Genomic DNA, 57671 nt, shown 5'->3' on the forward strand with positions numbered 1-57671 from the left:
CGATATATGCCTAACAACACTAATATCATGAGCAATAAACAAATACGTTAACTTCATTTCTTCTTGTAATTCTTGTAGTAAATTGATTACTTGCGATTGGATCGATACATCTAAAGCGGAAACAGGCTCATCGGCAATAATTATTTTAGGATTAACAATCAGTGCTCTTGCCAGACCAATTCGTTGTCGTTGTCCACCTGAAAGCTCATGTGGGTATCGGTAGTAGTGATCGATGCGCATACCGACCTTTTCCAAAATATCCATTACTAAATCTGTGCGGTCTCTTTTATTTCCAATCTGATGGATCGCTAACGGCTCTTCCAATGATTGACCAATCCGCTTTCGTGGATTCAAAGATGAATAGGGATCTTGAAAAACCATCTGTAATTCCTGACGCATTTTACGACTTTCTTTCCCACTTAATTGGAAAAGATCTTTATTTTTGTACATCGCTTTACCTTCTGTCGGTTCGATTAAGCGTAAAATGGTTCTTCCAGTCGTACTTTTTCCACAGCCTGATTCACCTACAAGCCCATATGTTTCTCCTTCAAATAATTGAAAGGAAACATTATTAACTGCTTTTACCATTCCTTTTTTTCCACCCAAATTTCCTAATGGCCCTTTTACTGGAAAATATTTTTTTAAACCTTGAATATCAAGTAAGGGGGTTTCTTGTTCTTTTCCTATTTTCACTATTTGTTGTTCAGACATATTGATCCTCCCTTTCTTGATCTTCCTCAGCAATTTTTTCCGCATGCCAACATCTTGCCTTTTGGCCATTTTTAAACTCACGTAATTCTGGCACTTTTTCAACACATAATTCATCAGCAAATGGGCAGCGGGTAGCAAAACGACAACCTTTTGGAATATTATCAAGGGCAGGGACAGTTCCTTCAATGACATGTAACTTCTCTGAGCGATCTCCATCAATTTGTGGTACAGACTTCATTAACCCTCTAGTATACGGATGTAACGGATTTTCGAAAACATCAACAACGTTAGCTTCTTCCACAATTTGACCGAGATACATAACGACGACACGTGTACAAATTTCAGCAACGACTCCTAGATCATGTGTAATAAAAATGACACCCATATTTAATTTTTTATTTATTTCAACAATGAGATCTAAAATTTGTGCTTGAATCGTTACGTCAAGCGCCGTAGTTGGCTCATCGGCGATTAATAATTGCGGTTCACATGATAAAGCAATGGCAATCATTACTCGCTGCCTCATCCCACCAGATAACTCATGGGGATATTCCTTCACTCGCTTTTCTGGAGCAGGAATTCCCGTCAATCTCAACATTTCAACTGCTTTTTCGTACGCTTCTTTCTTCGATACATTTTGATGGAGCAAAATCGATTCCGCAATTTGATGACCGATTGTAAAAACTGGATTAAGTGAACTAAGTGGGTCCTGGAAAATCATCGCAATATCATTTCCGCGAATGGATTGCATCTTCTCATCAGATAGTTCCAATAAATTCGTCCCTTTAAGTTTTATTTCACCATCATATTGAGCGAGTCGCTTTTCGTCAAAAAGCCTTAAGATTGACTGAGACGTCACACTTTTTCCACACCCTGATTCACCAACTACCCCTAATATCTCTCCTTCGTTCACATGGAAAGTAACGCCATCTACCGCAGTTACACGTCCTCGCTCCGTATGAAAGTGTGTCTTTAATTCATTTATTTCTAAAAGAGGTTGTTTCGGCATGTAATCACCCTAACTTTTTATTATTTCTTTCCTTGATTTGTATGTGGATCGATTAAATCACGAAGCCCGTCTCCTAATAAGTTCAATCCAAGAACAGATAAAACGATCATGATCCCAGGAAAAACAGTCATCCACCAAGCATTAAAAATAACTAATTTCCCATCATATAAAATATTTCCCCAACTTGGATCTGGGGCAGGAACCCCCGCTCCTAAAAAGCTTAAAGCAGCTTCGGTAATAATCGCGTCAGCAAAAATGAACGTTGCTTGAACGACGAGTGGCGATATCGTATTTGGCATCATATGTCCCCATATGATCCGCCATGTGCTAGCTCCTTGCGCTTTCATCGCTTCAATATACGTTTGCTCTCGAACAACGATAGCCGCCGAACGAATGACTCTAGCTACATGTGGTGTAAAAACGATACTTAAAGCAATAATTACATTTTTCGTATTTGGCCCAAGTGCCGCCATTAAAGCAATACCGAGTAAAATTGCTGGAATAGACATAAGTCCATCACAAATCCGCATTAAAATATGATCAAGAAATCGATAATAACTTGCATATAAACCAATAATCATGCCAAGTAGCGAAGTAATGGCGGCTACTGAAAATCCTACTCCCATCGTTACTTTCGAACCATGAATGATGCGAGATAATAAATCCCGTCCGAACTCATCCGTTCCAAGTAAATGTTCAGCACTTGGCGCTTGAAGTCTATCTTGTACAACCATTTCATACGGATCATGGGAAACGAGGAATGGCCCAATTAATGTTACGATCATTAAAAATAAAATCGTCATTCCACCAGTAACCATTAATTTGTTTGAGATTAATCGTTTAAAAAATAATTGTCTTTGTTCTTTTTTAAGTTTTTGTTTCACGCTGGTGAGTCCAACATTACTTTCAACTGTACCCATTTTCATCCCCCTTTTTTAGTCATTATCTAACCGGACTCGTGGATCAATTAATCCGTATAATAAATCAATCACTAGATTAATAAATACATAGGATAACGTGACAAACAATACAACACCTTGAATAACGGCATAATCACGACGTTCTACTGAGTTAATGATCAATTGGCCAATTCCAGGAATATTAAAAATCGTCTCCGTAACGACGGCACCAGCTATTAAAATTCCAAATGTTTGTCCAATAACGGTTAGAATCGGAAGAAAGGCATTACGTAGCGCATGTTTATAAACGATGCTCCTATTTTTTACCCCTTTTGCCTGAGCCGTTTTAATATAGTTTGTATTTAATACTTCTAACATAGAAGTTCTTGTCATCCGCGCTACAAGTGCAGCTTGTATTGCACCTAAAGAAATGGCAGGCATAATAAGATATTTTAGATGTGTAAAAAAACCTGCTTCCAAAGGTTGATATCCGGCTACTGGTAACCAGCCTAACTTTACTCCGAAAAATAAGATTAAAAATAAGCCAAGCAAAAAGCTAGGGATCGACATTCCTAAAAGCGAAACACCCATAATAGATTGATCAGCAACTGTACCACGACGATTCGCTGCTGCAATTCCTAATGGGATGGCAATGATGATCGTAATAATTTGTGCTAATATTGCTAAAGAAATCGTCGGTTTTAAATGCTCAATAATCGATGTAGTAACAGGTTCATTGGAGAAATAAGACGTGCCAAAGTCACCTTGAAACACCCCTAATATCCAACGAATATATTGTTCATACACAGGTAAATCTAGACCAAGTTGCTGCCGTAGTTCATCGATTTGTTCTTGGGATGCATCAATTCCTAAAATGATCGAAGCAGGGTCACCTGGAGTAATATGAATAAGTAAAAAAATTGCTATGGAAACGATAAATAAAACAGGGATAAGTGAAAGTATCCGTTTTATGATGTAGTTAAACAAAGGATAAACCTCCTTTTTACAGTTTTTTTCAAAAAGATATTAATCGTTTTCTACTCCGAACAAGAAAGTTTCAAAACGAATGACCAGTTGAAAGAGTTACGAGACATCTGTTTCTTTTCTCGCATAAGCAAACACTCTACGAACTGGCCAATGTCATATTCCACTAAAGAGAATCGTTTCATTTAATCTAGGAGATTGAGGCAAAAGTATTTCCACCAAATAAAAACCGGAACAATGGCAGCTGGATATAACTCGCTACGGAAATACACTCCGCTTTCCGCGGGCGGCTGGTGAGCCTCCCCAGGCTAACGCCTTCCGGAGTCTCTCCTAGGCCTTCTTCCCACAGGAGTCTACGTATATTTCCTCCGCTCAGATAATGCATTGTTCGTCTTTAGACTTAATCGTTTTAGATATGTCTAAGGCTCCTAGTAAACATTACTCCATTCTCTTTATCTATTTTTATAAACAGGCAATTTATCAATATATGGGAATAGGTCTGTTTTACACACGTCATATATTCGCTCCAGTTCTTGTACTGGGTTTGGATGCTCGTCTGCTCGAATATTAACAATTGCATAATCTAATTTGTCTACAACGTGTAAAGCAGCAGATTGGCGTCCCCGTTTATCACCACCAGCATTTTGTCCTGCATGAAGTGCTTCTAGTAATCGTTCTGGTAGATAATCGAGATTCGAATTTTCATATGTTTCTGCCATCACTTTCACTACTTCTTCCCCAACTAACATATTCCCTGCAACTACAAATTGGTCACCAAAGTAATGCCCTGCCCAAGGAACTGTGTCATTACCAGTATAACCGGCTGTTCTACCTTCGTTATCAACAATGGCTAATTGTCTTTTTTCATATTCCGCGTCTTCCCTTTTTACTCGTTCCATTACTTGTTCAGCAGTCATTCCTTGTTCTAAGTATTTTAGACCATCAATCCCAAAGTAAGGATTAAGTGCAGCTTGTGTTGCAATTGCCCCTACATTTGCTTTTACATATACCGCTAGTCCGCCTACCGCAGGACGAGCTGTACTTACCGCTATTCCGAGCATCCCAGTTTTTTTACAACGGGCTGTAATTGAAAATGTCATCGTAACTCTTCCTTTCTTTTTTAGTGTAATAAGAAAAGCCAAGGTGCTTGTAAGCTATTCCTTTACAAAGGCACCTAAGCTCATCTCACATATAAACTATTTATTATTCGTTACGTTCCAAAGAATCATCCGATCAGAATACTGGTAGTTTTCAACAGAAGTACGTGTCGCATCAACTCGATTATAGTCTCCAATTTTTGCTGCAGGCAGATAATCCCAGAACCATGCTTGTAATTCATCATAAACTGGTTTTGCATCTTCTAAAGTTGGTTGCGTTCTAAATTTCTCCATTAGCTCTGTTAATTCATCACTTTCTGTCCATCCAGAAATTTGTGTGTTTAAGAAATGGTGTGATGTAGGTTCAGGTTTATACCCGATCCAAACCATATTAATATCGTACGCTGTTTCATCTGTCATATTATCGAGTAATGTAGCCCAGTCATACACATCCAATTTTACCTTTACACCAATTGCTTCAAGTTCAGCTTGTAAAACAACCGCCGCATTATACATGAACTCATAGTCTCTGGAAGTCATGATCGTAATTTCTTCTCCGTTATAACCTGCTTCTTCAAAAAGTTGTTTTGCTTTTTCGGGATCATTTAAATTATATTTATCTTTCCCAATATCGCTATACCACTGCTCTTCCTGATGTGGCATCATCATATTGTGGTTTAATGTATAATACTTAGGATCTGAAAACGCTGCTGTCATCATCTCATCAATGTTAATTAATGTCGATAATGCTTCACGAGCTTTTACATCTGCGAAGGGACCAACCTTTTTGTTCGTAAACATAATTAACGTTCCAGCCCCTGGAATAATTTGGTTTTCAACATTCGGGTCATTCTCTAACTGATCTGCATTGTCGTACGGAATTTCGTGAGCAATATCATACTCTCCTGATACGATACCTGCGACTCTAGTCGATGAATCTGTTACAATTTCAAAATAAATATCATCAACTAACGCTTCTTTCTTACCATACAACCCATCTGCCTCATCTTCTAACCCTGTGTAGTCAGAAAACTTTGTAAGATGAATATGTTGGTCTTGTTTCCATTCTTCTAATGTAAAAGGTCCTGTTCCAATTAAATCTTCTTCTTTCACTGAAGTCTCATCTGCATTTTCGATTGATTCCTTAGGCATAATTGCTGCAAATGAAGATGAACCTTGTGAAATGGAGTTTAATGCAGTTGATAATGGCTGATCCATTTTTAAAACAACTGTATAATCATCCTCTGCTTCAAAAGTAGAATTTTCAAATTGACCACGACCGCCTGGGCCATCTTTCCATCTGTTCATGGAAGCAACAACGTCTTCTGCTTTCATTTCTTCACCGTTATGGAAAAGTACCCCTTCCCTTAAGTGGAAAGTGATCGTTTTGCCATCTTCACTTTGTTCATAAGATTCTGCAAGCATTGGCTTAATATTGTACTCCGAATCAGTAGTTAATAATGTTTCAAATACATGTCCCATTACTTCCGCTGTAATAATTGCTGCACTAACATGTGGATCAAGACTAGGTGGTTGAGCTGAATATGCTACTCGTAATTCACCACCAGTAACCGTCTCTCCTTCATTTTCCTTTCCTTCTTCTTGTTTAGTCGTATCCGAAGAACAAGCAACAAGGGCCATGATGACTAAAGATAAAAGTAAAATTCTAGCTGTTTTTGAAAAACTCATTCCAATATCCCCCCAAGTTTTTTTGTAAAGTGGCTCCATCTTCTCGCGTTACATTCTCTCATTCATTTTAATGATTTATTCTAAAACGAATATTCAGAAAAATCAATTACAAAAATGGAAAATCCTTTTTATGGTTATATCACCTTACATTTAAGTTATTTTTTTCCATTTGATTGCACAAATTTAGTTGTGCACCAGTAATTCACACAACAAATAGCAATCATTCACATTTCAATTTCTTTCCATCACCAACCATTCAAACTATTTTTAAAAATATATAAGGACTATATCACCCATACAAATCCCGACAATTTTTATCAAAATTTGCATATATGCTTGCCATTATACTATGTATAAAAATTAAGTCAATACTATTAACCGTTATAATTAATTTAATGCTTTATAAACCTTTATTCCTACTCTTAAAATGATAGATTAGTCACTGTAACTATATGGGCAGTACTCCCTTCATGAAGAAGCGAGAATGCGGAGTGCAAACGAGTAATGCGAGACTCAATACGAGAATGCGGAGTTCGAACGAATAATGCAGGACTCAAAACGGGAATGCGCAGTGCAAACAAATAATGCGAGACTCAAAACGGGAATGCGCAGTGCAAACAAATAATGCGAGATTCAATACGAGAATGCGCAGTGCAAACGAATAATGCGAGATTCAATACGAGAATGCGCAGTGCAAACAAATAATGCAGGACTCAAAACGGGAATGCGCAGTTCGAACAAATAATGCGAGACTCAAAACGGGAATGCGCAGTGCAAACAAATAATGCGAGATTCAATACGAGAATGCGGAGTTCGAACGAATAATGCAGGACTCAAAACGGGAATGCGCAGTTCGAACGAATAATGCGAGATTCAAAACGGGAATGCGCAGTTCGAACGAATAATGCAGGACTCAAAACGGGAATGCGCAGGGCAAATGAATAATGCGTGACTAAAAACGGGAATGCGCAGGGCAAACGAATAATGTGTGACTCAATACGAGAATGCACAGGGCAAACGAATAATGCGTGACTCAATACGAGAATGCGGAGCTCACGAATGGAGTGCTGAGTAGTGCGTTAGGAAAGACATAACTAATTTCGGACACATTATCAAGTATATTCAAATATAATTTCCTAGAGAGCAAAAAACAATTGGCTATCGTGTATATCACTATAGCCAATTCCTTTAACAAGTGTTTGGATATTGGAAAATTGAATGCATCCGTCTAATTTATCATTTTTTCATTTATGCTTGCTCAATCCGTTCGTTCTCCATGAATAAGTAGTCGTTGATAATTATGGCGGTAAGGGTGACATGTAAGTAACGTGGCTAAATCTTTATCTTGTTCGATTTCTAGTGAATCAGTCTCATCGGGATAAATCACTTTTTGATCATATACTTCATATGTAAGAGTTCCATCTAATGTATGAATATAAAAGATATCTCCTGAATATAGTTCATCGACGTTGCGAAACATCGCTTTTGTTCCCATCCCGCGATGTCCGGCTAAAACGGTATAAGTACTACTCCCACCAATTGGTAAGGAAGACCCTTCAACTTGTCCAATTCCTTTACTTAAAATTTCATCTGTTGCCCCTAAAAAGATTGGAATTACGAGTTTTAATTTTGGAATTTCAATTGCCGCAAACATATCTTCATATAGTCCGAGACATTCCTGGAATTGTTGTAACTTTTCCTCATTATCCCCGAACGGATCGCGAAAACCTTCACTGTCATAAAAAATATGTTCATTGCATTCTTGCGCCTTTGCCATTAATTGATCAAGTTCATCATCTGACATTTCTATATTATGAAAGTCTTCTACTTGTCCCTTTTGTAAATAACTATTCACCCATTGTGCAATATGCGGATAAAGTATAACGATTATTCCAAGAGAAAATATGACAATGATGGTTGATCTTTTTCTCATTGTCCTTCCCCTCGCTTTTTCATACGGCGATAGATGAAAAAGATGATGAGTAATAGCGCTAAAATAGAACCGACAAGATAGTAAAGAGTGTAATCATTTGACCTTACTTCCTCGGCCTGTTCTGGCACATATGGAACTCTATGCCCAGTGACTAACATTCGGTGAGAATTGATCATATATGGATCACATGTTAAAAGAGTCATTTTGTTTTGATCCTCTTCCATTGTTAACCATTCTGTTTCACTTGGCAAGACAATATCAATCGTATCTACTTCTATAGGTAGACGGAATAAATAAATAAAATCTGATTACTTATAGGGGAGCGTTTTTATGTCTAATAAAAGAAGTCGTTCTTTAAAAGAGAAAGTTGAAATATTGAATGCTTATGAATCCGAAAATCATTCCTTAAGTGAATTATGCGTTCTTTATTATGTGTATCCTAGTTCAATTATCGATTGGAGATATAAGTATGAAAAGCATGGAATAAAGGGGGGGCTAAAGGAATCTAAAACCTGGAAAAATACTCTAAAGAATTAAAATTAGCTGCCATAAGAGATTATGAATCTGGTAATTATTCTTTAAGAGAAGTGATTAGAATACATGATATTTCTGATACTAGGGTTTTGAGAGACTGGATTAAGAAGTATAATGGCCATAGAGAGATTACAGGTACGGCGAAAAGACTGAGTCAATCTATGGCTAAAGGAAGATCCACTACGTGGAAGGAAAAAATTGATATTGTTTATTATTGCTTATCTGTGGACAAGGATTATCAGGGAACAGCTGTTAAATATAAGGTATCTTACCAACAAGTATATCAATGGGTTAGAAAGTATGAAGTTGGTGGTATAGATGCATTAAAAGACAGACGCGGAAGAAATAAAACAGTGGAAAACACACTAAATAGAGAATTTTCAGCAGAAAATCCAAATCAGAAATGGGTAACGGATGTTACTGAATTTAAATATGGTAATTCAAAGAAAGTGTATTTAAGTGCTATTTTGGACCTATATGATAACACCATTGTCAGCTATGTAGTTGGTCATTCAGATAATAATCAACTTGTATTTGAAACATTCGATAATGCCATCAATACATTAGCAGCAACAAAGCCGTTGATCCATAGTGATCGTGGATAACTTCTTATCAATTTAAACGGAAAATTGATGAAGCAAAGATGACACAAAGTATGTCAAGGGTCGGAAAGTGTATTGATAATGGACCAATGGAGGCATTTTGGGGAATGATAAAATGCGAGAAGTATTATTTGAATAAATAGGATACTTTTGAAGAACTCGTAAAGGCAATAGATGAATACATGTATTTTTTCAATTACGAACGATTACAAGAAAGATTAAACGGCCTTAGCCCCATCGAATTTAGAGCTAAAGCCGCTTAAGCACATTTTTATTATTCCACTGTCTACTTGACAGGGAGCAGATCATGAAACAAGTGGTGTTTTTTCAAAATAGACTTACGAAGACAATTTTAATATTCAAAGCATTATAACTAATTATAATTTAGTAAATACTAGCTTAGATAATTAATTGTCTTCTAATCCAATTTTGATACCATGTACGAATTGATTTATTCGGTAAAGTGTTAATCTTCCTCAAGAATCCTTTTCAATTTATTATATTGCCTTTCCACATTGTACAAATCTCCAAACTCATCATAAAGCTGCATTAACATGAAATAGGAGTAATCCATATATGGGTACATTCTTTGTAGATGCAAGGCTTGCAATATTGCTTCTGTATAATTTTCTTGTTCGATTAAATAATCAATAATATCTTTGGACTTAGCTATATAAAGGACTCTTAATCTTTCTTGTTCATTTTCCTTCCATACATACGTTTCTTCCGCTAAATAATCCCCAGTATACAATTTCATTATTTCTTTACAATCGAAATATGTCTCTTTTGAAAGATTTTCTAATTGACCAAGACCACTTCCCCAGACCTCTACGTCATATTTTACATCATTACATTGTAATTCATAGCCATGGACAGTGCTTATAATATCAATATTTACACTAATTGCTTCTAATGTTTTTCTAATGTGGTAAATGGTACTGTATAAATTATCATATGCGTTATCAACCTTTAAATCAGACCATAATAATTCAATTAAAACATCTTTCCTAACAAATTCCTTATCATTTTGCACCAAGTAAACAAATAATTCCCTAGCTTTTGCTGTTCTCCATTTTACATTTTTCATTTCTTTCCCATTTTTTTGAAATGAAAGTATTTAAAGGTGCAAACAACATATTCATCCGTTTTGATTTCTTCGTTATTTTGATCTATAATACGATCCATTAATTGTTGGATTCGTGCTTTTTTAAATGGTTTTACAATATAATCTGTCACACCAATTTCAAATGCTTTCAAAGCATATTGTTTATAGGCGGTAACAAATACTATTTTACACTCTGGTAAAATTGACTTAATCTTCTTCGCTATCTCTATACCAGATACCCCGGGCATGCTTATATCAAGAAATACAAGTTCTGGGCTTTTCCGTTCAAATTCTTCCAAAACCACATGACCATCTGTATATTTACCTACAATTTCCACACCATTTACATCTTTTAGCAAATGTTCCAAATACTCAATCGATAATTTTTCATCGTCTTCGATAATCGTTCTAAGCAAGGTAATCAGTCCTATTCATTGGTGAATTTTATTAAATAGATTACTGTTTTATTCATTTACTTAAACCTTTAAGAGTTCATCTACTAGGAAATGACTTAATTTCGGATGAATATAGTACAATCCAACATGGATCATTTTGACCGCCTCTATAAAACTATCTCCACTCATATCTCTTAACAAATATCCGTGTACTCCGATTTTTAAGGCTTTCATCACAAAACTATCGTGAGTGTTTTCAGATAAAATTGCTAGTTTCGTATGCGGATAATCCTTCAAGATTTCATTTTCAATATCGATTTTATTACGATCAAAGATTGCTTTATCCACAATTAGAACATTAGGTTCATGTGTTTGAAGCATTTCACTAATATTCTTGTTCCCATTTCCAGTCGCTTTAACATGGATCAAGCGATCAGAATTTAATATTAACTTTATTCCTTCACGAAATATATTTGAGCTATCCATAACAACAACATTAATTTTATTGTTTTCCACAGACACCACATCCTTCCATTGCCAGTAAAGGTATTTTATTCCTCCTCTTTTCGCCCATAAAACAATAACACATCCACATATACAAAATAATAAACAAATAATGGCTAATAACTGAACAAATTGTGAATACTATATAAACAAGGGTTGATTTGCAGTAAAATTTTCTATAAGTAACGTTTGAATATTTTCTATCTCCATAAAAAACTTAACTTTCTTGATAAAACAATGGTAAAACTTGTTTGGTAAATTCCAATGTTATACATGGGTGACTTAAAAGATATTGTCAAATTACTTATTCTGTTTTAATCATTGATCAATCGGGTGGCACTATGTAAACACAATATAAAAAAGGCGCTTTTCCATTTCTTTTCTATCAAAAGTAATTAATCAAATCCTTTTGCAATTAAATAACACGTATCGTGCGATTAGTTTGCAATAAAAAATATTGCACGTATTGTACCAAACCCATTTTCGAATCACTTTCGGTGTTAAAATAACTATAGGTGAAGGTGATGGTACTATTCGGAAATCGTTTACGATATTTAAGAAAACGATCAAATTTAACGCAAGAACGTTTGGGGAAAGTATTAAATGTTAGTACTAGTACGATTGGAATGTATGAAAGGGGTTCCCGTGAACCAGGATATAAATTGCTTGTTGAAATAGCTAACTATTTTAACGTGTCTATTGATTATTTGCTTGGTAATAGTGATAGTCCTATCATCAAGGAGAAGCAGGAACCGTATCCTACTCTTTCGAAACACGATGAACAAATCTTACACTTACAGCAGGAATTTCCTGAACTTTTTCAAGGGATTAGAAATGCTAAAAGATCTGAGTTAGTTAAAATGACACAGATTATGAAGATTCTCCAAGAAAACTAACAATTGCTGTAAGCTGAATGATTTAATTTGCCACTATTTTAAAGTGGCATCTTTAAAATGTCAATACATACTTATACTTACTAAATATGGGATCTTAATGACTAGCGTATATTTTCAAAATTGTTTTCCGTTTAAATTAATGACAAATAAGTAAGGGGCATGTAGAGTAATTAAACCTTCTACATGCCCCTTTTTTGCGGGTAGATATCTTTCTTCATAGATTTCCTTTTACAGCTTTATTGTTGTTTGTTGACTCTTCTTTATTTTCCTCCACTAATGGATCAACCGTATGCTTATACCCATATCCTTTACTAATTGTTAGTAACGATAAAAGTAAAATTCCTACTGTCAATAAAATACCAATGATCAATGCGGACATTGCCACTTTTATACACCTAACCTTTTTAAAATATTATTAGTATCGTACTTCACCTATACGCCTATGTCTATAGAGTACACTTATCCATCTTCTCCAATAATACGAACTTCACGTTCTAAGCTTACTCCATATTTTTCTTTGACCACTTGTTGGACATATTCAATTAACGTAATATATTCTTTCGCGGATGCCTCGTCTTTATTAATAATGAATCCCGCATGCTTTAACGAAACTTGCGCACCACCTATTTGTTTCCCTTGAAGCCCACTATCTTGTATCAATTTCCCAGCAAAATATCCTGGGGGGCGTTTAAAGACACTTCCACAAGTTGGATATTCAAGCGGTTGTTTTGACTCACGTTTATAGGTCAAATCATGCATAACGGCTTTAATTTGCTTAAAATCTCCTACTTCCAAGCCAAACTCTGCTTCTAGTACGATATAACCGTTTGTTGGAATATTACTTGTGCGATAAGATAAATCTAAATCCTTCGCTTCCATCACTTTTAGTTCCCCATCACGATCGACAATTTTTGCACGAAGAAGAACATCTTTAATTTCTCCACCATAAGCACCTGCATTCATAAATAAGGCGCCCCCAACGGAACCAGGGATGCCACATGCAAATTCAAGACCTGTTAAATGATTGGTAAGTGCCTGTTTTGATACATTTGCAATCAGGGCACCACTTCCCGCAATTATTTTCGTTCCTTCAACAGTTATAGCTGCTAACTTCCCTAAATACATGACAATTCCACGAATACCGCCATCTTTAATTATTAAATTGGAACCATTCCCTAGCAAAGTAAACGGGACTTTTTCCTGATTCGCCAGTTTTACAACATGTTGTACCTGTTCATATGTCACAGGAGTAACAAAATAATCGGCATTTCCACCTAAGCGAGTATAAGTGTGATTTTTTAATGGTTTATTTTGAACAATATTTTCTTTCGATACGATCGATGCTAGCTGGTCATACATCCTCACAAAAATCATTCCTTTATTCGTTACAACACACGGCTCTAAAACGAGTCGATGTTACTATACAGAAAAAAATACTCTCTTCTTATCTGCTAAACTTATTATATTAAAATATCTTTCATTTGTCTTTGTATAGCCTAAATAATTTGTTTAATCGGATGGAAGGTTGGTTCTTTATTCGTAAACGTAGTAATATATTCAAATCCGATCGATTCTAACAATTGAAGTGTCTCTTTAAATCGGTGTGCAACATGTTCTGCTTCATGTGCATCTGACCCAATCGTTAAGATCTCACCACCACACTCTTTATACAATGTCAAAATATCTGCACTTGGCATGGCACTTCCTAGTCCATAAGCAAAACCTGAAGTATTCACTTCAATTCCTTTTCCTTTAGGAATAATTGTTTGAAAAATTTCTCGAATAATCTCATGGAAATTTTCATTACTATTCAACTTTTTATACCGTTTCACTAAATCTAAATGCCCTAAAATACTATATTGATCATAATTTTGTACACAATTTAAAAGCTCTTCATAATATAATTGATATGCAGCTTCAGCCGATCTATTATGAAAAAATTCACCATGGTGTAAATTTTTCCGATCTGTGGCATGCATCGAACAAATAATAAAATCAAAATTTTCTTCTAATACAAGCTTTTCACAACGGTCAAGTACATGTGGCTGAACGCCAATTTCAATTCCTTTTTTGATGGAAATTTCACCTTCATACTTTGCTTGCATTGCTTTTATTTCCTTGTCATAACCAGCCAAATCGGGTTTAAATTGGATCGTTGGATCAGGATAATCATAGTCTACATGTTCGGTAAAACAAATTTCCTTTAACCCTTTTCGAATTGCTGATTGAATGGTATGCTCCATCGGTGTCGAACAATCCCCTGAAAAATTACTATGCATATGATAATCAAACAACATTTATTCCCCCTGTTTGTAATTGACTTTTCCTTCGTATACTATTACAATATAAACTATCAATCACTTTATTGTAGTAAAGAGATAAAGCGATGAAACTGAAAGGAGTTTTCTATTCCTATGCACTTATATCATAACACAGAAAATGACCTTGTTATTAATGTAGAACAAATTCATTTTCGTGGTCAAATAATGAATAAATTAAAGAAACGATTTATAACGTATGGATATGATGAAATTTATACTTCTACTTTTGAACATTATGATTTATATGCAAACATGAACGGAACAGTAAATCACCACGAAATGATTAAAACGATTGATAATACTGGAACAGTTCTAGTGTTACGACCTGATATTACGATTCCAATTACACAGCAAATAGCGATGAATAATAAGGAAATTCAGGAGGATTTACGATATTTTTACGTTTTAGACGTATTTCGTCAAACGGCAGAGGCGAATGAGTACCGGGAAAGTACGCAAGCTGGTGTAGAGTACTTCGGGAACCCAGCTCCAGAAGCAGATGCAGAAATTATCGCACTTGCTATTCATTTACTTCAAGATGTTCATGTGAATCATTTTAAAATTGAACTTGGTCATGCAGGTTTCTTTAAGCAATTGGTAAACGAAATGAATATACAAAAACAAGATTTAAATGAATTAAAGCAATATATTCAAGCCAAAAATATTACGGAAATCGAACAACTTTTACACCGATTAGATGTGGAAAAAGATGTGAAAGATATTGTCACTTCTTTGCCATTTTTATACGGCAATCCGCTAGAGGTGATTGAGCAGGCTAGAAAACTTCCTTTAAACACTAAGATGAAAAATACATTGCAAAATATTACTGACATTTATCACGTATTACAATCTTACGGGGTTGCTGACCATATAGTAGTTGATTTGGGTTTAATCAATCATATGGATTATTATTCAGATATGATATTTCAAGGATTTATTGAAAAGGTTGGAAAGCCAATATTAATGGGAGGACGTTACAATAAATTAGCAAATCAATTTGATGCAACGATCCCCGCAATCGGTTTTGCTTGTGACATTGATTTACTTTTAGCAGGAATTGAATCATCCTTATTAACGAAGATGAAACCAGTCGATATCATCATCTCTTATCAAAAAAAACAGGAAGATAGTGCATTAGATCTGGCTAATAAACTTCGTAATAAAAAGGTAAAAGTATTAACTTATCCTAATGTCACATCTAAAAATCATCTACCTCAAGGAATGTTTTCCATTGATATCACTGAAAATAAATCAATCTTTATAAACGACAATGAGGAAACACCTTTTACAACATTTGAAGAGTTAATTAGATTAATTCAACAAGCTAGGGAGAGAAATTAATTGGCACAACTTACATTAGCATTAGCGAAAGGACGCACTGCAAAAGAATCATTACGGCTCATGGCAAAAGCGAATATTACTTTTCCTGATTTTCATGAAAAAAGCCGTAAGCTCGTTTTTTATAGTGAAGATCAGTCCATTAAAATGATTTATGTAAAAGCTGTCGATGTCACGACATATGTAGAACAGGGTGCAGCTGATATCGGAATTGTTGGTCGTGATAATATTTTGGAAGCCGAAGCAGATCTATACGAGCTACTCGATTTAAATTTAGGTAAATGTCGATTTGTTATTGCTAGCTTAAAAGATCTTCAAATAATGAAAGGAAAAAAGATTAAAGTAGCATCAAAGTATCCAAATGTAACGAAAAAATATTTTTCCCGAAATGGTCTTACTGCGGAAACAATTAAATTAAATGGCTCAGTTGAACTGGCTCCTATTATTGGTATGGCCGACTGTATTCTCGATATTGTCGAAACAGGTAATACGATTAAAGAAAATGGCTTAACGATTTTAGATGATGTCGAACATATTAGTACACGGCTTGTCGTTAATAAAGCAAGTTTCGCGACAAAAACAGACCAAATTCAACAATTGATTAGGCAATTAAAAGCTGTGTTGGGAGGAACGGAATGAGAATAAAATCGATAGAAGAATTTCAATTAGAAGCAAAACAAAGTGAAGTAGAACGTAATGAAAAGATTGATGAGACAGTTTTAGCAATTATTCAAGAGGTTCGTAAAAATGGAGACAATGCGCTTTTAAATTATGCAGAAAAATTTGACGGTGTCCGTTTGGAAAATCTCGTCGTTACAGAAGATGAGTTTGAGGAAGCAGAAAAACAAGTAAGCGAAGAGTTTTTGAAAGCTATTGAGGTTGCTCAAAAAAACATTAAGGAGTTCCATGCCGCTCAACTAGAAAAATCGTGGTTTATCCATAAAGCTGATGGAGTCATGCTCGGTCAACAAGTAACCCCGATGGATCGTGTAGGAGTTTATATTCCCGGTGGAAAAGCAGCCTATCCTTCTACCGTTTTAATGAATTTAATCCCTGCCCATCTTGCAGGAGTACCTGACATTTATATTGCCACACCACCCCAAGCCGATGGGAAAATTAATCCTCATGTACTTGTAGCGGCAAAAAGTGTTGGGGTAAATTGCATTTTTAAAATGGGTGGTGCCCAAGCTGTTGCAGCATTCGCATATGGAACGGAAACAGTTAAAAAAGTGGATAAGATTGTCGGACCAGGAAATGACTATGTCGCCCGCGCAAAAAAATGGGTATACGGGGATGTCGCAATTGATATGATTGCTGGACCAAGTGAAATTTGTATCGTTGCAGATGAAACCGCTAGGGCTGATTATGTAGCTGCCGATCTTTTGTCTCAGGCAGAACATGATGAGGCGGCAACATCGATTTGCATTACGACGAATAAAGAGTTGGCCCAAGAAGTTGCAACAGAAGTGAACAGACAATTAGCAAAACTAGAAAGACGTGAAGTAGCAACTGCTTCTATTGAAAATAATGGGCAACTTATTGTAGTCGACTCGTTGCAGCAAGCTTTTACCCTCGTTAATGACATTGCACCAGAACATTTACAATTAATGATTGAAAATGCGACAGACCATTTGGCTGATGTAAAACATGCGGGAGCGATATTTTTAGGAAATTATTCTCCAGAACCGTTGGGAGATTATATGGCTGGGCCAAATCATACGCTCCCAACAAGTGGGACGGCGAAGTTTGCTTCTCCACTTGGCGTGTATGATTTTATGAAAAAGTCGAGCATTATCCGTTATTCAGAAACTGCTTTATTAAAAGAAGCTAGCTATATTGAGACATTGGCAAACATGGAAGGCTTAAGTGCCCATGCTAAATCGATCGAAATAAGACGGAAGAAAAAGTAAGGGTAGTTTGAAAGAATAATTCCATTAGATAGTGCGCATATGTTGGGGAAAGTGCGGACATTTTCAAGGAAGTGCTGAAAAACCATTAGCTAGTGCGCAATTTTTCGAGAAACTGCGGAATTTCCATTGGCCAGTGCGCAAAACTTTGAGAATGTGCGGAAATTAATTACTTCATAAAGGATGATTATTGTTGAGAAAACATTCTATTTCACGAGATACAGCGGAAACGAAGATTGAATTAGACTTTTTACTTGATGGGGAAGGAAAAGGAAACATTCAAACTGGTGTTGGTTTCTTGAACCATATGCTCGTTTTGTTTACCGGACACGGTCTATTTGATTTGAATGTAACATGTGATGGCGATATTGAGGTAGATGACCACCATACAACAGAAGATATTGGGATTGCTTTAGGGCAAGCATTTAAAAAGGCAATTGGGGATAAAGCTGGGATTACCAGATATGCATCTGTTTCCATTCCGATGGATGAAGCACTTGCAACTGTCCATTTAGATATAAGTGGGAGACCTCATCTCGTTTACCGTGTAGAAGGATTAAAAGATAAAGTTGGCCGTTTTGATACGGAACTTGTCCAAGAATTTTTCCAAGGATTTGTCAATCATGCAGGAGTGACTCTACATATAAATGTGGAATATGGAACAAATACACACCATATGATTGAAGCAATTTTCAAAGCATTTGCCCGTGCATTAGATGCTGCAAGTACACTTAATCCACGTGTCAAAGGGGTTCCTTCAACAAAAGGAGTATTGTAAGAGGATGTTCAAAAAGTCCAACAAAATGACTCATCGAATTTCCGCGTTGGCTTGCTTTTCCGGTACTCACGTATGTAAAATCATACGCTCCGTTCCTCGGGAGCTACGCCGCCTTGAACTTCTCGGTCCTTTTTATCGGCCTTTTTGAACACGCACTATAAATTTTATATAAGGAGATAACTGATGATTATTTTTCCAGCAATTGATATTTTAGATGGTAAATGTGTCCGATTGATTCAAGGTGATTACAATCAAGAAAGGGTATATAGTGATTCTCCCATTGCTATGGCGAAAGAATGGGAAGAAAAAGGCGCAGAATATATTCATATTGTTGATTTAAATGGCGCGAAAACTGGCCAATCAATTAATAAAGACATTATTCAAGAAATTGCTACAACAGTCTCGATTCCAATCCAAGTCGGTGGAGGCATTCGTTCCCTTGAGACGATTAAGGAGTATATTGAAGCAGGTGTATCCCGTGTCATTATCGGGACTGCCGCAATTAATGATCAAGAGTTTTTGAGAGAAGCGGTGGAAAAATTCGGTGAGAAAGTAGCTGTCTCAATCGATGCTCGTAATGGGTATGTAGCAACAGATGGCTGGACAGATACAAGCGATGTATTAGCACTTGATTTAGTAAAAATATTAGAAGAAATCGGTGTAACAACGATCGTATATACCGATATTGCAAAAGATGGCATGTTACAAGGACCTAATCTTGCTGAACAACAAACAATCAATGAAGCTACGAAAATCGATGTGATCGCATCGGGAGGCGTCACGACAAAAGAAGATGTGGAAAACTTAGAAGCTTTCAATATATATGGAGTAATTATTGGGAAGGCGTTGTATGATGGGAAACTTGAATTCGAATCATTAATGGAGGAATAAAGATGAAAAAGCGAATTATCCCTTGTTTAGATGTAAAAGATGGTCGTGTTGTGAAAGGTAAAAAGTTTCAAAACATTCAAGATGTTGCTGAACCAGTTGAACTGGCTAAAAAATATGAGTTGGACCATGCGGACGAATTATTTTTACTCGATATAACAGGAACAGATCGCGAAACCTTTTTACAAATTGTTCAAGATATTTCTGCCGTAATTAACATTCCATTATTCGTTGGTGGTGGGATTCGTTCTGTCGAAGATGTTGCCGCTGTTTTACAGGCTGGTGCTACGAAAGCTTCCATTACGAGCGCAGCAATTGAAAATCCCGACCTTTTACAAGAAGCCGTAGTACAATTTGGAAAAGATAAAATCATTTTATCGATCGATGCGCAACAAGTAGCACCAAATAAATGGCACGCGTATACAAGTGGAGGGAAAGTTGATTCTGGACTTGATGTGATAGAATGGGCTAAACGTGGAGAAGAAATCGGTGTTAGTGAAATTTTACTGAACTCGATTGATGCAGATGGGGTAAAAGATGGGTATGACTTGGCATTAAATAAAGCTGTAACAGATGCGGTAGATATCCCGGTTATTGCAAGTGGTGGTGCTGGTGAAATGAACCATTTTAAAACTGTATTGACAGACGGTGGGACGAATGCCGCACTAGCAGCCTCTGTTTTCCATTATGAAGAAATTAATATTACCGATTTAAAGGAATATTTACTTAACTTCGACATTCCAGTAGAGGAGATTTAACATGCTAGAAAATATAAACTATGATGAAAATGGACTTATCCCAGCAATTGTTCAAGATGCTGTTTCTGGAAAAATCCTGATGCTCGCCTATATGAATGAAGAAGCATTACAAAAAACAGTCGATACGAAAGAAACTTGGTTTTATAGTCGTTCTAGAAAAGAATTATGGAATAAAGGAGCAACTTCTGGCAATAAACAAAAAGTAAAAAGTATTGCACTTGACTGTGACCAAGATGCTCTACTCGTTACTGTTGAGCCACTGGGTCCGGCTTGTCATACGGGTGAAGAATCTTGTTTCTTTGCCAACGTTTATAACGAGAAACATCTTAATCGTGATGTGATTCATACCATTATTGATGTCATTGAAGAACGGAAAAACAATCCTGTTGAAGGTTCATATACAACTTATTTATTTAATGAAGGTATGGACAAAGTGTTGAAAAAGGTTGGCGAAGAAGCGAGCGAAGTAATAATTGGGGCGAAAAACAATGACAAAGAAGAAATAAAATGGGAAATGGCTGATTTAGTCTATCATACTCTCGTTTTAATGAATATGACTGGCGTAACTATTTCAGACATAAAAGACGTTTTATATGAAAGACATATTAACAAAAAGGAAGATGCCAATGACTAATCTATGGAGTTCGATGGCACAACGAGCAGAGCCATACATTCCAGGGGAGCAATTAAATAAAGAAAATATCATAAAATTAAATACGAATGAAAACCCATATCCGCCTTCCCCTAAAGTAATCGAGGCAATTTCAAAGGAAGTGGGGAAAGATTTACGGTTATACCCATCACCGACAATGGAAGATCTTCGTTGTTCGATTGCGAGATACTACGGATTAGAGACGGAAAATGTATTTATCGGAAATGGTTCAGATGAGGTATTAGCTTTTTCATTTATGGCTTTTTTCGAACCTGGGAAACAAATTCTTTTTCCTAACATCACCTATAGCTTTTATCCAGTCTATGCAAAACTATTCCATATTCCGTATAAAGAAGTCCCTTTAAATAGCGATTTCACTGTTAATGTAGAAAACTTTTTCCATTCGGATGGTGGTGTTATTTTTCCGAATCCAAATGCACCAACAAGCATCTATCTACCACTAGAATATGTGGAAAAAATTGTGCAAAACAATCGTGAAAAAGTTGTAATCATTGATGAAGCCTATATCGACTTTGCACCTGAATCGGCAGTGAAACTAGTTAATCAATACGACAATTTACTCGTTATTCAAACGATGTCAAAATCGCGTGCATTGGCAGGGCTTCGAGTCGGTTTTGCGCTAGGGAATGAACAATTAATTCAGGCATTAATTCGGATGAAAGATTCTTTTAATTCTTATCCAATTGATCGGCTAGCAATGGCTGGAGCAAAAGCAGCAATAGAGGATCAAGCATACTTTAAAGAAACAACTGAAAAAATTTTAACGACAAGAACATGGGTGACGAAACAGCTCGAGGCATTGGGTTTTAAGGTGCTTCCTTCTTCAACTAATTTTGTGTTCGCAAGCCACCCGGAAATGGCTGCAGAAAAAATATATGAGGAATTACGTGAAAAAGATATGTTAATCCGCTATTTCGGCAAGGAACCAATTGACAACTTTGTACGGATTACAATTGGAACCCGTAAAGAAATGGAGCAGTTTATTGAAACTGTTGGCGAAATAGTAGGATAATAGTAAGATGTGTGGACTATAACTAAACGTATCAACTCCACAGACGAACGATTAGAGGATAGAAAGGTTAAAATATTACCTGTACAGCGGATGTATTTAACGATAAACGTAGTTGATATAAACTGCGCAGTACCATTAAAATAGTGAATATACCATCGCTACGGAAATGCACTCCGCTTTCCGTGGGCGGCTGTTAAGCCTCCGACGCACAATGTTTATTGCGACGAGTAATCGCAGTCGCAGGACGTGCTAGTGCGGGTGTTGCGACAAACGTTTTCGATGGGATGAACGAAAGTGCAAAAGCTCTTCGATGGGGCGAGTAAGCGCAGTACCAGTTCCAGGACGTCGCGCCCCTTAACCCGCCTCACTTGCTAGCTCGTTGCGGGGTCTCCGCCCTCGCTTTCCCTCTTCGCTAAGGAATGTCAGAAGCAAAATGTAGAGTTCAATACAAGAATGCACTGCTCCAGCGAATAATGCTGAGGTCAAGACAGGTATGCGCGGTTCCTGCGATTAATGCTGAGGTCAAGACAGGTATGCGCGGTTCCTGCGATTAATGCTGAGGTCAAGACAGGTATGCGCAGTTCCTGCGATTAATGCAGAGGTCAAGACAGGAATGCGCGGTTCCTGCGATTAATGTGGAGTTCAATACAAGAATGCGCAGTTCCAGCGATTAATGCAGAGGTCAAGACAGGAATGCACTGTTCCTGCGATTAATGTGGAGTTCAATACAAGAATGCGCAGTTCCAGCGATTAATGCAGAAGTCAAGACAGGTATGCGCAGTTCCAGTGATTAATGTGGAGTTCAATACAAGAATGCGCAGTTCCAGCGATTAATGTGGAGGTCAAGACAGGAATGCGCGGTTACTGCGATTAATGCTGAGGTCAAGACAGGAATGCGCAGTTCCAGCGATTAATGCAGAGGTCAAGACAGGAATGCACTGTTCCTGCGATTAATGTGGAGTTCAATACAAGAATGCGCAGTTCCAGCGATTAATGCAGAGGTCAAGACAGGAATGCGCGGTTCCAGCGATTAATGTGGAGTTCAATACAAGAATGCACTGTTCCAGCGATTAATGCGCAGTTTATGGGTTATGTAAAGGAAATGATGACAATTGGTAGCACGTTTTTAAAACAGTCAAATGAAAAATCCAAAGTAATGAACATTTTTATTGTAGAAATTTGAATCATAATTTGAATCTCTCTATGACTAGAACACTTTCGTCCTCTCCCTTTTGTTATGATTGGAGCAAAAGAACAAAACAGCGATTCAAGATAACAAATTAGGTCGACTGATTGTCATGCAGAAAAACGCTAAGCACAGTGTATGACCATTGGAAATGGATGAAGGACTAGCAGATTTGAATTTCCACCAGTCCCTCCTATTAATCATTAACCTCTGAAATAGAAAGTTGAATATTTCCAGTGAAATTTTCACCATCCATGTATATATAATTACTTCCACTTGCAAGCTCAATTTCCTCTTCAAATTCTCCCTCATCATCCATCAAAACACTAACAGGATCACTTCCTCCAGCAAATGATAAAGTGAATGTTCCTGTTTCGGAATTCGATTCTGCATGCCATTTTAATGTTGTACCGTTTCCTTTTTCAACACTAGTACCGCCGAACAGTATTTCCTGTCCGGTAAAGTTGTCATACTCAGCAGTATATGTTCCAACATAGCTGTTAACACCCATTTCTCTGTTACCAACCAATTCATTATCTTTATGAATAACCATATCTCCTGCTGATTCAACAACTTGATTATATTTATCTAACACTTTATCTTTCGCAAACTCTCCACAACTAGTAAGGGACAGGATACAAATAACGGACAAAAACATAACGATAATCTTTTTCATTATTTCACTGCCAGCCTTACTTGTTTCGTATAAAAATAACGAACGATAATGAAATAGGCTACTTGGATGACGAAAAAGCTACTAAGAACAAGTGCAGATTCTCGAACGAGATTGTAACCAAACATATGGGATAAGGCAGTTAATGCGACAGCACCATGGATAATCGCGACAATAATTGGTGCAAAAAATAATATCGTAATTTGTTTACTAATAACCCCGTTCATTTCACTTATCGTTAATCCAATTTTACTAATTGCTGTAAATTTCATTTTGTCCTCATCCAAATCAGTATACAATCTGAAGTAAAGGAAGCTGCCTGCTGATACGAAAAAGACGATTCCAATAAATAAGCCGACAAACATGATTGGACCCCACATTTTATTCATATCATACACAACAGAGTCTACAGCCATAAATTGATAAGGTAATTCATTGCTTATTTTTTCTCCCGCTGCAATAAGATCTTCTTTTTTTCCATTTTTCACTTGCCAACCAATTACTGTATTTTCGTAGGCAGGCTCAGGAAGCTGCTGGAAAATATGCTCACTTACAATATAATACGCTCCTACTTCTGGCAATACATCGGGCTTTGCACCAATGTCTTTATTATCTACCTTTATATTCGTTCCATCTTCAAGAACAATCGTTCTTTTTAGTTCTTTTTCTGGCATCATATTGACGGAACTTTGTCCAACCGTAATTACCTGTTTATTTTCTAACGTAATTTCTTTTTCCCCAATTAATTTAGCAAATGCATTATAGATTGAAGGGGTAGTAATTAAGGTTGGTAGATCATGATCTCCTTCCTTTTGACTAAAATAGGCCAAGTCGACTCCTGATTTGTCATACGTAATTTGGTGTTCTGCGAATATATCTTCAATCAGTGTAATGTCTTCGTTTGAAATATCTTCAACTTCCGACTTTAAGGTAAAAGCAATTGGATTTGCTTCTTTTACACCTGTCGTTAAATATGACTTTAGCCCAACCAATGTTCCAATTGCACTAAAGGCGACAGTTGAAATTATTGCAACCATAAAAAATGCTCGAGCATTGTCTTTCATTCGATAAGACAAATCGGAAAATAGTAACATATTTGTTTTTTTCCAAAATAAATTTTCATTGTTTTTTAACTTCCTAATAATAAACACACTTAATTGGGTAAATAATAAATAGGTTCCAACTGTAACAAGGATAACAACTGGAAGTAAAGCTGCAACTACCGCTACACCTTTTACATATACAGCGATTGCGTACCCGCTTCCTAATAAGAGGACAGCTAATACCGTTAAGATAATCGATGCTTTCGGTTCACTCTTGCCAATTTTATCGCCCTTAATTAATGTGACTAGCTTTTTTGTTCGTAAAACAAAGGTGACAAAAATAGAGATGCACAAAAATAAAATCATAAACGATATAAACGTGAAAACAAGCGCCTTGATTGGCATGTAAAAATGCAAACTTCCTTCCATTACTAGTACATTTTCCGCCACTAGTAAAATACCTTTGGCAAATACTAGACCTAGAGCAATGCCGAACACTGTTGCAAAGAAGCCGATGAGCATATTTTCTAAAAATACCATCCATCGTATTTGTCGATTGGACATCCCTTGTATGATTAAAACACCGAACTCTCTTTTTCGCGATTGTAAAAAAGAACTCATTGAATAAAGGATGAAGAAAAAGGAAAAGACGTAAATAATTCCTCCGGCAACCGACATGCCCTTTGCTACACTTACGTTCATATCATCTCCCGTTAATCCCGGATGAAAAGCAAAATTTAAAAAAGTGAAAAACACCATCACCGTAAACAAACTACTTAAAAAGTAAGCAACATATAAACGTTTATTTCGGAAAACATTATTAAACGCGAACTGACGAAAGGTCATTGTCATTTCCCCCCATTAATGAAAGTGTATCAATAATTTTTTGGAAGAAAATCTGTCGATTATCGCCTCGATGTATCTCCGAATATAACTGCCCATCTCGAATAAAGATGACTCTATCACAATAGCTTGCCGCTTGTGCGTCATGTGTCACTAGCATCATCGTCGTTTGTTGTTTTTCATTCATCAATGTGAGCATTTCCATCACATCTTTAGAAGCTTTTGAATCGAGATTTCCTGTCGGTTCATCCGCTAATACTAATTTCGGTGCATGGATCATTGCTCTTGCTACAGCAGTTCTTTGCGCTTGTCCTCCTGATATTTCAAACGTTCGTTTATTTAAAATTTCTTTTATGCCCAAAGTTTCTGCAATCGAGTATGCTCTTTCTTTCATCTCTTTTACTCGTTTGCGATCAAGCGTTAAAGGAAGTACGATATTTTCCTCCACAGTCAATGTGTGCAATAAATTAAAGTCTTGAAAGACAAACCCTAATTCTCGCCGACGAAATTTTGCCAAATTATTTTTATTTAATGTATGTGGATTATTGTCTTCAATCAACACTTCCCCTGCTGTGGGCTCATCGATCGTTGCAATAATATTAAGAAGCGTTGTCTTTCCACTTCCTGACGGACCCATAATACCGACAAATTCACCTTTTTCTACTTTTAAATTAATATCTGTTAAAGCGCGATAAGGTATCTTTCCTTCATATACTTTACTTACATTTTTAACGTGTAACATATAATAACCCCTTTCGTTTTACCTAATCACTAGCTTATAACAGACGTTCTTAACTCACTATCGAAGTTTCTTTCACTTATCTTACAATGATGTAAGGTTTCTTAAAGTGCGTGTTCAAAAAGGAGGATAAAAAGGATCGAGGTCGGCTAAGATCGCTGGCGTCCTGCCAGCAAAGCTGACACTAGCACGTCCTGTGCGTCGCAGTTCGGGGCGGCGTAGCTTTGAGCAAATGTTTTAGCACACCGGAAAAATGGTCTTCTTTTCCAAGAAACGGAGCGTATGCATTTTAATACGTGAGTAGCGTAAAAGCAAGCCAATTAGGAAACTTTGCATTAGCCACTGCAAATGCCTTAGTTACGCTTATGCAGTAAGAAAGGATTGATACTTTCTTAACTGCCAAAGAAATGCGAAGTGTCATTTTTGCCGGACTTTTTGAACAACCTTTTAGAAAACAATCCTAAAAGTGGAGCCTTTCCCTTCTGTTGACTCCACTTCTATTTTATGCCCCAAATACTTGGCAACCTCTTTTACTAAAAAAAGTCCTACCCCCGTTGATTCTCTAAACTTTCGGCCATTTTCCCCAGTGTAAAACGCATCAAAAACACGTTTAATATCTGCATCTGATATGCCGATGCCAGAATCCGTTATTTCAAGAACCGTATGCCCAAATCTTTTGTTAATGATGATATCAATATGACTGGACTTTCCTGCTGAATATTTCACCGCATTATGGATGAATTGTGTCATCATAAAAAACAACCATTTTTCGTCTGTTTCAACGGTAATCCCTTCTTGTAATTCTTTTACTTGTGGAAAAATATGATTTCGAATAAAGAGCCGTTTATTATCTCGATTTACTTCTTGGACTATTTTTAACAGGGATACTCGTTTTATATGAAAGTCTTGTTCAATCGTCCGAAGCCTTGCCATATAAAGGACCATATTTAAACCTGTTTTCAAGCGATCTGTTTCTTCTCGAAAACTAGAAGCAGCTGGCTCGTCTAGATCTTCTGCCATTAATTCTAGAACAGAAAGCGGTGTTTTCATTTGGTGAATCCATCGATCCATAAAAATCAAATGTTCTTCTTGTGCCTTATTCATTTCCATTAATTGATTCTGATAAGTACTATATTGTGATTTTAATAATTCATTTAGTTCCGTTGCGATCGCTACATGATCTAATTCTTGTAATGATTCGTCAAGCGACCTAATAGGAGTAGAAAGTCGATGGTAAAATTGACGCCGGCTGACATAATGATAAGCAAGATAACAAAATAGAAAAAACAAACTAAGAAAAATACTATACATAGCTATTTGGATATGACGAAAACCAGCTAGCCAAAAAATCCCGGCTATCGTGATAAACTGAATGATTTGTACAATGATCAATAGAACATGTTCTCTTAAAAACAATTTCATTCTACTGACTCCCAAGTAGTATGAAGTCTATATCCAACTCCACGTACTGTTTCGATAGCATCTTTTATGCCGATTTCAGCTAACTTTTTCCGGACTCGTGTAATATTTACATTCAACGTATTTTCATCAACGAATGTTTGATCATCCCAAATTTTTTCTAGCAATGCTTCACGTCCAGCAACCCTTGGGAATCTTTCCATTAATGATTCAATAATATCAGCTTCGTTTTTCGTAATAGAAATTTTTTGACCTTTATAATGGATTTCCAATCGTTCCAAATAGAGTTGTAATCCGGCTTGCTCAACAACTCTCTCTGTACTCATACTCGCATATTCTCCATAAGCTCGTCTCAATTGACTCCTTATTTTAGCCATCACAATTTCGGGTGAAAATGGTTTCGTAATAAAGTCATCTCCCCCATTTTCCAGTGCCATTACTTGATCCATTTCCCCCGTTCGTGCCGAGATAAAAATGACAGGACATGTAGAAACTTGCCGAATTTGTCTACACCAATAAAACCCGTCATAACTCGGCAAATTTATATCGAGTAAGACGAGATGAGGCTTAATCGAGTGAAAGTCATTCATCAAAGCTGAGAAATCCTTTACAGTGGACACCTCATACCCATACTTTTTAACTTCTCTATCTAAATGCTCAGCAATTTTGGCGTCATCTTCTACAATTAAAATTTTTTGCATTGTTATTTCCTCCATAAAAAATACATCTTATTTACTATTATATAGCAATAAGATGTATGTTAAATACTTATTTCACGCTTTTTGTGTAACGTCTGTTTTTTGAAACTTTGCAATGATTCCTGTAATAATGATGACGATAACAGCTGGAAGTAGCCAACCAAGCCCTTCATTATAAAGCGGAAGAACAGTTTTATAAAAATGAAGAACAGGCTCCATCCAACTAAAATATTCAATTTCAAGTGAACTACATAATGCTTTTAAACCGTCAAAAATACTAATTAAAAATGTTACCGCTATTGTTGCAACATAAACAATTTGCGAATGGTTAAACAACGGTGACAGAAATGTTAGTAACATTAATACAATTGCCAGTGGATATAGGAACATTAATACCGGGATTGAATACGTAATAATATTTGCTAGTCCGAAATTCGCAATAATAAATGTTAATAAAGAGAAAAAGACGACTAATGCTTTATAACTAATAGAAGGAAATAATGTATTAAAATATTCCGCATTCGCTGTAATAAGTCCGATCGCTGTCGTTAAACAGGCAAGAATAATGACGACCGCTAACATGACATTTCCGAACGTACCAAAATAATGGCCAGCGGCTCCACTAAGAACAGGGCCACCTGTATCAAATATTCCTAAAACAGATGTACTTGTTGCTCCAAGAAACCCAATACCAACGTAAATAACTCCTAATAAAATAATGGCAATAATTCCTGATTTAGCTGCTTCGGTAAAAATTTGTCCTTTTGCTGTAACACCCATAGACCGAATAACAGTAATAATAATGATTCCGAATACTAACGAAGCTAAAGCATCCATCGTATTATAGCCTTCCAAAAATCCCTTTACAAAAGCTCCACTTTGATATGCCTCTTCCGGTGATTGAATTGCTCCCATCGGATTGAACACTGCTGCAAGTAATAAAACAGCAAGTAATACAACGAGCGCTGGCGCTAAAATTTTCCCGACATTATCGACAAGTTTTGCCGGAAACATGGAAAATAAAAAGGCGATTGCAAAAAAGATGATCGAAAAAATGAGCAGACCAATTTTTTCATTTCCTTCTCCAATAAACGGTGCAATTCCAACTTCGTATGCAACAGTTCCAGTTCTAGGTGCAGCAAAAAATGGTCCAATCGTTAAATAAAGCAGTGCAGTAAAAAAGACTCCATATATTGGGTGGACTCTACTTGATAATTCTTGTAAGTTTTTGCTACCTGAAAAGCCCATGGCTAAAATTCCGAGTAATGGTAAGCCAACACCCGTTATTAAAAATCCAATGACCGCAGGCCAAATATTTGTTCCTGCATATTGTCCAAGTTGTGCTGGAAAAATTAAATTCCCTGCTCCAAAAAATAATGCAAATAACATAGACCCAATTGCCACATGAGAAGAAAAAGTAAGTTTGTTCTTCATGATGACCCTCCCACTTTCTAACTTTTAGTAAATATTGTGCTAACATTCCAAGTTTGATTGCTCTATTTTTCAGGCAATTCCTCATTAAAAGAGAATAAGACGCAAAATGATTTGCGCCATAACGTTAAATTTTCTTTTCTATCTCTGCTTTTTCTTTTACTTTATCAATCTTTGCTTGCAATTCTTCTTCTGTCTTCTGTTGTAATAACTGGGCTTTTAATTGTTCTTTAATTTCATCAAATTCAGGGATTGCTTCATTACCCTCTTTTGCCTGATCATAATAATCTTCTAACTCTTGATCCGTCACAGAAACTTTAATTGCTTTTTCCACAAATTCATTCATTGTTAGTTCAAATTTTAGTTGTTCTTTAAAACCGGATTCCGTTAGTTGATATTGTTCTAGTAAGGTTGAAAGAGCATCCCCATTTTCTGATTTTAATGTATCAAACTCACTATTTGCTGTTTCATCTGTTATTTCAATTCCTTCTTCTTTTGCCTGTTGGATTAGTAATTGTCGATCAATGATCGAATCCATTGTAGCATTTTTTATTTCTTCCACATCTATATCTTTATCAAATTGTCCAGCATGAAGTTTTAATTGGGAATAAACTAAATTATAGGTTGTCCCCTTTACATCATCACCATTAATAATTGCGACAATTTCGTTATCATCTATTTTTTCTTCATCCGTTATTTCTAGTTTAGGGCCAGCCGCTTCCTCTACCTCTTTTTCCTTTTTCTCATCATCTCCACAAGCAACAAGAACGATCATAAACAAACAGACGAGCAACCCAATGACAAATTTTTTCATTTTTTTAAAATCCCCTTTTAAACAGTGTATCTCCATTCAAACATAATTATTTAGTTGTAATCAAGTAATACAAGCTAAATTTATCGTACAAATTTTTGACAATTGTATAGGCCTGTCCTACTATGTTGCCTAAGATTATGGATAACTTCAAGATCTCTAACTCTTAAATTATACTATAATTTAGCTTAAATATTAAATGATCTGTACTTTAAGTTTACCGTTTTTACCAAGTTATTTTTGAAGCGAAGAAAAAAACATGAAAATCATACAATGATATTTCTTTCTTGAAAAATCAATAAATGGAAACAGCACAAAACTAGGTTGTTTGTGTGGCGTTTTAAATTTTAAGTCAGAATCCGCTTGCTTTTCCCACAGGAGTCTCACGGATTCTGGCTTGAAATTACCAGCATTTCCGGACAACCCCGTTTAGTTCTATTCAATTATCCTATTCAAAGTCTTAACACTAGTTGTCTCGAATGTCTTTTTTCTATTATTTGGGTAAACTTAGATCTGTACAAAGGAAAATTCCGGGTAGGTATTAAACCGCCACATTGTGGAATTTCGAGCAAGTTTAACAGAAGAACACTTATCCCATTATGAGGTCAAGAACATCCAACGTTGAATTTAGGACGACCTTCAAGGGAGAATGAGGGCGAAAAGCTAATAGGATGATAGAACCCGTCTCCTATCCATAAAGTGGGTCAGATGCTGTTAGGCTAAGATTTAAACAAGCATGAATACCGCGCCATGCTTCTCACACATTTTGATCTTAATAAGCAATGATTCTCGGTGATTCCATATTTTTTTTGTTTGAATCATATCCTCCAAGTTTACGAGATCTTTTTCAACACTTGAAGGAGCTCCTTCTATGGTCGAAGTTTATGATACTTACAGATGCATACCAATGTTCCATATGAAGGCTTTCATGATGATCTAAATCTGTAAATGTAATTGCCCCATTTTCTTTTGCTTTGCTAAGTAACGTTTCTAGTTTTTGCTTTAATTGAACCATCCTCCACATCCTTTTTTACGTAGAAAATAGTCTTACAACGACTTTTTCGGAACGATTCGGTGAAAAATAGATAATGCTTTAGCAATTCCGTTTTCGTCTACTAAAATTTCAACAGGTTCAGTAACGTCATCGATAAAAGCATAAAATACATTTTCACGTTTGAACCTCTCATGACTAAAGTCACGAGATTCTTGGGAACAGAGCATACTTGAGAGCGGTGGCATACACTACCCACAGTGGTTTCTCTTATACACCAAGCTATCTCCGCAGTTCCTGCGGTTCTTGATTATTTTCCTTTTTACGTTAGGGATAGTTTCCTTAGCCCTTCAACCAAGATGTTTTTGCTAGCGTTGATATCACGATCATGGTTTGTGTGACAAGTAATGCACATCCATTCTCGGATGCTAAGGGCTTTCTTTGCATCTTGATGCCCACATTCTGAACAGATCTGGCTGGATGGATACCACCTATCAATTTTGACAATTGTTTTCCCATACCATTCAGCTTTGTACTGTAATTTGGAAACGAAGCTGGACCAAGATACATCAGAAATACTTTTGGCTAGTTTACGGTTTTTCAACATACCTTTTGTATGTAAATCTTCGATACAGATAATATCGTGGTTTTTGATTATATCTGTACTTAACTTATTTAGGAAATCGGTACGCTGGTTCATCACTTTTTCATGGAGTCTCGCAACTTTACGTTTTTGTTTCTGGTAATTCTTTGCTTCAAACAGATTGATTCCTCTCTTTTTGGCAAGCAAAGCACGCCGAGATAGTTTACGTTGTTCCCGTTTGAGTTTCTTTTCCATTTTGGAAGTGAATCTGTCATTATCGACTTTTTGACCATCAGAAAGAACAGCGAAGTCTAAGATGCCTAAGTCAATACCGATGGCTGATTCGGTTTTAGGAAAGTCGTGTATCTTTTCTTCACAAAGAATAGATACAAAGTATTTTCCACTTGGTTTTTTGCGAATGGTCGCTTGAAGTATACGCCCATGAAGTTTCCGGCTTTCGGCGAATGGTACATGCCCAATTTTAGGAAGTTTTAGGAGGTTACCATCAATAGAGATATTTTGATTGACGTGTTTTGTAGTGTAGGACTGAACAGGATGCATCTTACTTTTGAATCGGGGTCTTTCGTTTTGTTTGTTAAAGAAACGAGAAAAAGAATCAGCGAGGTTTTTCAAGGAGGACTGAAGGGCAATGCTATCAACCTCTTTTAACCACTCCGTTTCTTCTACCCTTTTCATTTTAGGAAGCATGGCAGAACATTGATTGTACGATAATCCCTTTCCAGTCTCAGCGAATGTCGTATTCCATCGATGAAGGAAATGATTATACACAAATCTTGCACAGCCAATTGTTTTAGCAATTAGTTTTTCTTGGTATTTATTGGGATAGATCCGAAATTTATAGGCTTTATGTTTCAACACATGATCCACCTCGTTTTTATACTTTCATTATACTTTACGGAACATGTGTTTGCAAACGAATTTGAGATTAGATTTATAGCTCCCTGGCGTCCATTCATCCTACGATTGAAATCGCGGGTGTTCTGGACATTCTTATAAAATGAATCGGATACATTTCACCTTTATATGAAAAAGTTAGCGTTCCGTTTTTAGCGCTCAAAACGATGTCCATTCTTTCTCCAGATTGATACGTTCCACAATATAATGCTAGCTTTTCAAGATCTACTATATATTTTTCACTTGTCAGATAAGTAGCATCTAAATCTCTTTCAAAATAAGCATTTAATACATGCTCCATTAATTTTGAAGCGGGAAATCCTGATAAATTTGATAACACAATGGCACTTACCCCTTCTTCCAGAATCATTGCAAACTTAGAAGAGATAGATTGTAAACTACCACCGTGATCGGCTAGTGTTTTGCCAAAATAGTTTGGAGTAATGGTTAACCCGAAGCCATAAAATTTTTCTGGATCCTTTTTTATATAGGGATGTATGATTTGTTCTATACTTTCTTCACTCAATATTCGAGCACCATTTACAACTCCTTTCGTTAAAAACAAGGTAGAATAAGTAATCATATCGTTTGCAGTTGATTTTAAAAAACCTGTTGCCCTCATTGGCGGTGCATCCCACCAATCTTGTACAGCATAAATCAATTGATTCTCTTCACTTTTTTCATAGCATGTTGTAATATTTTGATCTGATTTATCATCATCAAAATGAAAGAAGGTACGTTCCATCCCACACGGCTTGATAATATTTTCCATGATATATTGTTCATATGTCATTCCACTAACCTGTTCAATAATGGCACCAAGTAATCCATAAGCATCATTTGAATAGCTGAAACATTCACCAGGTCTTGCAAAAAGTTTTATATCCGAAATAGCTTCTAGCAAATCATCGTATGTTACTAAGCGCTTTTTTCCATCTTCTTCAAGAAAATCGATCATCGATTCATCATTTCTTTTCCGAACCATTGCACGATCTAATGAAGGGAGTGGAGGTAATCCTGATGTATGTGTCATAAAGTGATAAATGGTAATTTGCTTTACATCTGCTACATTTTTCACGCTAAATATAGGTAAATAGCTAACTACTGGTGCATGAATGTCTAGTTTTCCCTTTTCTCTAAGCTGCATAATCGCCACACATGTGAATGACTTTGTAATGGAAGCCAGACCAAATACGGTATGACGTGTGATTAATGCTTTCTTTTCCTTATTTCGATAACCAAAAGTTCCTTCATACTTTAATTGACCTTCTTTAGCAATTGCGATCATACACCCTGGTACTTGATACTTTTCTAATAGCTTTAACGCTGTTTGCTCAAATTTTTGATATTGAATCATCTTTCCCTCCTGTACATTTTCATTCGTATAAATGACAGGCAACATAGTGATTTTTCTTCACTGCTTGCCAAGTTGGTTTTTGCTTTTTGCAAATATCCATCACCTTCGGACAACGGGTTCGAAACACGCAACCAGTTGGTGGGTGAATTGGGCTTGGAAGTTCTCCATGTAAAATAATTCGCTCTCTTTTTTCCTCAATATCAGGGTCTGGTATTGGAATCGCCGATAGAAGAGCCTCGGTATATGGGTGTAACGGAGAATCATACAAGATAGTACTTTCAGTTAGTTCTACTAAATTCCCTAAATACATGACCCCAATCCGGTTGGAAATCTGTTTTACCATCGATAAATCATGTGCGATGAATAGATAAGTTAATCCTTTTTCGGCTTGCAATTTCTTTAGCAGATTAACAACTTGTGCTTGGATGGAGACATCTAAAGCTGAGATTGGTTCATCCGCAATAATGAAACTCGGTTCTAAAGCGAGTGCCCGGGCAATTCCTATTCTTTGACGCTGTCCTCCGCTAAACTCATGTGGATAACGATTGGCATGGTCCCTACTTAATCCAACTTCTTCTAATAGTCGATATACTCTTTCTACTTGTTCCCGCTTCTTTTTATAGATACCATGTACTTCCATTGGTTCAGCGATCACTTCACGTACAGTGGAGCGCGGATTTAATGATGCATATGGATCCTGAAAAATCATTTGCATGTCACGGTAGAATGCAAATCTCTCTTTCTCTGTAAACGAATGGATATTATCCCCTTTAAAAATAACATTCCCAGCTGTTTTATGATAGAGCCCCATGATCGTTCGACCGATAGTAGATTTTCCACACCCCGATTCACCAACTAGCCCAAATGTTTCTCCTTTTTCCACATCAAAACTAACTCCATTAACTGCTTGTAATGTTTGCTTTTTGCCGACAGAAAAATATTTTTTTAATTGTTGTACTTCCAAAATTTTATTACTCACCCGATATTCACCTCCGTGCACGATACTAGGAATCCAAAAAGGAGTAAGTTTTTTTAATTCCTACTCCTTTTTTCCAAATAGATTTACTCTACATCAGCATATTTCAAATCAAAATATCCGACTGGATGACGTAAAATACCTGACACCCCATCTGCTTCTAAAACAACTGTGTTATAGAATCGAATTGGAATTACGACTAGTTCTTCAGCAAGTAATTTTTCCGCTTCAAAAAGGGCTTCCCAACGTTTTTCTTCATCTGCTTCTGATTTCCCTTTGGCAATTAGCGCATCATATTCTTCATTGGACCAACCAGTTCGGTTCATATAAGAGTCGGTAATAAAACTTTCAAGTAAGTTAACAGGGTCATTATAATCATTAAGAAAGGAACTACGTGAAAAATGGAGCTCCAAATTGATTTGTGCCTCTGCATACACACCCCATTCTTGGTTTTCCAATGTAACATTAATATCTAAGTTTTCCTTCAACATATCTTGGATCGTTTCCGCTACCGCCTTATTCAGATCCGATGTATTATAATTTAAGACTACAGGTGGAAGCTCCTCATATCCTTCTTCTTCCATTCCTTCTTCAAGTAACTGTTTCGCTTTTTCTGGATCAAAAGAGACTAGGTCACCATTGACATCGCGGAAATCTTCCCCAGATGGTGTCGTAAATCCAGGAGAAACAAAGCCATAAGCGGGCTCCACTTTATTTTTTACGACATACTCGGCAATATCATCCCGATTAATCGCAGATGAAAATGCGTGGCGAATCTTTTTATTTTGAAAAGGTTCTTTCGTTATATTGAAACGATAAAATTCAAGTCCACCTGATTCACCGATATATACATTATCCCCATCGATCAGTTCATCAGAAAGTTCTGGTGGAATGCCTGCTGTATGAAGCTCCCCACTTTCAAACATTTGATATTGTGTATTTGTATCATTTACCATGGCAAAATGTACTTTATCTAATTTCACAGCATCTGTATCCCAGTACTCCTTATTTTTAGCAAAAACCATCTCTTTATCATGTTCCCAAGACTCTAACATGAATGGACCATTGGCGACGAATGAATCAGCTTCCGCATGCCAGTTAGGATTTTCTTCGGCAACCTGATGATTAATTGGGAAAAACGCTGGATTTGTTAATAGATCGAGAAAATAACCTGTTGGTGCCTCTAAAATTACTTCCAATGTTTTTTCATCGATTGCCTTTACAGCAACATCATCAACTGAACCTTCATCACTATTGTACGCTTCCCCACCTTTAATAACATAAGCTAAAAATGCCGCTTCAGAAGCCGTTTCAGGGTCTAACATATACTTCCAGGCATATTCAAAGTCTGCTGCAGTCACCGGATCACCGTTTGACCAGTTAGCATCATCACGAATATAAAAAGTATAGGTTAATTTATCATCAGAAATATCCCATTTCTCTGCTACCCCTGGTGCAGCGAGTGAACCCTCATCCAATCGTGTTAACCCTTCCATTAAATTATTTAGTGGGTCCCAAGATAATTGATCAAAACCGATGGAAGGATTTAAAGAAGTTGGCTCTTCACTATTATTTAATTGAAGAATCTTTTCATCACTTGCTTCTTCCACACTATTATCTTCTTTTTCTTCTGGCTCTTTTCCCGCGTCTTCATTCGCTGTACAAGCGATTAATACGGAACCAATAACAAACACAAACAATAAAAATAAAAACTTTTTCATTGCTTTCCCCCTCCTCTATTTTCGTTTCGGTAATTAATAACTAAAAGATGTTCTGCTCGCTTATCTTGGAGCCAACAGTTTACTCGATGTGTGTCGCTTTTTAGCGAGTCATCTGGATAGACTCTTTCACATACTTCCATGGCAAAATCACATCTCGCAGCAAAAGGACAACCTTTTGGTGGTGCAAATAAATCTGGTGGTGTTCCATCAATAGGAGATAACGCTTCTCCTTTCATATTTAGTCGTGGAACTGATCGTAACAACCCTTTCGTATATGGATGTTGTGGGTTATAAAACAACTCCCGTTTTGTGCCTGTTTCAATCAATTTCCCAGCATACATCACTGCAATTCGGTCAGCTACTTTGGCAACGACACCAAGATCATGTGTGATTAATATGATGGAAACGTTTGTTTCTCGTTGAATTTTGTCAAAAAGCTCTAATATTTGGGCTTGAATTGTTACATCCAGTGCCGTTGTCGGTTCATCGGCAATGAGTAATTCTGGTTCACATATTAAGGCAATGGCAATAACGATCCGTTGGCGCATCCCACCACTAAATTGGTGTGGATATTGATTCAACCTTTCTTTTGGATTCGGAATACCTACTAGATCCATCATTTCCAATGCTTTTCTCCTAGCTGTTTCTTTTGTCACTTTATGATGTTGACGTAAACCTTCCATTAACTGATTGCCAATCGTTAATGTCGGGTTAAGAGCGGTCATTGGATCTTGAAAAATCATTGATATATCGACTCCACGAATAGTGCGCATTTTTTTCTCAGAAAAGCTCGTGACATCTTCTCCATTAAAAATAATTTCTCCTTGCGTGATTTCTCCTGGCGGTGTTGGAATTAAGCGCATAATGGCATTAGAAGTGACACTTTTTCCACATCCCGACTCTCCGACAATTGCGAGTGTCTCCCCTTTAAATAAATCAAAGTTCACACCGCGGACTGCTTTTACTGTCCCACCATATGTTGTGAAAGTGACGTGAAGGTTTTTTACTTCTAATATTTTCTCCATTGCTTCACCTACCTTCTTAGCTTCGGATCAAGTGCATCTTGTAGACCATCACCAAGTACATTAAACGCAAACATCGTAAAAGATATAAAAAAAGCTGGAAAAAACAACGTCCACCAATTTCCCGATAAGATTGCACCTAAAGAGTCGCTTGCCATCACTCCCCAACTAGCATATGGCGCTTGGATACCTAATCCGATAAAGCTTAGAAATGCTTCAGCAAAAATGGCTGATGGTACGGTTAATGTCATTTGCACAATGATTGGTCCCATCGTATTTGGCAAAAGATTTTTTCGGATGATTCGCGACGTTTTCGCACCATATGATTTAGATGCAAGCACAAATTCGTAATTTTTAATTTGCAAAACTTGCCCCCGCACAATTCTTGCCATTCCAACCCATCCTGTCACGGTTAATGCAACAATAATCGTAAATAAACTTGGGCCTAAAACGACAAGCAGTAAGATGACAACTAATAAATATGGAAGACCATATAAAATTTCCACGATTCGCATCATGACATTATCCGTTCGACCACCTTTATATCCAGAAATACCTCCATAGATAATGCCGATTACCACATCAATGAATGCCGCCATTAATCCAACGAATAAAGAAATGCGCGCTCCATACCAAGTACGAGTGAAAACATCTCGTCCTGCAGAATCAGTGCCAAACCAATGCTCAGCTGAAGGTGGCTGAAATTGTGCAGGTAAGTTTTGTGTATTTACTTCATATGGAGAAACAATTGGTCCCAGAATGGCCATCGTCGCTAATAAAACAAGAAAAAGGAGACCCAACATTGCTAATTTATTTTTCCTTAGTCGCCTCCATGCATCTTTCCAATATGAAAGGGAAGGTCGGTAAACAATCTCGGCTGCTTGTTTATTTTGTCTAATAAATCGAAACCACTCATCCTCTACTTTAGTAGTCGGATTCTCTTGACGAACTGATTTCATCCCTCTCCTTCCTTTCTATGGACTTTGATACGTGGATCAAGAATGCTGTACGCAATATCAACTAAAAAAAGCATGATGATTAAAAATGAACTATAAAAAACAGTTGTACCCATAATTACTGGATAGTCTCGTTGGTTAATACTCTCAACAAAGTATTTTCCCATCCCGGGAATGGCAAAAATTTGCTCAATGACAAATGTTCCTGTTAAAATGCCAGCAAGTAAAGTACCCATGATCGTAACAACTGGCATTAATGCATTTTTCAAGGCATGTTTCACGATGATTTTCCAAGGAGCCAATCCTTTAGCACGAGCCATCTTAATATAATCTTGTGTTAATACTTCAAGCATTGTCGACCTTGTTAAGCGAGCAATAATAGCCATTGGTCCCGTTGCAAGGGCAAGTGTAGGTAATACCATATGAAGAGGACTTGACCAAGTGGCAACAGGAAAGATTTCAGTATTTACAGCTAGTTGTTGGATGAGTAATGTCGCTAATACAAAATTTGGAATTGATATTCCAAGAACAGCATACCCCATTGCCATATAGTCAATCAAACCGTTATGACCTAGTGCTGCTAAGACTCCTAACGTTATTCCTGATAGTACAGCAACAATGATCGTAATCATTCCTAGTTCGAAGGAAATTGGAAACCCCCTACCTAGTAAATCATTTACTGAATGATCTGGCTTTTTGATTGACGGCCCGAAATCAAAGGTAGCAATCGATTTTAAGTAAAGAAGATACTGGATGTAGTATGGTTTATCAAGATTATAATGCGCCTCTAAATTCGCTTGTACAATTTCATTTGAACTTCTTTCACTATTAAATGGTGATCCTGGAATGCTTACCATTAAAATAAATGTTAGTGTAACGATGATCCATAATGTTATGATCATAATAAGTAAGCGTTTAACTATATAGCCAAGCATCATCATTCACCCCCACTCGATTAAATCTAAGCGAAAATGGTACTATTTTGAAATATGGCTGCTTGTTCATAGTTATGCTTTCTAGATTAAATATATGATTGTTTGTAGTGGAAAGATATATCACACAAGTTGGGATAGACTTTCTTCAAATTAATCCTCAACTTTCGCATACTGAAATGAAGAGTAATGCCTTGATAGAATGAGGTTGGGTGAAGAGACAATACTCAGGTTACTTGGATTATTTGTTTGCTTTAGAAACATGTTTACATCTAAGTACATTGCTCTTAAGTTTCTAAATCTTATCAAATACCAGAAATAAACGGTGCTGCTAACTTCGTTACTGCATAATTTATTTCTTAGGTATCATACTTGAGGAAGGTGGAGGAAGGTTGCCATTTATAACGGGTAAACATGGAAGAAATACGCATAAACTAACAAGAATCTCAATAACATTAATTCCCCAAACCGAAAACTTTACAGTCGGTCTGGGGAATCAAATAAACAATTTATTTTTCACTGCATTTTTAACTAATAGTCGTATTGATTATGTGAAGGATTTAGTCATAGACGGGACGAAAAACTACTTGACAATTCGCATGATTATTTTTCATCAACCATCGTATTTTTCAATTGACCAATTTTTTCGATTTCAACAACTAATTCGTCCCCATCTTTGAGCCAAACACGTTCACCTTCCGGATCTCCTAAAATAACGCCTTCAGGTGTACCTGTTAAAATAAGATCTCCAGGTGATAACGTCATATGCTCAGAAAGATAACTAACAATTTCAGCACAAGAGAAAATCATATCTGAAGTATTAGAGTCTTGCCTCACTTTACCATTTAATGTCGTTTTAAGCGTTAGGTTGTTCGGATCAGTAATCGTCGATTTCGTTACTAGATTTGGGCCTGCAGGACAAAAACCATCTGAGATTTTCCCTAACATCCATTGCGGTGTTTTCATCTGAAGATCGCGTGCTGAAAAATCATTCACAGCCGTATAGCCTGCTACATAATGTAATGCTTCATCTACTGAAACGTCTTTACAATGTTTGCCGATAACGATACCAAGTTCTACTTCATAATCAACCTCTTGTGATTTTTTAGGTAGAGGTACTACACCATTATGTGCATTAATCGTATTTTTAAATTTATTAAATAAAATTGGGCTCTCCGGAATTGGTGCATTCGTTTCTTCCGCATGCTTTCGATAATTTAATCCAACACAAATAATGGTTGAAGGGTCGACCGCTGGCAAATAGTGCACATCCGCAGCATTTTTTGTTTTTACTTCTACATTAGCACGTTCGACCTTTTGTTCAATTGCATCGATGTTAGCAATGACATAATTTATGTCATTAATTTGTGCATCATTAATGAGTTGATCAAGATTGATTACACGCTCATTATCGTTAATTGCTACTTTCGTTTCATTGTTTTCTTGATGAACTAAAAACTTCATGATATCTCTCCTATTTTTATGTGTTTTTTCCAAAAACGACTCCACCGTCAACATATAATGGTGAACCCATCATAAATTTCGCATCATCCGAAGCTAGAAACAATGCTGCTTTAGCGACATCTTGCGGAGTTCCCAATTGTTCTGTTAACTGTCTATTCGTAACAGATTTTAATCCTTCTTCCATATCGTCATATGATTCTCTTAAATATTGTTCTACAAACGGAGTATAGATGGTACCTGGAAGTAGAGCATTTACTTTTATATTGTATTTTGCATAATCAACTTGCATTGATTTTGTCATGGATAATACAGCACCTTTTGTCGCTGCATAAAGTGCCCTTCTTGCAAGTCCAATTTCCGCGACACAAGAAGACATATTAATAATTGAACCTTCTTGTTGTTCAATCATATAAGGAAGTACATATTTCGATACAGTAAATACACCATTTATATTTACAGCAACTACTTTATTCCAAAAACTTTCTTCAATTTCATGTATTTCTCCTACACCCGGAATTCCAGCATTATTAAAAAGAATATCAATTTTTTGATTATGATCAACGATTCTAGCAACCGCTCCTTCAACCTGTTGATGATTGGTTACATCGAATAAAACAACTTCTCCACTTCCACCTTTTCCTTGAATCAGTTGCAATGTTTCCTCTGCATTCGCTTGATTAATGTCATTTATTACGATATAAGAACCATGCGTTGCAAATAGAATTGCAGTTTCTCGTCCAATTCCCGAACCTGCACCTGTAATAAGCGTAACTTTATCTTTTAACCGCATCTATTTTCACCTACGAATTCTTTTTAGAATGAGAGTCAATTAAGACAACGATTGCTAAAATGACTCCTTTTACTACTTGCTGCCAATATGCATCGATTCCTTTTAAAACCATTACGTTATCAATAATTCCTAAAATGAGTGCTGCAAAAATAACACCAACAACTTTTCCTCTTCCCCCTGTCAGTGATGTTCCACCTAATACAACAATGGTAATAATATCAAAAAGCATGGATTCACCGATTGCTGGTTGACCACTCATCGTTCTTGAAGTGATTAAAATCGCTCCAACACCCGCTAAAAAACTACTTAACATAAAAGCATAGATTCTTATTTTATTTACATTAATTCCCGAAAGTTTACTCGCTTCTAAATTCCCACCAACTGCATAAAAACTACGACCAACTTTCATATTTGTCGTTAACACATAACATAAAATACCGATCACAACCAATACAATAATCGGAAACGGAATTGGCCCGACATATCCTGCACCGAGGAAGTTGAATTCGCTCGGTAAACCAGAAATAGGAATCCCGTTACTATATAAATAGTTAACTCCTTTAATAATAATCATCGTAATTAACGTTGCGATAAACGGTGTAACATGACCGTAAACAGAAATTAAACCATTTACAAATCCGATAAATAATGCAAGTAATAAAACAATGATAATAGCAACAAAAATTGGATATTGATGAACACTCATTAAGTTAGCTAATACGATACTTACCAACCCTACAGTCGATCCAACTGACATATCAATTCCACCGATTAAAATGACGAAAAACTGCCCTAATCCAATTATGGCTAAAAATGAAATCTGTCTCACTAAATTAATAATATTACTTGAATTAAAAAAGTCGTCTACGAATACAGAAGCAAGAATAAACATAACGATAAAAAGAAGTACGATCGCTGCTTCTTTTATTTTTGATGATGAGATTGAAAAAGACGATAGAACATTTTTTTTAGTCGCTTCCATTAGCTACTCTCCCCTAGTAAACTGTTAATAATATTTTCCTGAGTAATAGCATCACCTTGTACAGATTTATCTATTTTACCTTCAAACATAATATGCACTTTATGACAAAGCCCGATTAACTCTTCCAATTCTGGCGAAACAATAATAATTGATTTGCCAGCGAGCGCTAAATCAGTAATCAATTTGTATATTTCTGACTTTGCACCGATATCAATTCCTCTAGTAGGTTCATCAAACATCAGGATTTCTGAATCGGCAATTAACCATTTTGCGATAACAACTTTTTGTTGATTACCACCACTGAGGTTCACGACATATTGATCCAAATTGGAATATTTTAAATTCAATCGGTCCGCATTTTCTAAACTAATCGCGCGTTCTTTTTTCTTTTGCATAAATATATTGGAAAACTCATTTAATGACGCCAAAGTCATATTCGTTTTAATATCAAAATTCATCGCCAATCCAAGCGCTTTTCGTTCATCTGGAACAAGTCCAATCCCATGTTTAATTGCATCTAAAGGCGATTTAATCGAAACGTTTTTTCCATGCACTTCAATCGTCCCACTATGTGTAGGATGATTTCCAAAAATAGCATTAAGTAACTCCGTTTTTCCGGCACCTACAAGTCCAGCAATTCCGAGAATTTCCCCTTTTCTTAATGTAATATGAATGTCTTTGAATACAGGAGAAGTTAGATTATTTACTTTTAAAACAACTTCATCTGTTTCTACAAAGTTTTTATGAGGGAACACTTGTGTTAGCTCTCTACCAATTATCTTTTCAATTAATTGATCTTTATTAATGTCTTTTACATACCCGTTTCCAGTCATTTTTCCATCAACAAGGACTGTATACGTATCACATACTTCAAAAATTTCATCTAAACGGTGTGAAATATAAATAATACTTATTTTTCGTTCCTTTAATATATTAACGATTCTGTATATATTTTGGATATCCTTTTCTTGAAGCACGGCCGTCAATTCATCCATAATGATTAGTTTTGATTCTAATACAAGTGCTTTTGCCAGCTGAATGATTTGTTGTTCAGCCATTCTTAAATTTTTCACAGGACAATTAAGGTTGATAGTCATTTCTAAAAACGCAAGAACCTCTCTCGCCTTTGCCTTCATTTTTTTCTTCCCAATAAACCCTGCTTTTGCTTCAAAATTACCGAGAAAAATATTTTCATACCCAGTTAATTCAGGCACAAGTTGTAACTCTTGATGGACTGCATTTAATCCATAGTTTTGTGCGTCTTTAATATGGTAAGAATCAGTTTCATCTTTTCCTTGAATTAAAATTTTTCCTTCAGTTGGAGTATAGATTCCCAAAATAATTTTTGACAATGTTGATTTACCTGCACCATTTTCACCTGCAAGTGCTAGACATTCTCCAGGATAAATTGTAAAAGAAACGTTTTCTAATGCTTTTACTCCTGGAAATGATTTTGAAACATTCTTTAATTCTACTAATGGTGTTCTTTTATCCATATTATTATTTAAATCGCTCATGATAATCCCTCTTTACGAAGCGTAATAATCATCTTATTACTCCATTTTGCTTCCACTGTTTTGCAAACTCATCTATTCTATGAAACGTTGCACCAAGACTTAGTAATTGCTGGATAAGAAGGTCGAACTGTTCCATCGCATAATCACCACAGTTTTTCGTAATAAACTCATCTGGAATAATAGTACATTCTCCAAAATGATATGATTTTTCTAACTCAATAAATTCCCATGGATGAAAATAAAAACAAAGCACAATCGGTTCATTTCTATTTTGGAGAAATTGAATATGCGTTTTTATTTTCTGCATGAGGTAATCAGCGCCTTCTGTTCTAAAAAGTGGCCATTGATCCCGATCTCTCCCTAGTTCTCCATCATTACTTTCCATTACTAAATCTGCGAAATTTGGTATTTGTAAAACGTTTGAATCTCCTTCTTCGAGCCAGTTTTCCCTACTCGGATAATATGGTTTTGTCTGTTTACGATAGAAATACATCGGATAAGTCGCATCAGCAATATATCCTAGTTTTTCTAAACTATTTACAACTGACGTGGATCCCCAAAGCCGTGGACATCTGAATGAGATTGGATCTTCCTGTGAAACACTTTTTACGAGTGCTGTTGCTTTTTCAATCCGATTAAATACTTCTTCCGGTAATAATGCCGTTTCAAGAGGAACATGGAATAATGGGTCACCGACCGTTTCATGCATGAGTGAATGACACCCTACCTCATGCCCTCTTGCAATCACTTCTTTCACACTTTCAGGATTTTTTACTGCTGCATCTCCCGTATAAAAAAATGTTCCTTTTACATTGTTTTTTTCAAATACATCTAAAATGGGACTCGTCGCTTCCCGAACTCCTTTATAAAAAGGCGTAAAACTACCAACATCTGGTTCCATATCAAAGCCAAACAAAACATGTATATCTCGATTCATAAAAAAGCTCCTTATTTGTTATTTTGACTATCTTAAACATGATTGTTATTTAAATGAAGCATAAGTTTATATTCACAAGGAGCGCCCCAAATACACATCACTTCTGTACATTCGCGGGACAATTGTTCCCGCGAACCTACAGAAAAAGCAAAGTGTCTTTAAGACGTAAGCATGATTACAACCATAACCACCCAAGTGCTTCTACACCTAAGTAAATTTGTTCTTCATCCTTATTTGCAGGATCAAGTTCATTATGAATAACACGCTTTAATTCGTGATACGGAATCATACAAGCCTTCGTACCTGTTTCTGCAACTGGATTCACGTCAAAATATTCACGTTTTACAATATCGAAATTTTCTTCATTGTACTTGTCCATTAATTGAAGGTACTTTATCTTTTCGTCTTCCGTTTGCGCATTATCATATTGAATGGAAGCTAAACTTAATTGATAGATTACTTTATTTCGCAAATGACCGATTTCTATCTTTTCAAAATGTTTCAAATACATTGCAAGGCGATGATCATGTCGAACATACTCTTTCACCTTTTCAATTTTACTTTGAATCGTATCCCAATCAGCAATCGCTGCTTCTATCGTCGGAATATCACGCGTTTCTACTTTATTTCTTAAAAATGGAAACTCTGTCGGGAAAATTTTCATTTGGCTCTCGTGAATCGTCAGCATGTTTTCTAAAATATAAAGAATATCTTGTGAAATTTCTGGGCCAAATACTGCATTTACTGCATATTCATAAAACTCTTCTTCCTCCATCTTCGAACCCCAACCATAGTAACCATGTGCATATAGATGAATAAAGTATCCATACCATTCGAACATGTAGCCATTGATTCCCTTCACACCAAGTTCGACGGAGCCGATATGTTGCTTAATATCATTATTGATAAACTGATGGTTTGTCTCTTCTTCTGGTCTTAACACATTTGATTCAAATGTACGATACAGTCTTCCCATCGTCGATGACACAGAGTTCGCTTCAGAATCTCTTGCATAAATACGTTCTTTGCCAAAGGCTTCTACCCATTTCGGAAACTCATTTTTCGAAACATATAGGCCCGGTGCCCAGAATAATACAACATCTTCGGGTATCTGGCTCTTCACATACTGTAAATACTCTTCTGTTTTTTCTAAAGGAGGTTCTCTCCATGCTCTTAACCCTACGACACAATCCTCGTTTACTTCTTTTATTTTCTTATACAAAATATTTAATAAATAGTAATTTGCATAATGTTTTGCTTCAGCCGGTGTACGATCTTTAACAAAGTTTTCTTGACAATCATCGCAAGAACAGAACCAAAATGACTCTTCACTTTCTTCAAAATCAATTCCATCATAACCAAGTGCGACTACTCGTTGAATTGAGTCGGAAATATATTCGATGTTAGAAGGATCACTTAAACATAATGAATCAAAATCATTTACAAACTTACTTCCCTCTTCTAACTTCATGCGCTTTTCTTTATTTAAACTTGAATAACCACCGTTATAACTGTTCAATCCGATATAAGCAAAGAAGTCAAATCCTAATTCATGCCCATATTCAAATAATTCTGTTAAAAATTCATTTGAAATATTCGGATGAACATAGTTTACCGTAATCCAATTATCACTTTCTTGATTCCAAACATCAACTGGATAATTTTTCAATTCTGTTTCCGGATATTTTTCAAATTCAAATGGCCAATAGCCATACATACACATGTTGAACTGATTAATCTTAAAGTCTGCACAAATATTTAAATACTCTTTCCACTCTTTTAATCCCCATAACTGCATATCAAAACCGAGTCTTCCGTAACCTGCATACCATGCAAATGTATTCGAAACGGATCGTTTTTCAATACTTGGCCAATCGATAATTGATGCGGATTTAAGAACAAATGATTGTTCACCCGTCTCTTCTATCAATTGTTTTAATGTCGATAGTCCATTGATAAAACCATCTTTTTCAATAAAATCAAGCTCAATTTGGTCTTGATTTACTTCTAACGTATATCCTTGCTTTTTATATAAATCAGTTCTATCCACTTCTTCTGGTACTTCAGATTGAACACGAAGAACAACATCAATTGCTTGATCACTTTGCTCATTTACAGTAAAAGTAATCTCTTCAAAATTCCAAAATCTCATTTTCCCGAGTTTTACAGGATCAAATGCTAACGCTTCATTTGTACTAAAATTAATTGTGTGAAATACTTTTGTTTTTTCATTTTTTTCTTTATAATGCTTTGGCATTGGTATTAAACCATACATCATTATAAATTACCTCCAATCATTTATCCGAGCCATTCCCAATTTTCCCAATCATAATCCGAAATATTATCTGGAATGATTGCTTCAGGTTCTGGTAATGGGTATCTTTCATCCAATTCCGCACCATCAAGTGATTCCAATAATGCTTTTAATGCTGTTTCACCTAATACAACAGGATCTTGTAACACTTCACCAATCCATGACTCATTACCATCTTGAATATGTTTTAACACTTCTTTATCTCCTGCCATACCGATAAAGCGAATGTCTTTATCTTTCCCTGAACTTATAGCTGCACTATATGCACCAAGGACGAGTGAATCGTTGTGACCTGAAACAATATCAACTTCTTTTTGACGTTGTAAAACGTTTTCAAATAATGTTTGACTTGAGTTTCTGCTTCCTTCCGAGTCACCTTCTTCGATAATATTCGCATTAGGGAACTCCTTTTTAATTGTTTGTGAAAATCCTTCAAAACGATCATTTGATGCTTCACCAGATGATGGTAAAGATAAGTAAACTACTGTCGGTTCTTCAATACCACGTTCTTTTAAGTCTGCGACTGCAATTCTTCCAGCTACTTCACCCATTGCTTTAAAATCATGTCCTACAAACGTTTCCCAAACAATTTCGTCTTCAGAATCTGGCGTTTGTGGATAATCTCCTACAACAATCTTTATTCCTTGTTCATGAAGCTTTACCATCGTAGGGATGATTGCTTTTGTATCCGTCGGAAAAATAACTAAACCATCAATTCCTTTTTGAGCCATATTTTCTAATTGGTTAATTTGTGTATTAATATCATTTTGTCCATCGTGAAATTCAAATGTAACTACTTTATCGTCATAATTTTTTGCTTCTTCTTCCATTCCTTCCATCGTTCCTAAAAACCATGGCCAAGCATAGTTCATAATTGCTCCACCAATTAAAAGTTCATCGCCATCTTTGTCAGTCTCTTTACTTTCACCATTTCCTTCTTCATTGTCAGATGAACTACATGCAACCATTACTAATGAGAAGATTGCCAATAAGATTAAAATTAAATTTCTTTTCATTATATTTCCCCCTTTTATTATCGTTCCATATGATCCGCTGGTTGTGGACCTTGCACACTTAATCCCCCATCAACCATTAATAAATGTCCATTAATTTGCTCCGCTTGCTTTGATGCTAAAAAGACTACTGAATCACCAATTTGATCTGCTGTACCAATTCGTTTCATTGGATTAGCATTTTTTTCTTGCTCTCTAATTTTAGGATCTTTTAAATAATCTGCAACAAACGGTGTATCGACTGTACTAGGACCAACGGCATTTACATTAATATTATGTTTACCGAGTTCAATCGCCAATGCTTTCGTTAGCTGATGAATTGCCCCTTTAGATGAAATGTAATGCGGAATGACAGGGCTTGTAACGATTTTACTCGCCGTCGAAGCGATATTGATTATCTTTCCACTTCGTTTTTCGATCATTGATTTTGCTGCACGCTGCGTACAAAAGAAATAACCTTTCACATTAATGTCATATGTGTTATCCCATATTTCTTCTGTTACATTCATAAATGAATAAAATGGAGCAACACCTGCATTATTTACTAAAATATCTACTTGTCCTACTTTTTCCTCTATTTCATCAAACATTTTATTAATCTGCTCTACACTAGCCATATCTGCTTTCACGATGTAAGCTTTACCGCTTTCATTTTCAATATCAGCTACGATTTTCTTTGCATTTTCTAAACTTTTATCTGAACGATAATTAATGATAACGGTCGCACCTGCATCAGCCAATTTCCTAACAATCGCTTCTCCAATCCCTTGGCTTGATCCAGTTATTAAGGCAACTTTTCCATCTAGTTGTTCCATGCTAACTATCTCTCCTTATTCGGCTGTAAAAGTCTTCTGCATTTTTTCCGTAAAATTTCTTCCACCCATTTTCATCTAACATATCCTTTATTACAATATCAGCGGTATCATATACTTCCGAATACGACCCTGCTAATAAACAAACTGGCCAATCGCTTCCAAACATAATGCGATCTTCCGTAAAAACATTTATACAATGTAAAATATATTGTCGACAATCTTCGGCAGACCAATGCTTATGATCCGCCTCGGTAATGACACCTGATATTTTACAATAAACATTCGGAAAACTGGCAATTGCAGCTATTTCTTTACTCCATGTGTCAAACTGTTTTTCCTTAATTTGTGGTTTCGCTAAATGATCAATGACACATTTTAAATTAGGAATCATTTCAAGTAATTGTTTGATCACTTTTAAATGTCTTGGATAAATGAGTATATCCAATGGAATCTGCAATTCATGTAATACTTTTATATTGTTTACTACTTTCTCTCTTAACACCCAATTATCATCTTCAATATCTTGAAGCATCGGACGCACACCGACAAAACCTGCTACCTTCATCATTCGCTTTAATTGTTCTGTAAAATCATCCGCTTCAAAATCTAACCAACCAACAACACCTGCAATAAAATGATGATTTTCCATCAATTCAAACATATAATACGTCTCTTCAATGGAATCTGCGGCTTGCACTAAGATCGTTTTATCAATCTGATGTTTTTTCAAATCTTCAAGCAAATCATTAGGCAGATAATCCTGATATAAAATCCCAAAATCAGGTGTTAGCCAATTATAATCCCCTCGTGATAATTTCCAAAAATGTTGATGAGAATCTATTCGCAAATTTCACAGCCTCCTTTCATCATCATTCTTTTAGTTCAACTATCAATTCAATTTCAACTGGAATATTAAGTGGTAATTCATTTGTCCCAACAGCAGAACGAGCATGTTTTCCACTTTCTCCAAAAACTTCTTCTAAAAAGTCTGATGCGCCATTAATAACGAATGGTTGATCATTAAAATCCTTTGCACTACTTACCCATGCAAGCATTTTAATAATTCGTTTCACATTATTTAATCCACCACCATAATCTTTGATCACTTGTAAAGCATTAATCATACATTGTCTAGCAAACTGCTGTCCCTCTTCCACAGTAAATTCTTTACCGAGCTTACCTTTGTGCAAAAACTCTCCGTTTACACTACAATCTTGTCCCGATAAATAAAGTAAATGACCAACTCTAACAGCAGGTGTATACGATGCTAATACTTCACGCTTCCCTGGTAACGTAACATTTAACTCTTTCAGCCTCTTCTCAATTGGACATTCTTCACTCATCAATCATCTCTCCTTTTAAAGCGATAAGAGCACCCATCAATTGATCTATTTGGGATTCATCATTATAGAAGTTAATCGACACGCGAACCCTTCCATCGCCACCCCAAACATGGATATCCTCTTTCAATAATTCGGTCATGACAGCCTCTCCATTTAATGCTTTAAAGGCGATATTACCACCTCTGTTTTCCGCTAGTTCAGGAGATAAAATCGTAAATCCATTTGTTTTTAATTGCTGAATTAAATAGTCTCCAAGTTCGCCAACTCTTTGTTCAATATTTGCAATACCGACTTCAAGTAAAAATGTTGTTGAATTCTCTAACATATAAATCGTGGGGTATGCGTTATAACCTAGCTCTAATTTCGTTACTTCATTAGAATACTCATATTTTTCAAGTCTTTCATCATGAAAAATCTCTTTTACAGACCGCCACCCTACTCTTCGTGGGTGTAACTCTTTTATCATTTGTTCACTTACATAGCACACTCCTACTCCGTGAGCACCTAATAACCATTTGTAAGAGCTCGAAATGATAAAGTCACAATACTGACTATTAACCTTAGAAACTCCAAGTGATTGAGTTGCATCGACTAACAATAAAGCATTAAATCGATTCGTTAATTTTCGCAACGCTTTTAAGTTATGCTTGTAACCATTCACAAAGCTAACATGACTTACGGCTACTAAAAATGTATTGTCATCTATTAATTTTTCCAATTCTTTTTGTAAAATTTCACCATTTGAGTGATTTACAGTTCGAATCTCAACACCTTTTTCACGTAAGTTAAGTAAAGGAAAAACGACAGATGGATATTCTAAATCATTAATAATAATGTTACTTTTTTCTGGTACATCTAAACAATCAATAAGATTATTCATCGCTTCAGATGCATTTCCAGAAAATGAAATTTCAGTCGACTTACAATGAAGCATTTTCGCTAAATTATCTTTTAACTTGTTCTCGATTTTATAAAATCTTTTTCTTCCTAATTCTCCTAAGCTTTTATCTTGCACATATTGCTTCACAGCGCTTTCATTTGATAAAAGTGAAGGGCATTCTGCACCTGTATAAAAGTATGTTTTTTTATTAAGTCCTATAAATTGCTGCGCTAAATTCCTCACAGTTCCTCCTTCTATGAAGCGTTATTTCGGAAAAAACATTAGTAGTTCCTTAGAATAAACACCTTCATTTTCTTCAATAAAGTTATAATACGAACGATATATATGATTTCTCATTACCTTTTCTGCCTTTTCAGGATCACCCTCTTTCAAGACCTCAATTAACTCTTCATGCTCACTCACTTCAAAATCTTTCGTATACTTTCTTTCGAGTACACTATTTACAATTTCAACTTGAAAAGAAATTGATTCATTTACATTAATAAGCATTTCATGTTTCGACATTTTTAATATTGCCTCATGGATTTTAGTAGAATAATGAGAAATGGATGTTATAGCTGGATCTTCTCTCTTTTCCTTCATTTCTTCAAAAAGTTCAATAAGCGCGTTCAATTCTTCTTCGTCATTCCTTTGTGCTGCTAGTCTTATAGCTAGCCCTTCAATCGTTGCACGTAGTGAATAAATCTCAAAAATATCTTTCTCATTATGTTTCCTAACAAAGTATCCTTTATTTCGATAATTTTCCAATACGTTCTCACTCACTAAGTATTGAATCGCCTCTCTAACAGGTGTTTGACTTATCCCTAAATGATCTGAAATTTCATTGATCTTTAATTGGGAACCGATTTCAATTTCACCATTTACAATTTGCTCTTTAATATATTGTGAAACCTCATAGCTTAAATTCTTTTTATTCAAGATTAAGTTTCGATAATTCACTTAATCGCCCCCACGATTATAATTGTCAGAATATAATGTGTAATATATTCTATACTTTATATTATACTTTACTTTTTGAAAAAGCAAGTGTTATTTTTTTATTTTTGATTCAATACTTTCTCCTTTAAAGAGTAATTCCCGATGTTTCTTAATGTGGTGGGAGTGTAGGTATAGCTTTTAAGTAATTTATTCCTTTTATGGATGGGTCAAATTCATCCCCCTAACCTTACTATCTCAACTTTCGCATAGTGAAATGAATAAGAAAGTATTGGTAGAAATGGAATGAAGATACAGTGGTCAAGTTGACTTTGGATGATTCATTTGCTCTTAAGTTTAAGCTGATATCCGTCTGGGCTCGCTCCGTGCAGACGCTTTCCGTGGGCAACGCTTCAGCTACCTCAGAAGAAAATCAATTCTTCCGCCCACGGCAAGCGAAGATGTATTGGGACTGCGGACCTCCAGTAGACATCCATAAGCTAAATTCAGTTTATTATACCGAGGTTGCCAAGGATATCATTAGAAGTACCTCAAGCTTACCAAGCGAACGAACTGTTTGAACTTATTTATTGGTGCGAAAGTTGAGTTACTATTAATAAATGTAAAATTGGTTTTATTATATTGACGTACTTAGTAGAATAAGGTAAGCTTTATATTAAATATTTAGTCATCTGATGACCTTATGTTTAAAGCGTAAAGGAGATCAATTCCATGCAATATGAACCAATCAAACGCAAAAAAAATTATGAAGTAGTAATGGAGCAAATTATTTCCATGATTAGATCAAAACATCTACAACCAGGTGAAAAGTTAGACTCCATTGAAAAATTATCACATTATTTTAATGTAAGCAGATCCGTCATTCGAGAGGCACTTAGTGGATTAAAGGCGATGGGCTTAGTCGATATTCAACAGGGAGAAGGCACGTTTATTGCTGATTTTAAAGCTTCATCTATTTCTTTACCCGTTACGACAGCTTTATTAATGAAGAAGGAAGATATTAAAGAGTTATTTCAAGTCCGAAAAATACTCGAAGTTGGTGCAGTCCGTTTAGCCGCACATAATTGTTCTGAGGAAAATATGATTCAGATCAAACAAGTGTTAATTGAAATGAAAAAAAACAACAAATTAGATGAAGAAGCGGATTTTAATTTCCATTATCAAATTGTAAGGGCATCTCAAAATAAGATGTTAATAAATTTATTAAGTAGCATTTCGGAAATTATGATTGAAACGATTCGCGATGCCCAAAAAATTATGTTCGATTCGGAAATAAACGAAATAAAATTAATTAAAGAACATGAGCTCATTTATGAAGCAATAAAAAATAAACTTCCTGATCAAGCAGAAAAATATATGTTAAGTCATTTAGAAGGGGTCGAAAGATCTCTTGCTCCTTATATTAATTAATTCAGGTAGGTGAAAATGATGAAAGTTTCTTTATTTATTACTTGTTTATGTGATATGTTTCATCCGAATATAGGTAAAGATACAGTCGAGGTACTAGAGCGTTTTGGATGTGATGTTGATTTTCCTGAAGCACAAACATGTTGCGGACAACCTGCATTTAATAGTGGATATTTACGACAATCGAAAAAAGCAATGAAGCAAATGATTCGTAGTTTTGAGCATGCTCACTACATTGTCGGGCCATCTGGTTCTTGTGTCAGTATGCTTAAAGAATATCCACAAATATTTGTAGGTGACAAAGAGTGGGAAGAAAAAGCAAAAGAATTTGCAGAAAAAGTATACGAATTAACACAATTTTTAGTAGACGTCCTGAAGGTTACTAATGTTGGTTCGAATTTCAAAGGTACGGTAACATATCATCCATCATGCCATATGACGAGAATATTAGGTGTAAAAGATGCTCCCGTTATATTGCTTCAAAACATAAAAGGTGTTGACTTAATTGAGCTACCAAAGAAAGAGAATTGTTGTGGTTTTGGCGGTACTTTCGCTATCAAAAATGCTGCCATTTCATCAGAAATGGCAGCAGAAAAATCACAGCATATTTCTGAAACAAAAGCAGAATATTTAGTTGGTGGAGATATGGCATGTTTAATGAATATTGGTGGGATGATGTCACGGGAAGGAAAAAACGTGAAAGTTATCCACATTGCTGAAATATTAAATTGCCGTTAAAGGAGGTCAGGAAAAATGGGAATCCAAATTGGAAAGAAAACTTACACAAATCGAGTAAAATCTGGAATAGAAGATCCATTCATGCGTCAAGCAGTATCTTCCGCCCAAGAACGTTTAAAAGATGGACGTATTCAATCAGAGAAAGGATTAGGGAATTGGGAAGAGTGGCGTTCTTTGGGAGAAGAAATACGCAGACATACGTTGGATAATCTCGACTATTACTTAGAACAACTAAGTGAACAAGTCGAAAAACGTGGTGGAAATGTATTTTTTGCTCGTACTGCAGATGAAGCAAATCACTATATTAATCGTATTATACAAGAAAAAAACGGAAAGAAAGTTGTTAAAGCAAAATCAATGGTGACAGAAGAAATTGGCTTAAATGATGTCTTAGAAAAGGAAGGTGTTGAAGTTGTAGAAACGGACCTTGGGGAATGGATTTTACAATTAGATGATGATCCACCTTCACATATCGTTGCTCCAGCACTCCATAAAGATCGAGAGAGAATTAGAGAAGTATTTGCTGATAAGAAAGGATATCTAGGCACGAATCATCCAGAAGAACTTACCCAATTTGCCCGTGAACAATTGCGAAAAGATTTTTTATCCGCTGATATTGGGATTACAGGGTGTAATTTTGCAGTAGCAGAATCCGGAACAATCACACTAGTAACGAACGAAGGTAACGGCAGACTTACAACTTCATTACCTGATACACATATTGCTGTTATGGGAATGGAAAGAATTGTCCCGACATGGGAAGAGTTAGATATTTTGGTAAGTCTTTTGACAAGAGCAGCAGTAGGTCAAAAACTAACTAGTTATATTACATCCATTACGGGAACAAGGCTTAAGGGAGAGATTGACGGACCGAGTGAATTTCATCTCGTTATTGTCGATAATGGGCGATCAAACATATTAGGTACGGAATTTCAGTCAGCCCTTCACTGCATCCGTTGTGCTGCTTGTATTAACGTTTGTCCTGTCTATCGTCATATCGGTGGTCATGCATATGGTTCGATTTATCCTGGACCAATTGGAGCCGTCATTACCCCGCTTCTTGATGGGTATGAAGATCATCACGAACTTCCATATGCGTCATCCCTTTGTGCTGCTTGTACAGAAGCTTGTCCTGTAAAAATTCCACTCCATGAGTTATTAATCAGGCATCGTGAAATCATTGTGGAAAAAGAGGATCAAGCACCTATATCTGAAAAAATAATAATGAATAGTTTTGCAAAATGGGCATCAACTCCAGCAGCATATAAACTTAGTACAAAAATAGCACGTCCACTCCTAAAACCATGGTCAAAAGAAGAGAAGGTAACAAATGGACCTGGACCATTAAAAGGTTGGACAGATAGTCGTGATTTCCCTACTCCTAGTAAACAGTCTTTCCGTTCGTGGTATAAAACTAGACAGAAAGGAAGCGATTAAATGGCGATTCAACATAGAGAAAGCTTTTTAAATAATGTTGCCGCAAAACTAAATCGCCCTCGAAAAAAAAGTGCTGTAACGAAACCAATATGGAGGAAGCAACCTCAATGGGACGTATTGAAAGGCTGTACACAAGAACAATTAATCCAAGTATTAGAAAAACAATGTAAAGTAATTCATACTTCGTTTAAAAGAACTAATAAAAATACTTTAGCTAACGTGTTGTACGAAACAATTTTAGAATACGGTGGAAAATCAATTATTACAGCGGAAGATGAGCGAAATGACTTATATGGATTACCTACGTTTTTTGATCGTTTAGGGGAAGAAAAGATCGATATACATGTTTGGAATAGTGGCAAAGGGGAAGAAAATGTCATTTTTGCGGAACAGGCTAATATTGGAATTACCTTTAGTGATATGACACTTGCTGAATCTGGTACGGTTACTTTATTTAACGATAAAAACAATAGTCGTTCTATCAGCTTACTACCTAAACATTATATTGCAATCATTCCAAAAGAAACGATTGTTCCAAGAATGTCTCAAGCTACAAAAACAATTCACGATTTACACGAAGCAGGTCATAAAATTGCTTCTTCTATTAGCTTTATTACAGGACCTAGCAATAGTGCGGATATAGAATTGAATTTAGTCGTTGGTGTTCATGGACCTATAAAGGCTACCTATATAGTGGTGGAATAAATGTATAATAGTGATGGGACGAGAGAATACTCAGTCCCAGAAA

General features: G+C 36.1%; 58 protein-coding genes and 1 pseudogene (1 of these 59 only partly in view). 17 read left to right on the plus strand and 42 right to left on the minus strand.

Annotation, left to right across the window (positions count from 1 at the left end; genetic code table 11):
• The 8 genes from DFR56_RS11890 to DFR56_RS11925 all read right to left on the minus strand — a co-directional run.
• Positions 1-711, minus strand: partial view of an ABC transporter ATP-binding protein gene (locus tag DFR56_RS11890; RefSeq protein ID WP_110395664.1) — the 5' portion only. Its footprint begins 300 nt before the window's first position; the window shows 711 of its 1011 coding nt (coding positions 1-711); the start codon lies at positions 709-711; its stop codon lies off the left edge, out of view.
• Complete coding sequence (locus tag DFR56_RS11895) at positions 704-1720, minus strand: ABC transporter ATP-binding protein (RefSeq protein WP_110395665.1); 1017 nt, start codon at positions 1718-1720, stop codon at positions 704-706. The genes DFR56_RS11890 and DFR56_RS11895 overlap by 8 nt, the downstream gene beginning before the upstream one ends.
• A gap of 20 nt (positions 1721-1740) precedes the next feature.
• Positions 1741-2640 carry an ABC transporter permease gene (locus DFR56_RS11900; RefSeq protein WP_110395666.1) on the minus strand — a complete coding sequence of 300 codons (900 nt, stop codon included), beginning with the start codon at positions 2638-2640 and terminating at the stop codon, positions 1741-1743.
• Positions 2641-2655: 15 nt separating this feature from the next.
• Positions 2656-3606: an ABC transporter permease gene (locus DFR56_RS11905; protein WP_110395667.1), complete on the minus strand. Its 951-nt coding sequence runs from the start codon at positions 3604-3606 to the stop codon at positions 2656-2658.
• 449 nt (positions 3607-4055) lie between these two features.
• The gene (locus tag DFR56_RS11910; protein WP_110395668.1) at positions 4056-4703 is read right to left on the minus strand and encodes a DUF1028 domain-containing protein; all 648 of its coding nucleotides are present in this window, start codon (positions 4701-4703) and stop codon (positions 4056-4058) included.
• 96 nt (positions 4704-4799) lie between these two features.
• Entirely contained in the window at positions 4800-6389 is a 1590-nt protein-coding gene (locus tag DFR56_RS11915) for an ABC transporter substrate-binding protein (RefSeq protein ID WP_244916500.1), read from the minus strand.
• Between the two features lie 1258 nt (positions 6390-7647).
• Positions 7648-8322, minus strand: coding sequence for a class C sortase (locus tag DFR56_RS11920; protein WP_110395669.1), 675 nt, complete (start codon positions 8320-8322; stop codon positions 7648-7650).
• The gene (locus DFR56_RS11925) at positions 8319-8621 is read right to left on the minus strand and encodes a sortase (RefSeq protein ID WP_110395670.1); all 303 of its coding nucleotides are present in this window, start codon (positions 8619-8621) and stop codon (positions 8319-8321) included. The genes DFR56_RS11920 and DFR56_RS11925 overlap by 4 nt, the downstream gene beginning before the upstream one ends.
• A 31-nt stretch (positions 8622-8652) precedes the next feature.
• Between DFR56_RS11925 and DFR56_RS24000 the strand changes: the two genes are divergently transcribed.
• The 4 genes and pseudogenes from DFR56_RS24000 (at position 8653) to DFR56_RS24015 (ending at position 9721) form a co-directional block, all read left to right on the plus strand.
• Positions 8653-8859: a hypothetical protein gene (locus DFR56_RS24000; RefSeq protein ID WP_110395671.1), complete on the plus strand. Its 207-nt coding sequence runs from the start codon at positions 8653-8655 to the stop codon at positions 8857-8859.
• 11 nt (positions 8860-8870) lie between these two features.
• Positions 8871-8969: pseudogene (locus DFR56_RS24005) on the plus strand (hypothetical protein); the annotation flags it as partial.
• Between the two features lie 48 nt (positions 8970-9017).
• Positions 9018-9461, plus strand: coding sequence for a helix-turn-helix domain-containing protein (locus DFR56_RS24010; protein WP_377723367.1), 444 nt, complete (start codon positions 9018-9020; stop codon positions 9459-9461).
• Between the two features lie 179 nt (positions 9462-9640).
• On the plus strand, positions 9641-9721 hold the full coding sequence (locus DFR56_RS24015) for a hypothetical protein (RefSeq protein ID WP_465269905.1): 81 nt from the start codon (positions 9641-9643) through the stop codon (positions 9719-9721).
• A gap of 203 nt (positions 9722-9924) precedes the next feature.
• Here the strand turns inward: DFR56_RS24015 and DFR56_RS11945 are convergent, their stop codons facing one another.
• The 3 genes from DFR56_RS11945 to DFR56_RS11955 are packed head-to-tail and all read right to left on the minus strand — an operon-like array spanning position 9925 to position 11474.
• Positions 9925-10545, minus strand: coding sequence for an AfsR/SARP family transcriptional regulator (locus DFR56_RS11945; RefSeq protein WP_110395674.1), 621 nt, complete (start codon positions 10543-10545; stop codon positions 9925-9927).
• Complete coding sequence (locus DFR56_RS11950) at positions 10542-10979, minus strand: LytR/AlgR family response regulator transcription factor (RefSeq protein ID WP_158525618.1); 438 nt, start codon at positions 10977-10979, stop codon at positions 10542-10544. Before DFR56_RS11950 ends, DFR56_RS11945 begins: the two co-directional genes overlap by 4 nt.
• Before the next feature lie 60 nt (positions 10980-11039).
• Complete coding sequence (locus DFR56_RS11955) at positions 11040-11474, minus strand: response regulator (protein ID WP_110395676.1); 435 nt, start codon at positions 11472-11474, stop codon at positions 11040-11042.
• A 512-nt stretch (positions 11475-11986) separates the two neighbouring features.
• Here DFR56_RS11955 and DFR56_RS11960 point away from each other — a divergent pair.
• The gene (locus DFR56_RS11960) at positions 11987-12358 is read left to right on the plus strand and encodes a helix-turn-helix domain-containing protein (protein ID WP_110395677.1); all 372 of its coding nucleotides are present in this window, start codon (positions 11987-11989) and stop codon (positions 12356-12358) included.
• 214 nt (positions 12359-12572) lie between these two features.
• On the opposite strand, the gene ytzI is transcribed toward DFR56_RS11960, so the two are convergent.
• The 3 genes from ytzI to DFR56_RS11975 form a co-directional block, all read right to left on the minus strand.
• Entirely contained in the window at positions 12573-12737 is a 165-nt protein-coding gene (ytzI, locus tag DFR56_RS11965; RefSeq protein WP_110395797.1) for a YtzI protein, read from the minus strand.
• Between the two features lie 80 nt (positions 12738-12817).
• Positions 12818-13717 carry a UDP-N-acetylmuramate dehydrogenase gene (murB, locus tag DFR56_RS11970; protein ID WP_377725648.1) on the minus strand — a complete coding sequence of 300 codons (900 nt, stop codon included), beginning with the start codon at positions 13715-13717 and terminating at the stop codon, positions 12818-12820.
• 137 nt (positions 13718-13854) lie between these two features.
• Positions 13855-14655 (minus strand): histidinol-phosphatase HisJ family protein, encoded by an 801-nt coding sequence (locus DFR56_RS11975; RefSeq protein WP_342353160.1) that lies wholly within the window; start codon positions 14653-14655, stop codon positions 13855-13857.
• A gap of 117 nt (positions 14656-14772) precedes the next feature.
• On the opposite strand from DFR56_RS11975, the gene hisZ reads away from it, so the two are divergent.
• The 8 genes from hisZ to hisC all read left to right on the plus strand — a co-directional run bounded on the left by hisZ (position 14773) and on the right by hisC (position 22033).
• Positions 14773-16020, plus strand: a complete 1248-nt coding sequence (gene hisZ, locus DFR56_RS11980) for an ATP phosphoribosyltransferase regulatory subunit (RefSeq protein WP_110395679.1) — start codon at positions 14773-14775, stop codon at positions 16018-16020.
• Positions 16021-16656, plus strand: coding sequence for an ATP phosphoribosyltransferase (gene hisG, locus DFR56_RS11985; protein WP_110395680.1), 636 nt, complete (start codon positions 16021-16023; stop codon positions 16654-16656).
• A complete protein-coding gene (gene hisD, locus DFR56_RS11990) occupies positions 16653-17927 on the plus strand; it encodes a histidinol dehydrogenase (protein ID WP_110395681.1) in 1275 nt (424 codons plus the stop codon). Before hisG ends, hisD begins: the two co-directional genes overlap by 4 nt.
• 190 nt (positions 17928-18117) lie before the next feature.
• Positions 18118-18702, plus strand: a complete 585-nt coding sequence (gene hisB, locus DFR56_RS11995) for an imidazoleglycerol-phosphate dehydratase HisB (protein WP_110395682.1) — start codon at positions 18118-18120, stop codon at positions 18700-18702.
• 183 nt (positions 18703-18885) lie between these two features.
• On the plus strand, positions 18886-19593 hold the full coding sequence (gene hisA / locus DFR56_RS12000) for a 1-(5-phosphoribosyl)-5-[(5-phosphoribosylamino)methylideneamino]imidazole-4-carboxamide isomerase (protein ID WP_110395683.1): 708 nt from the start codon (positions 18886-18888) through the stop codon (positions 19591-19593).
• A 2-nt stretch (positions 19594-19595) separates the two neighbouring features.
• Entirely contained in the window at positions 19596-20348 is a 753-nt protein-coding gene (gene hisF, locus DFR56_RS12005; RefSeq protein WP_110395684.1) for an imidazole glycerol phosphate synthase subunit HisF, read from the plus strand.
• A gap of 1 nt (position 20349) precedes the next feature.
• Complete coding sequence (hisIE, locus tag DFR56_RS12010) at positions 20350-20982, plus strand: bifunctional phosphoribosyl-AMP cyclohydrolase/phosphoribosyl-ATP diphosphatase HisIE (RefSeq protein ID WP_110395685.1); 633 nt, start codon at positions 20350-20352, stop codon at positions 20980-20982.
• A complete protein-coding gene (gene hisC, locus DFR56_RS12015; RefSeq protein WP_110395686.1) occupies positions 20975-22033 on the plus strand; it encodes a histidinol-phosphate transaminase in 1059 nt (352 codons plus the stop codon). The genes hisIE and hisC overlap by 8 nt, the downstream gene beginning before the upstream one ends.
• A 1382-nt stretch (positions 22034-23415) precedes the next feature.
• Here hisC and DFR56_RS12020 read toward each other — a convergent pair.
• The 28 genes from DFR56_RS12020 to DFR56_RS12145 form a co-directional block, all read right to left on the minus strand.
• Positions 23416-23895 carry a hypothetical protein gene (locus DFR56_RS12020; protein WP_110395687.1) on the minus strand — a complete coding sequence of 160 codons (480 nt, stop codon included), beginning with the start codon at positions 23893-23895 and terminating at the stop codon, positions 23416-23418.
• Positions 23895-25781: an ABC transporter permease gene (locus tag DFR56_RS12025; RefSeq protein ID WP_110395688.1), complete on the minus strand. Its 1887-nt coding sequence runs from the start codon at positions 25779-25781 to the stop codon at positions 23895-23897. The genes DFR56_RS12020 and DFR56_RS12025 overlap by 1 nt, the downstream gene beginning before the upstream one ends.
• Complete coding sequence (locus DFR56_RS12030; protein WP_110395689.1) at positions 25756-26520, minus strand: ABC transporter ATP-binding protein; 765 nt, start codon at positions 26518-26520, stop codon at positions 25756-25758. The genes DFR56_RS12025 and DFR56_RS12030 overlap by 26 nt, the downstream gene beginning before the upstream one ends.
• Before the next feature lie 444 nt (positions 26521-26964).
• Positions 26965-27939 carry a sensor histidine kinase gene (locus DFR56_RS12035; protein ID WP_110395690.1) on the minus strand — a complete coding sequence of 325 codons (975 nt, stop codon included), beginning with the start codon at positions 27937-27939 and terminating at the stop codon, positions 26965-26967.
• Positions 27936-28637 carry a response regulator transcription factor gene (locus tag DFR56_RS12040; protein ID WP_110395691.1) on the minus strand — a complete coding sequence of 234 codons (702 nt, stop codon included), beginning with the start codon at positions 28635-28637 and terminating at the stop codon, positions 27936-27938. Before DFR56_RS12040 ends, DFR56_RS12035 begins: the two co-directional genes overlap by 4 nt.
• A 72-nt stretch (positions 28638-28709) precedes the next feature.
• Positions 28710-30068: a branched-chain amino acid transport system II carrier protein gene (gene brnQ, locus DFR56_RS12045; protein WP_110395692.1), complete on the minus strand. Its 1359-nt coding sequence runs from the start codon at positions 30066-30068 to the stop codon at positions 28710-28712.
• Between the two features lie 124 nt (positions 30069-30192).
• Positions 30193-30879, minus strand: coding sequence for a SurA N-terminal domain-containing protein (locus DFR56_RS12050; RefSeq protein ID WP_158525620.1), 687 nt, complete (start codon positions 30877-30879; stop codon positions 30193-30195).
• Positions 30880-31723: 844 nt separating this feature from the next.
• Positions 31724-31891: a hypothetical protein gene (locus DFR56_RS22975; protein ID WP_158525621.1), complete on the minus strand. Its 168-nt coding sequence runs from the start codon at positions 31889-31891 to the stop codon at positions 31724-31726.
• A gap of 32 nt (positions 31892-31923) precedes the next feature.
• Positions 31924-32115, minus strand: coding sequence for a hypothetical protein (locus DFR56_RS22980; protein WP_211320627.1), 192 nt, complete (start codon positions 32113-32115; stop codon positions 31924-31926).
• Between the two features lie 74 nt (positions 32116-32189).
• Positions 32190-33329: an IS200/IS605 family element RNA-guided endonuclease TnpB gene (gene tnpB / locus DFR56_RS12055; RefSeq protein WP_110395694.1), complete on the minus strand. Its 1140-nt coding sequence runs from the start codon at positions 33327-33329 to the stop codon at positions 32190-32192.
• Between the two features lie 94 nt (positions 33330-33423).
• Positions 33424-34722, minus strand: a complete 1299-nt coding sequence (locus DFR56_RS12060) for a serine hydrolase domain-containing protein (RefSeq protein WP_158525623.1) — start codon at positions 34720-34722, stop codon at positions 33424-33426.
• Positions 34723-34741: 19 nt separating this feature from the next.
• Positions 34742-35701 (minus strand): ABC transporter ATP-binding protein, encoded by a 960-nt coding sequence (locus tag DFR56_RS12065; protein ID WP_110395696.1) that lies wholly within the window; start codon positions 35699-35701, stop codon positions 34742-34744.
• Between the two features lie 83 nt (positions 35702-35784).
• Positions 35785-37419 (minus strand): peptide ABC transporter substrate-binding protein, encoded by a 1635-nt coding sequence (locus DFR56_RS12070; RefSeq protein ID WP_110395697.1) that lies wholly within the window; start codon positions 37417-37419, stop codon positions 35785-35787.
• The gene (locus DFR56_RS12075) at positions 37416-38444 is read right to left on the minus strand and encodes an ABC transporter ATP-binding protein (protein WP_110395698.1); all 1029 of its coding nucleotides are present in this window, start codon (positions 38442-38444) and stop codon (positions 37416-37418) included. Before DFR56_RS12075 ends, DFR56_RS12070 begins: the two co-directional genes overlap by 4 nt.
• An 8-nt stretch (positions 38445-38452) precedes the next feature.
• Positions 38453-39400 carry an ABC transporter permease gene (locus DFR56_RS12080; protein ID WP_110395699.1) on the minus strand — a complete coding sequence of 316 codons (948 nt, stop codon included), beginning with the start codon at positions 39398-39400 and terminating at the stop codon, positions 38453-38455.
• Positions 39397-40332 carry an ABC transporter permease gene (locus DFR56_RS12085; RefSeq protein ID WP_110395799.1) on the minus strand — a complete coding sequence of 312 codons (936 nt, stop codon included), beginning with the start codon at positions 40330-40332 and terminating at the stop codon, positions 39397-39399. Before DFR56_RS12085 ends, DFR56_RS12080 begins: the two co-directional genes overlap by 4 nt.
• A gap of 600 nt (positions 40333-40932) precedes the next feature.
• Positions 40933-41793, minus strand: coding sequence for a fumarylacetoacetate hydrolase family protein (locus DFR56_RS12090; RefSeq protein ID WP_110395800.1), 861 nt, complete (start codon positions 41791-41793; stop codon positions 40933-40935).
• A 16-nt stretch (positions 41794-41809) separates the two neighbouring features.
• Positions 41810-42583 (minus strand): SDR family NAD(P)-dependent oxidoreductase, encoded by a 774-nt coding sequence (locus DFR56_RS12095; RefSeq protein ID WP_110395700.1) that lies wholly within the window; start codon positions 42581-42583, stop codon positions 41810-41812.
• A 10-nt stretch (positions 42584-42593) separates the two neighbouring features.
• A complete protein-coding gene (locus DFR56_RS12100; RefSeq protein ID WP_110395701.1) occupies positions 42594-43565 on the minus strand; it encodes an ABC transporter permease in 972 nt (323 codons plus the stop codon).
• Positions 43565-45082 (minus strand): sugar ABC transporter ATP-binding protein, encoded by a 1518-nt coding sequence (locus DFR56_RS12105; RefSeq protein ID WP_110395702.1) that lies wholly within the window; start codon positions 45080-45082, stop codon positions 43565-43567. The genes DFR56_RS12100 and DFR56_RS12105 overlap by 1 nt, the downstream gene beginning before the upstream one ends.
• A gap of 28 nt (positions 45083-45110) precedes the next feature.
• Entirely contained in the window at positions 45111-46019 is a 909-nt protein-coding gene (locus tag DFR56_RS12110; RefSeq protein ID WP_110395703.1) for a polysaccharide deacetylase family protein, read from the minus strand.
• Between the two features lie 175 nt (positions 46020-46194).
• Complete coding sequence (locus DFR56_RS12115) at positions 46195-48297, minus strand: glycoside hydrolase family 20 zincin-like fold domain-containing protein (RefSeq protein ID WP_110395704.1); 2103 nt, start codon at positions 48295-48297, stop codon at positions 46195-46197.
• Positions 48298-48317: 20 nt separating this feature from the next.
• Complete coding sequence (locus tag DFR56_RS12120; RefSeq protein ID WP_110395705.1) at positions 48318-49349, minus strand: sugar ABC transporter substrate-binding protein; 1032 nt, start codon at positions 49347-49349, stop codon at positions 48318-48320.
• Positions 49350-49366: 17 nt separating this feature from the next.
• Positions 49367-50161, minus strand: coding sequence for an SDR family NAD(P)-dependent oxidoreductase (locus DFR56_RS12125; RefSeq protein WP_110395706.1), 795 nt, complete (start codon positions 50159-50161; stop codon positions 49367-49369).
• A gap of 1 nt (position 50162) precedes the next feature.
• Positions 50163-51008, minus strand: coding sequence for an amidohydrolase family protein (locus DFR56_RS12130; protein WP_110395707.1), 846 nt, complete (start codon positions 51006-51008; stop codon positions 50163-50165).
• Positions 51009-51030: 22 nt separating this feature from the next.
• The gene (locus DFR56_RS12135; protein ID WP_110395708.1) at positions 51031-51504 is read right to left on the minus strand and encodes a RidA family protein; all 474 of its coding nucleotides are present in this window, start codon (positions 51502-51504) and stop codon (positions 51031-51033) included.
• Positions 51497-52627, minus strand: coding sequence for an aminotransferase class V-fold PLP-dependent enzyme (locus DFR56_RS12140; RefSeq protein ID WP_158525624.1), 1131 nt, complete (start codon positions 52625-52627; stop codon positions 51497-51499). The genes DFR56_RS12135 and DFR56_RS12140 overlap by 8 nt, the downstream gene beginning before the upstream one ends.
• A 21-nt stretch (positions 52628-52648) precedes the next feature.
• Positions 52649-53344: a GntR family transcriptional regulator gene (locus DFR56_RS12145; protein ID WP_110395710.1), complete on the minus strand. Its 696-nt coding sequence runs from the start codon at positions 53342-53344 to the stop codon at positions 52649-52651.
• A 708-nt stretch (positions 53345-54052) separates the two neighbouring features.
• Between DFR56_RS12145 and DFR56_RS12150 the strand changes: the two genes are divergently transcribed.
• Genes DFR56_RS12150 through DFR56_RS12165 form a run of 4 tightly spaced genes read left to right on the plus strand, consistent with a single transcriptional unit; the run spans position 54053 to position 57628 of the window.
• Positions 54053-54751, plus strand: coding sequence for a FadR/GntR family transcriptional regulator (locus DFR56_RS12150; RefSeq protein ID WP_110395711.1), 699 nt, complete (start codon positions 54053-54055; stop codon positions 54749-54751).
• Between the two features lie 18 nt (positions 54752-54769).
• Positions 54770-55486, plus strand: coding sequence for a (Fe-S)-binding protein (locus tag DFR56_RS12155; protein ID WP_110395712.1), 717 nt, complete (start codon positions 54770-54772; stop codon positions 55484-55486).
• A 15-nt stretch (positions 55487-55501) separates the two neighbouring features.
• Positions 55502-56923, plus strand: coding sequence for a LutB/LldF family L-lactate oxidation iron-sulfur protein (locus DFR56_RS12160; RefSeq protein WP_110395713.1), 1422 nt, complete (start codon positions 55502-55504; stop codon positions 56921-56923).
• Positions 56924-57628: a LutC/YkgG family protein gene (locus DFR56_RS12165; RefSeq protein ID WP_110395714.1), complete on the plus strand. Its 705-nt coding sequence runs from the start codon at positions 56924-56926 to the stop codon at positions 57626-57628.
• Positions 57629-57671 lie beyond the last annotated feature (43 nt).

It is taken from the genome of Pseudogracilibacillus auburnensis, assembly GCF_003201975.1.
Classification (GTDB): Bacteria; Bacillota; Bacilli; order Bacillales; family Amphibacillaceae; genus Pseudogracilibacillus; species Pseudogracilibacillus auburnensis.

Coding starts and splice junctions, on each gene's coding strand:
- DFR56_RS11895 (WP_110395665.1), bottom strand. CDS start 1,720: ATGCCGAAACAACCTCTTTTAGAAATAAATGAATTAAAGACACACTTT.
- DFR56_RS11900 (WP_110395666.1), bottom strand. CDS start 2,640: ATGGGTACAGTTGAAAGTAATGTTGGACTCACCAGCGTGAAACAAAAA.
- DFR56_RS11910 (WP_110395668.1), bottom strand. CDS start 4,703: ATGACATTTTCAATTACAGCCCGTTGTAAAAAAACTGGGATGCTCGGA.
- DFR56_RS11915 (WP_244916500.1), bottom strand. CDS start 6,389: ATGAGTTTTTCAAAAACAGCTAGAATTTTACTTTTATCTTTAGTCATC.
- DFR56_RS11920 (WP_110395669.1), bottom strand. CDS start 8,322: ATGAGAAAAAGATCAACCATCATTGTCATATTTTCTCTTGGAATAATC.
- DFR56_RS24000 (WP_110395671.1), top strand. CDS start 8,653: ATGTCTAATAAAAGAAGTCGTTCTTTAAAAGAGAAAGTTGAAATATTG.
- DFR56_RS24010 (WP_377723367.1), top strand. CDS start 9,018: ATGGCTAAAGGAAGATCCACTACGTGGAAGGAAAAAATTGATATTGTT.
- DFR56_RS24015 (WP_465269905.1), top strand. CDS start 9,641: ATGTATTTTTTCAATTACGAACGATTACAAGAAAGATTAAACGGCCTT.
- DFR56_RS11945 (WP_110395674.1), bottom strand. CDS start 10,545: ATGAAAAATGTAAAATGGAGAACAGCAAAAGCTAGGGAATTATTTGTT.
- DFR56_RS11960 (WP_110395677.1), top strand. CDS start 11,987: ATGGTACTATTCGGAAATCGTTTACGATATTTAAGAAAACGATCAAAT.
- ytzI (WP_110395797.1), bottom strand. CDS start 12,737: ATGTCCGCATTGATCATTGGTATTTTATTGACAGTAGGAATTTTACTT.
- murB (WP_377725648.1), bottom strand. CDS start 13,717: ATGTATGACCAGCTAGCATCGATCGTATCGAAAGAAAATATTGTTCAA.
- DFR56_RS11975 (WP_342353160.1), bottom strand. CDS start 14,655: ATGTTGTTTGATTATCATATGCATAGTAATTTTTCAGGGGATTGTTCG.
- hisZ (WP_110395679.1), top strand. CDS start 14,773: ATGCACTTATATCATAACACAGAAAATGACCTTGTTATTAATGTAGAA.
- hisD (WP_110395681.1), top strand. CDS start 16,653: ATGAGAATAAAATCGATAGAAGAATTTCAATTAGAAGCAAAACAAAGT.
- hisA (WP_110395683.1), top strand. CDS start 18,886: ATGATTATTTTTCCAGCAATTGATATTTTAGATGGTAAATGTGTCCGA.
- hisF (WP_110395684.1), top strand. CDS start 19,596: ATGAAAAAGCGAATTATCCCTTGTTTAGATGTAAAAGATGGTCGTGTT.
- hisIE (WP_110395685.1), top strand. CDS start 20,350: ATGCTAGAAAATATAAACTATGATGAAAATGGACTTATCCCAGCAATT.
- hisC (WP_110395686.1), top strand. CDS start 20,975: ATGACTAATCTATGGAGTTCGATGGCACAACGAGCAGAGCCATACATT.
- DFR56_RS12020 (WP_110395687.1), bottom strand. CDS start 23,895: ATGAAAAAGATTATCGTTATGTTTTTGTCCGTTATTTGTATCCTGTCC.
- DFR56_RS12025 (WP_110395688.1), bottom strand. CDS start 25,781: ATGACCTTTCGTCAGTTCGCGTTTAATAATGTTTTCCGAAATAAACGT.
- DFR56_RS12030 (WP_110395689.1), bottom strand. CDS start 26,520: ATGTTACACGTTAAAAATGTAAGTAAAGTATATGAAGGAAAGATACCT.
- DFR56_RS12035 (WP_110395690.1), bottom strand. CDS start 27,939: ATGAAATTGTTTTTAAGAGAACATGTTCTATTGATCATTGTACAAATC.
- DFR56_RS12040 (WP_110395691.1), bottom strand. CDS start 28,637: ATGCAAAAAATTTTAATTGTAGAAGATGACGCCAAAATTGCTGAGCAT.
- brnQ (WP_110395692.1), bottom strand. CDS start 30,068: ATGAAGAACAAACTTACTTTTTCTTCTCATGTGGCAATTGGGTCTATG.
- DFR56_RS12050 (WP_158525620.1), bottom strand. CDS start 30,879: ATGAAAAAATTTGTCATTGGGTTGCTCGTCTGTTTGTTTATGATCGTT.
- DFR56_RS22975 (WP_158525621.1), bottom strand. CDS start 31,891: ATGGTTCAATTAAAGCAAAAACTAGAAACGTTACTTAGCAAAGCAAAA.
- DFR56_RS22980 (WP_211320627.1), bottom strand. CDS start 32,115: ATGCCACCGCTCTCAAGTATGCTCTGTTCCCAAGAATCTCGTGACTTT.
- DFR56_RS12060 (WP_158525623.1), bottom strand. CDS start 34,722: ATGATTCAATATCAAAAATTTGAGCAAACAGCGTTAAAGCTATTAGAA.
- DFR56_RS12070 (WP_110395697.1), bottom strand. CDS start 37,419: ATGAAAAAGTTTTTATTTTTATTGTTTGTGTTTGTTATTGGTTCCGTA.
- DFR56_RS12075 (WP_110395698.1), bottom strand. CDS start 38,444: ATGGAGAAAATATTAGAAGTAAAAAACCTTCACGTCACTTTCACAACA.
- DFR56_RS12080 (WP_110395699.1), bottom strand. CDS start 39,400: ATGAAATCAGTTCGTCAAGAGAATCCGACTACTAAAGTAGAGGATGAG.
- DFR56_RS12085 (WP_110395799.1), bottom strand. CDS start 40,332: ATGCTTGGCTATATAGTTAAACGCTTACTTATTATGATCATAACATTA.
- DFR56_RS12090 (WP_110395800.1), bottom strand. CDS start 41,793: ATGAAGTTTTTAGTTCATCAAGAAAACAATGAAACGAAAGTAGCAATT.
- DFR56_RS12095 (WP_110395700.1), bottom strand. CDS start 42,583: ATGCGGTTAAAAGATAAAGTTACGCTTATTACAGGTGCAGGTTCGGGA.
- DFR56_RS12100 (WP_110395701.1), bottom strand. CDS start 43,565: ATGGAAGCGACTAAAAAAAATGTTCTATCGTCTTTTTCAATCTCATCA.
- DFR56_RS12105 (WP_110395702.1), bottom strand. CDS start 45,082: ATGAGCGATTTAAATAATAATATGGATAAAAGAACACCATTAGTAGAA.
- DFR56_RS12110 (WP_110395703.1), bottom strand. CDS start 46,019: ATGAATCGAGATATACATGTTTTGTTTGGCTTTGATATGGAACCAGAT.
- DFR56_RS12115 (WP_110395704.1), bottom strand. CDS start 48,297: ATGATGTATGGTTTAATACCAATGCCAAAGCATTATAAAGAAAAAAAT.
- DFR56_RS12120 (WP_110395705.1), bottom strand. CDS start 49,349: ATGAAAAGAAATTTAATTTTAATCTTATTGGCAATCTTCTCATTAGTA.
- DFR56_RS12125 (WP_110395706.1), bottom strand. CDS start 50,161: ATGGAACAACTAGATGGAAAAGTTGCCTTAATAACTGGATCAAGCCAA.
- DFR56_RS12135 (WP_110395708.1), bottom strand. CDS start 51,504: ATGAGTGAAGAATGTCCAATTGAGAAGAGGCTGAAAGAGTTAAATGTT.
- DFR56_RS12150 (WP_110395711.1), top strand. CDS start 54,053: ATGCAATATGAACCAATCAAACGCAAAAAAAATTATGAAGTAGTAATG.
- DFR56_RS12155 (WP_110395712.1), top strand. CDS start 54,770: ATGAAAGTTTCTTTATTTATTACTTGTTTATGTGATATGTTTCATCCG.
- DFR56_RS12160 (WP_110395713.1), top strand. CDS start 55,502: ATGGGAATCCAAATTGGAAAGAAAACTTACACAAATCGAGTAAAATCT.
- DFR56_RS12165 (WP_110395714.1), top strand. CDS start 56,924: ATGGCGATTCAACATAGAGAAAGCTTTTTAAATAATGTTGCCGCAAAA.